This is a genomic window from Pseudomonas sp. BGA-UO-ETr-WB11 (assembly GCF_059567785.1).
The window spans coordinates 339391-395485 of record NZ_JCAQOS010000005.1; the positions used below are offsets into that span (position 1 = coordinate 339391).

The window sequence follows — 56095 nt, forward strand, 5'->3', positions numbered from 1 at the left end:
GCAGCAGGAACAACGGCAGGCCCCAGCTGGCACTGACCATGGCCCGCGGGTTGAGGTTCTCGGTAAAGGCCATGTGGTACATGTGCGGCATGACGATGGCCGAGGCAAAGAACATCAGCAGCAGGGTGCGCCAGGGGCCTTCCTGCAACGGGGTGTGCAGCGCTTCGAGGGCGATCTGGTTTTGCTGCAGCCAGCTTTCCAGCTCGCCCAGGCTGCCAAATACGCCGTACACCGCATACAGGCCCACACAGGCCAGGGCCACCAGCTTGACCAGCGACTCGAAGGCAATCGCAAACACCAGGCCTTCATGCTTGCCGCGAGCGGCGATATGGCGGGCGCCAAAGAGGATGGTGAACAGCGTGATGAGGGCACAGAAGCTCAGGGCCACGCGGTTTTGCACCGGCTCATGGGTGAGGATGCTGATTGAGTCGGCCACGGCTTGAATCTGCAGCGCCAGCAGCGGCAGCACGCCGATTAGCATAAACAGGGTGGTCAGGGTGCCGGCCCAGGTGCTGCGAAAGCGAAAGGCAAACAGGTCGGCCAGTGACGACAGCTGATAGGTGCGGGTAATGCGCAGGATCGGATAGAGCAGCACCGGCGCCAGCAGAAAGGCGCCGGAAATACCCAGGTAGATTGCCAGGAAGCCATAGCCGTACTGATAGGCCAGGCCCACCGTGCCGTAGAACGCCCAGGCGCTGGCATACACGCCCAGCGATAAGGTGTAGGTCAGCGGGTGACGGATGATCCAGCGCGGGATCAGGCCGCGCTCGCTGATCCAGGCCACGCCGAACAGCAGAAGGAGATAGCCAGCGCTGATAAAGACCAGCTGACTCAGGTTAAAGCTCGTCAGCATCACGTTGGCTCTGGAGGATAAAGGTCACCACGATAAGAATCAGCCACAGCACGTAGGGGCGATACCAGGCGCCGTCGGCGTCGATCCACCAGTCCATGATAGCGGGGGAGAACAGGTAGATCCCCACCACCAGGAGCAGCACCAGTCGGTAGATGTACATGGGCGGGTTCTCGTCGCGAAAGAGCCGCGATGGTAGCGGAAGGCAGCAGGCATAAGCCAGATGCGGCCTGCGTTGCAGGTCACGGGTTCAGACGTTGGCTGCGACCTTGCGAGTCAGGGCGATCGTCAGATCAGGCTCTCAGTGCAATTGCGCTTCGGCCAGGCTCAGCGTGCGAGGGATGCGGTCGACCTGCCAATGCTGGCTGGCCCAGGCCAGGATGGCGTTGGGGGGCAGTGCCAGCAAGTCTTCTGGTGCGTCCTGGCCAAGGGCACGCAAGGCTCGAAGTAGCAGGGGGCGGGCTTGCTCGGCGGGCAGGGGTGGCGAGCGGTAGGACTTGCCCAGCTTGTGGCCGTCGGGCTGGGTGATCAGCGGCACATGCAGGTAGCTGGGTGCGGCGACCCCGAGCAGCTCCTGCAGATACAGCTGGCGCGGGGTCGAGTCCAGCAGGTCGGCGCCGCGGACCACGGCGTTTACCCCTTGCCAGGCGTCGTCGATGACCACCGCCAGTTGGTAAGCGTAGAGGCCATCGCGGCGACGAATGACGAAGTCGCCCACCTCGCGGCCTAGGTGCTGACGGAACTCGCCCTGCACGCGATCAATAAAATGGTATTCCAGCTCGGGTACGCGCAGGCGGATGGCTGCATTCTCAGTGCCATGGCCGGCATTGCGGCAAAAGCCGGGGTAGACGCCCTGGTGGTGTTCCAGTTGCTTGCGTGAACAGGTACAGGCATAGGCCAGGCCTTGGCTCAACCAGCGTTGCAGCACCTCGGCATAGGTGTCGTGGCGTTGGCTTTGACGCACCAGCGGACCGTCCCATTCGAAGCCGTAGGTTTCCAGGCTGCGCAAAATGGCATCCTGGGCGCCGGGCATTTCCCGTGGCGGGTCGAGGTCTTCCATGCGCAGCAACCAGCGGCCGCCGACTGAGCGGGCGTCAAGGTACGAGGCAAGGGCGGCCACCAGGGAGCCGAAGTGCAGATAACCGCTGGGCGTGGGAGCGAAGCGGCCGATGTAGGCGGGTGAGGCGGGCTTGGACATAGGACTGCAGGCCAGAAACAACACGGGGCGCCGTAGCGCCCCGTAGTGGGATCAGGAACCGATCTGTTTTTCGCGGATTTCTGCCAGGGTCTTGCAGTCAATGCACAGGGTGGCAGTCGGGCGGGCTTCCAGGCGGCGGATGCCGATCTCGACGCCGCACGAATCGCACCAGCCGTATTCATTGTCGTCGATCAACTGCAGGGTCTCGTCGATCTTCTTGATCAGCTTGCGCTCGCGATCGCGGGCACGCAGTTCCAGGCTGAATTCTTCTTCCTGGCTGGCGCGGTCGGCTGGGTCGGGGAAGTTGGCCGCTTCGTCCTGCATATGGTGCACGGTCCGGTCGACTTCCTGCATCAGCTCCAGCTTCCAGGTGTTGAGGATGCCGGTAAAGTGCGCGCGCATCGCGTCACTCATGTACTCCTCGCCCTTGGATTCTTTATAGGGGGCGAAGCCACGCGTCAGTTCACTGCTGCTTTTTGCTTTTGCTTTTGCTTTGGTGGGCATGGATGACCGCCTCTCACTTTCTCAAATCCACTGCGCAGGAACGCTATCCTTTGCCAGCTCGGGCTGGCCCTGCGGCTGCAAGCGGGCGAACTTACCAGAACGCTACTGGCGGCGCTACTCCCGGTTGTCATGCGGACTACTGTCAGGTTCGGTGCGCGGGTAGAATTGCGCCTTTTATACCCCCGCAAGGAAGGCCCATGGCCCAGCCCTACAGTGCGCGCAGCCGCGCTATCGAACCTTTCCATGTTATGGCCCTTTTGGCCCGCGCCAACGAATTACAGGCGGACGGTCATGATGTGATCCATCTGGAGATCGGCGAGCCAGACTTCACCACCGCGGCCCCCATTGTCGCCGCCGGGCAGGCAGCCTTGGCCAATGGGCATACCCGTTACACCGCGGCGCGTGGTTTGCCGCAGCTGCGTGAAGCCATCAGTGGTTTTTATGCCCAGCGTTACGGCGTGAATATCGACCCGCAACGGATTCTGATTACCCCCGGCGGCTCAGGCGCGCTGTTGCTGGCCAGCAGCCTGTTGGTCGACCCCGGCAAGCACTGGCTGCTGGCGGACCCCGGTTACCCGTGCAATCGACACTTTCTGCGTTTGGTGGAAGGTGCGGCGCAGCTGGTGCCGGTTGGCCCTGAGGTGCGTTACCAGTTGAATGCCGATCTGGTTGAGCGCTACTGGGATCAGGACAGTGTCGGCGCCCTGGTGGCCTCGCCGGCTAACCCTACTGGCACCCTGCTCAGCCGCGATGAGCTGGCGGGCTTGTCGCGAGCCCTGCGTGAACGCGGTGGCCATCTGGTGGTGGACGAGATCTACCACGGCCTGACCTACGGCGTGGACGCGGCCAGCGTGCTGGAAGTGGACGACGACGCCTTTGTGCTCAACAGCTTCTCCAAGTATTTCGGCATGACCGGCTGGCGCTTGGGCTGGCTGGTAGCACCGGAGGCGGCGGTGCCGGAGCTGGAGAAACTGGCGCAGAACCTCTATATCAGCGCCTCGACCATCGCCCAGCACGCAGCACTGGCGTGTTTTGAACCGGCCACCCTGGCGATCCTCGAAGAGCGCCGGCATGAGTTCCAGCGTCGCCGCGACTTCCTGCTGCCGGCCCTGCGTGAACTGGGTTTCGGCATTGCCGTGGAGCCTGAGGGCGCCTTCTATTTATATGCCGACATCAGTGCCTTCGGCGGCGATGCCTTCGCCTTCTGCCGGCACTTCCTGGAAACCGAGCACGTGGCGTTCACGCCGGGCCTGGATTTCGGCCGCTACCAGGCCAGCCAGCATGTGCGCTTTGCCTACACCCAAAGCCTGCCGCGCCTGCAGCAGGCGGTTGAGCGAATTGCCCGCGGCCTGCAGAGCTGGCGCCCCGATGCAGTTTGATCCGCCGCTGGAGCAGGGGCGCTTGCGCAAACGCTACAAGCGCTTTCTCGCCGACATTGAAACCGCCAGCGGCGAGCTGTTGACCATCCATTGCCCGAATACCGGCTCGATGTTCAATTGCATGCAAGAGGGCGGGGTGGTCTGGTTTAGTCGCAGTAACGACCCCAAGCGCAAGCTGCCCGGCACTTGGGAGTTGAGCGAAACGCCGCAAGGGCGCTTGGCCTGCGTGAACACCGGGCGTGCCAACGGCCTGGTGGAAGAAGCGCTGCACGCCGGGGTGATCAGCGAACTGCACGGCTTTACTGCGCTGCGTCGGGAAGTGCCTTATGGCGAGGAGCGCAGCCGCATCGACTTTCGTTTGGACTACCCGAGCGGTCCGGCTTACGTGGAAGTCAAAAGTGTCACCCTGGGTTTTGCCGATTCTAGCGTGGCGGCCTTTCCCGATGCCGTGACCGAGCGTGGCGCCAAGCACCTGCGCGAGTTGGCTACTTTGGCGCGCAACGGCGTGCGCGCGGTGCAGCTGTATTGCGTCAATCTGTCGGGGATCGAGGCGGTGCGCCCCGCGGTGGAGATCGATCCGCGCTATGCCGCGGCGTTGCGCGAGGCGCAGGCGGCGGGAGTGGAGGTGCTGGCCTATGGCAGCGAAATCAGCCCGCAGGCGATTCGTCTTACCCGGCGTCTGGCGCTCAGTCTGTAATCCAGATGCCGTCGGCGTCTTCGCGGCAGTTCAGGGCTTTCAGTGACTGGCCACTGCAGGGGCCAGCCACGCATTCGCCGGACTCGATCAGAAACAGTGCGCCGTGGGTGGCGCATTGAATCAGGCTATTGCTGTGGTCGAGAAACTGGTCGGGCTGCCATTCCAACGGGATGCCACGGTGCGGGCAGCGGTTCTGGTAGGCATACACCTGACCTTCGCGGCGCACCACCAGCAGCTTCAGTTCGGCCAAGGCAAAGCCGCGGCTCTGGCCTTCGGTCAGCTCGTTGGGGGCGCATAGACGGATCATCGGGGTCTCCACAGTGGGGCGGCATTATCCGCTACTGCGTCGATGTGCCTGGAAAAGGGGGCGCGTCCGTGCGCCAGGGGGGGAAGGTATCAGATTTCCCAGATCAGATTGACCGCCGCGTAGCGTCCGGGCTGACTGTAGCGGCCGAGGCCGGCGCTGCTGGTGCTTAGCCCGCGCACATCACCCCACTGCCAGTACTGCTTGTCGGTAAGGTTGTACAGGCCGCCATTCACGCCGACTTCTTCGCTCAGTTGCCAGTAACCCAGCAGGTCGAGGGTGCCGTAGCCCGAGGGCTGATACTGGTTGGCTGTCAGGGTCTCATCGATGCGATCCTTGGCGGCCACCAGGGTCCAGGCCAGCTCACCGCCGTATTGGCTGTTGGGCGCGTCATAGGCCAGGCCCAGCACGCTCTTCAGCGGGTCGATGCTGTTCAGCGGCTGGCCGCTGTCTTCATCCTTGCCGCGGGCATAGGCAATGGCACCGCGCAATTTGCTGCCGGCGGGCAGGCCGAGGCTGTCGAGGAACACTTCGCCACGGGCCTCGGCACCGCGAATGGTCACGCGGTCGAGGTTCTGCGCTTGAAAGGTCAGGCGGCCGTTGCCGGTGGGATCGTCGGCCAGGGTGACCTGCTCGATAAAGTCATCGTACTGGTTGTAGAACAGCGCCAGTCCCCAGTTGCCTGCGGCGTATTGGCCGCGCAGGCCGGTTTCGAAGATGTTGCTGGTTTCCGGCTTGAGGCGGGTGTTGGCGATGGTTTGATAGTTGCTCTGCACGTTGACGAATTCACCGAAGATGTCGATCGCTTCTGGCGCGCGGAAACCGGCGGCGTACTGGCCGTAAACGCTGTGGGCATCATCCAGCTGGTAGGTGGCGGCCAGCTTGGGTGACAGGTGGCTGTCGCTGAAGCTGTCGGGGTCGCGCTCCAATGGGTTGCCCTTGAGGTATTCGGCGGTGGCATCCGGCTTGAGCTGGTAGTAGTCGTAGCGCAGGCCGGCGAGCAGGTTCCAGCGACCGATGTCGAGGCTGTCCTGGACGAACAGGGCATATTCGTTGCTGCTCGGGTCGGGGAAGTCGCTGAGTGGGAAGGGCTCCGGATTGGTGTACGGCAGGCCGGTGACCGTGTTGATTTCGCGGCCCTTGCGCAGGTCACTGCTGTCGCTGCGCTTGAGGTCGACGCCGTAAGTCAGCAGGTGCTCGCTGTCACCCAGGCTGAAGCCTTTTTTCAACTGGCTGGTGAGGCTCCATACATCTTCTTCATACACCGAGTCGCGGCTGCGTTGGCGCAGTGCTGCGCTGGTCGGTGGCGTGCTGCTGGCGCCCATGCCGACCCAGCTGTAGCGCTGTTGGTCGGTGCGCTGGCGGGTCTGGCTGGTCTGGTAGTTGAGCTGCCAGTTGACCTGATCGGCCAGCAGGCTGCCCAGCTGGAAGCTGTGTTCCAGACCGATGCGTTCGCGGTCGCTGCTGTCGCGGGCGTCGCTGCTACGGACCAGGGTGTTACTGAACATTGGTCCGCCGATTGGGATGTTACTGGCCTTGTCGTATTCGCTGCGCACCTGGGTATCGGCGTCGTCGGCAAAGCGTTCGTAGACCAGCTGCAGGCGGTCGCCTTCGGCGTAGTCCCAGCCGAGCTTGGCCAGCAGGTTGTCGGTGGTGAAGTCCACCGGGTTGGCGTCCTGGCGAGCATCGCCGTTGCCGCCGGTGCCGCCAAAGCTATCAATGGCCTGGCCACTGCGCCGGCTGACGTGCAGCAGGGCGTCGAACTGATCCTGGCGGCCGGCCAGGGTAGCGCTGCGTTGCCAGCTGTCGTCGCTGCCGTCGTAGCCGGTTTTCAGCCGCGCGAAGCTGTCGTCGCCAGGTTCCAGATAGTCGCCGGCGTCCTTGGTAATAAAACTTACTGCGCCGCCGATGGCGTCACTGCCGTACAGGGTGCTGGCCGGGCCGCGGATGATCTCGACCTGCTTCACCGTGTCCAGGTCGATGTAGTTGCGCTGGGCGCTGAGGAATGGGCCGAAGGTAAAGGAATCGGGTACGCCAACACCGTCGATCTGGGTCAGCACACGATTGCCACCGATGCCGCGGATGCTGAAGCCGGACAAACCGAAACGGCTGCCGCTGCCGCCTACTGAAACGCCGGGTTCATAGCGGATCAGGTCCTTGCTGTTCTTGATCTGCTGCTGATCGATTTGCCGCGCGTCCACCACGCTGACCGTGCTCGGCACGCTGCCGATGCTTTGTTCGTTGCGGGTGGCGGTCACGGTGACCGTGTCGAACTGGGTGGGGTTCTTCTCGGCGGCCAGGGCCAGGGCGGGCGACAGCATGAGCAGGGCCAGCAGCGGACGTTGGCGGAACGGGGGACGCAAGGGCATGACAAAACTCCTGAGAACGTGGGCAAGGCCATCGACTGGCGACCTGCGGTCCTGGGCTTTGCGCCTCTGTGCCGGTTGCCGTGCGGTCGTCGTGGATGGGCGGCGCCGACCTTAAACGAGATTGACACTCAAATGCAAATGAGTATCAAATAGATTAACTCGTTTTAAGTGTGGAGGGCTCATGCTGCGTTTTTCCTGCTTTTGCCTGCTCTCTCTGGCGTTGCACCTGGCTTGCGGCCAACTGCTGGCCCAGTCGCTGGGCGGTGCGTCACGGCCGCTGGCCGCGGCGCCTGTCGCTGCGCTTAGCGTGCAATTGTTGCCGTGGGAGCCCATGGCGGCTATGGCCGAAGCCCGTGTTACGCCGCCGCAGCCCGCAGTGCGTCCGGCCGTAAAGGCCGTCGTGCAGCGGCCGCCGGCGCCGCGCGCCGCGCCAGTCAAGCGCTCGGCGGTTAGCCCGTCCGCGGTGACTAAGGCTGCAGCGCCAACTAAGCCGTCTAGCGCAGCGTCCACATCTGTCGCCCCACCGGCTGCGGCCACGCTGCGCGAGGTCTTCAGCAGCCAGCCGCAGTTCGCCCAGGCGCCACCGGCACCGGTTTACCCAAGCCAGGCGCGGCGGCGCAATCAGCAGGGTGTGGTGTTGGTCGAGGTGCGCCTGGGCGCCCGCGGTGAGCAGCGCGAACGACGGCTGCTGCGCTCTTCCGGGGTCTCCAGTCTCGATCAGGCGGCCCTCAGTGCAGTGGCTGGTTGGCAGTTTCGCGCCGAGGTGCGCGATGGCCAGGCGGTGCCTAGCCGGGTGCAGATCCCCATTCAATTCACGCTCGCGGCCAGTCGCTAGACGGCCGTTTCATTTATCAGGAGTTCTACCCATGCAGGCACACGCCCCACGTATTTCGCCCCACAACGACCTTTATCTGGCCTGGCAGGTGTTGCGCCGCGAGCAGCCGGGCCTGCGCGCTCGCGATGCCGCCGAGCAACTGGCAGTCAGTGAGGCCGAGCTGACTGCCAGCCGCCTGCAGACCGATGCGCTGCGTTTGCGGCCGGAGTGGGCGACCTTGCTGCCGGCCTTGGGCGAGTTGGGCTACATCATGGCGCTGACGCGCAATCAGCACTGCGTGCACGAGCGCAAGGGTTACTACCGCGACGTTACGGTGATGGCCAGTGGGCAGATGGGCCTGGTGGTGTCGGCCGATATCGACCTGCGTCTGTTTCTCGGTGGCTGGGCCAGTGTGTTTGCCATCGAGGAGCAAGCCAGCCGTGGCACCCAGCGCAGCATCCAGGTCTTTGATCGTCAGGGCACCGCGGTGCACAAGGTGTTTCTCACTGCCGAGAGTCAGCTTTCGGCCTGGGAGCCCCTGCTGGAGCGTTTTCGTGCCGCAGAGCAAAGCCCGGAATTAGGCTTGCAGGCGCCGGTGGCAGCACCACCGGTCAAGGCTGACAGTGATATCGACCTGGTCGGTCTGCGCTCGGGGTGGGCGGCGTTGCAGGACACTCACCACTTCTTTGCCCTGCTGCAAAAGCACGGTGTGCGCCGCACCCAGGCGCTGCGTCTGGCCGGCGAGGAGTGGGCCGAGGCTCTGGCGCCCAGCGAGTTGCCCAAGATGCTGGAGGCGGCGGCCGCGACGGAGGTGCCGATCATGGTCTTTGTCGGCAATCAGCACTGCATTCAGATCCACAGTGGTCCGGTGCGCAACCTGCGCTGGCTGGACAGTTGGTTCAACGTGATGGACGCCGAATTCAATCTGCATCTGCAGTCCTCGGCGGTGCGTCAGCTCTGGCGGGTGCGCAAGCCCAGCACCGATGGGGTGATCACCAGCCTGGAAGCCTTCGATGCCGACGGCGAGCTGATTTTGCAGCTGTTTGGCGTGCGCAAGCCGGGCGTGGCTGAGCGCGAAGACTGGCGTGCCTTGGCCCACAGCGCCGCGTCGCTGCCGCGCTAAATCTCTGCGCCACGCCGGGCGACTGAGCCTCTGGGTCGTCCGGCGGGTTAACCCTCCGTTGGAGTTTGTCGACGATGAATACGTTGCGTGCCGCCCTGGGCGGCTTTTTATTGCTGATTAATAGCGCTGGCGTGCTGGCGACTGAGCCGGAGCCTGGGCGTTGGGTCAGTGCCGGGGGCGCCTTGACTGAGTGGCTGGTGCTGTTGGGCGGCGAGTCGCGACTGGTCGGTGTCGATAGCACCAGTCAGCATCCCGCGTCGCTCAAGGCGTTGCCGGGTATCGGCTATCAGCGTCAGTTGGCCGCCGAAGGCATTCTCGCCCTGCGCCCACAGCTGTTGCTGGGCACCGAGGAAATGGGGCCGCCGTTGATTCTTGAACAACTGCAGGCGGCCGGTGTGCAGGTTGAGGTGTTGTCCGCACAGCCGCAGCTGCCGGCCTTGCAGGCCAACCTGCAGCGCCTGGGACAATTGCTCGGTGCCGAGCAGCAGGCGCAGCAGCACTGGATGCGGTTCAGCCAGCGCCTGCAGCAGCAGGCGCAGTGGATCGCCCAGGCGCAACGCCAGCAAGCGGCGCCGGGTGTAGTGCTGTTGCTCGGCCATGCGGGCAGCAGCCCGATGGCTGCGGGGCAGGCGACCTCGGCACAATGGCTAATCGAGCGTGCGGGTGGACGCAACCTCGCCACCCATCAAGGCTACAAGGCGCTGTCCAACGAGGCGTTGCTGGCCCTGGACCCGCAATGGGTGATCGTCGCTGACCGCAGCCTCGGCGGCGCGGAGGCCATTGCCGCGCTGTTGGCGCACAATCCGGCCTTGGCGGCCACCCAGGCCGGTCGCCAGCAGCGCCTGCTGTGGCTGGATCCGACCCTGTTGGTGGGTGGTTTAGGGCCGCGTCTGCCGGACGGGCTGGCCGTACTGTCGGCCGCCTTATATCCTGCGGCGCAACCGCTGACCGCCCAAGGACCGCAATGAAACCGACCGTAAGTGCCCGTGTGCTACTTGGCGCGCTGAGCCTGCTACTGCTGCTGGCCTTCTGGCTGGCCCTGGCCCTGGGACCGGTGAGCTTGCCCTTGCTGGATACCCTGCAGGCGCTATGGCAACTGAGCGGCTTGCCGGCGCCAGGCGGCGAGGTGGCCCAGGCTGAGCTGATCGTCGGGCAGATCCGTTTGCCGCGGGCGCTGCTGGGGCTGTGTGTGGGCGCCGTGCTGGCTTTGTCTGGTGTGGCCATGCAGGGGCTGTTTCGCAATCCGCTGGCCGATCCCGGGCTGATCGGTGTGTCCAGCGGCGCTGCCCTGGGGGCGGCGGTGGCGATTGTCGGTGGGGCGGTCTTCGGCGGTTTGCCCAGCGCGCTGGCGCCTTATCTGTTGTCGGCCTGTGCCTTTGCCGGTGGCCTTGGGGTGACCGCGTTGGTTTATCGCCTGGGTCGGCGTGATGGCCAGACCAGTGTTGCCACCATGCTGCTGGCGGGCATTGCCCTCACGGCCCTGGCGGGAGCGGCGATCGGTTTGTTCACCTACCTGGCCGATGACGCCACCCTGCGCACCCTGACGTTCTGGAACCTCGGTAGCCTGAACGGCGCCAGTTATGCGCGGCTGTGGCCGCTGCTGCTGGTCACCGCGGCGGTAGCGTTATGGTTGCCGCGCCGCGCGCGGGCCTTGAATGCCTTGTTGCTGGGTGAATCGGAGGCTCGCCATCTGGGTTTTGCGGTCGAGCGCCTGAAACGTGAGCTGGTGTTCTGCACTGCGTTGGGCGTTGGGGCTGCAGTGGCGGCGGCGGGGATGATCGGTTTTATCGGCCTGGTGGTGCCCCATCTGATGCGCCTGTTGGTGGGCCCTGATCATCGTCTGCTGTTGCCGGCCTCGGCCTTGGCGGGCGCCAGCCTGCTGTTGCTGGCGGATTTACTCGCGCGGCTGCTGCTGGCGCCGGCTGAGCTGCCGATCGGTATCGTCACTGCCCTGTTGGGGGCGCCATTCTTTATCTACCTATTGTTGCGGGGACGAAGCTGATGCTGCGCGCGGACAATCTCAGTGTGCGTCGTGGCCCCTGTACGGTACTCGCCGGCATCGACCTGCAGTTGCACGACGGTGAAGTGCTCGGCGTACTCGGCCCCAATGGCGCCGGCAAAAGTACCCTGTTGGCTGCTTTGAGTGGCGATCTGCCGGCTGCGCAGGGGCAGGTCAGCCTTGATCAGCGGCCTCTGGCAGACTGGTCGGGGCCTGCTAGGGCACAGCGTTTGGCGGTGTTACCGCAAAGCTCCAGCCTGGAGTTCGCCTTCAGTGTCGAACAGGTGGTCGGCATGGGGCGTTTGCCCCATAGCAGCGGTCAGCAGGAGGATCTGCGTATCGTCGCCGCCGCCTTGCAGGCCGCCGATGCCCAGCACCTGAGTGGGCGCAATTACTTGGCGCTGTCCGGGGGAGAGCGCCAGCGCGTGCACCTGGCGCGGGTGCTGGCGCAGGTATGGCCGGGCGGTGCAGGGCAGATTCTGCTGCTGGATGAGCCGACTTCGATGCTCGATCCCTTGCATCAGCACACCATCTTGCAGGCCGTGCGCGATTTTGCCGGACGTGGTGCGGCGGTGCTGGTGATCCTCCATGACCTCAACCTGGCGGCGCGTTACTGCGACCGTGTGTTGCTATTGCAGGAGGGGCGGCCTTACGTACTCGGCACTCCTGTTGAGGTCCTTGCGCCGGCGCCACTGAGGGCGGTGTTTGGCCTCGACGTGCTGGTGCAGACCCACCCCGAGCGGGATCATCCGTTGATCATCATTCGTTAAGGACTTTTTATGCGTGTTCTCTTGTGGGCCGCGTTGGCCCTGCTGACGGCGTGCCAAAGTGTTATGCCGTTGCCGCCATTACCCGCTTGGCAAGGCCGTGAGGGGTTGCAGCATGCCGACCTCGGGCTGATTCGAGACCTGCGCAGCGGCGCGACGCTGACCCCTGCGCAGTTGGTCGAACAGTTGGCTGATGTACCGCGGGTGCTGATCGGCGAGCAGCATGACAATGCCGATCAACATGCACTGCAGCTCTGGCTGCTCAAGGCGCTGCAGCAACAGCGCGAGTCGGGCAGTTTGCTGCTGGAAATGCTCAACCCCGATCAGCAGACCAAGGTCGACGCCACCCAGGCCGCCAGCCGTGCGCGGAAGATGCCGGTGGATTTGCCCGCTGCTCTGGCTTGGCAGGCAGGCTGGGACTGGGCGCTGTATGGGCCGATCATCCGTTACGGCTTATTGCAGCCGGCGCCACTGCTGGCGGCCAATCTGGATCGGGACGAAATTATGACCATCTACCGCACGCAGCCGCGTTTGCCGGCCGGGCAGGCGACCCAGGACTCTGTGCAGGCTGCGTTGCTGGCGCAGATTGAAGCCTCCCACTGCGGCCTGCTGCCGGCGGCGCAACTGCCGGCCATGTTGGCGGTGCAACAGCAGCGTGACCGGCGTATGGCCGAGCGTTTGCTGGCCGCGCCTACTCCGGCAGTGTTATTGGCTGGGGCTTTTCATGTGCGGCGTGACCTGGGCGTGCCTTTACACCTGCAGGATCTGGCTGCGCCGGGTGGCACTGAGCGGGTATTGATCCTCGCCGAAGTGGGCCAGACAGTGAGTGCTGAGCGCGCCGACTTCGTCTGGTATACCCCGGCCTTGCCCGGGCAGGATCACTGCGCGAGCATGCGCTAGGCAGGCTCTTGAAAAACTACCTCGGCTTTGGCTTCCTGCGTCGCCCTACCTCCTGCATCCCTGCAGTCGTGCGTTGCCATTCCGGCGTTAAAAGCAGGCTAAAAATGCTCATTTACAGCGCGTAAACTCCGCTTTTTAGCCTGCTTTGACCAGCCGTAGGCTGTTACTAACGTAGCGCCTTGCACTGGCTGCCTCGCCAACGTTTTTCAATGGCCTGCTAGTCGTTAGCTTGCTCCAGACGGTTCTGCTTGCGCCACTGCAGCAGAATCAGCAGCAGGGTGGGGATGCCGAGGAGGGCGGTGAACAGGAAGAACTGGGCATAGCCGAGGTTCTCCACCAGGGTGCCTGAATAGCCGCCAATCAGGCGCGGCAGCAGCATCATGATCGAGCTGAGCAGGGCGTACTGGGTGGCCGAGAACTTCAGGTTGGTCAGGCTCGACAGGTAGGCAACGAAGGCCGCGGTGGCCAGGCCTGAGCTGAAGTTATCGCAGGAGATGGTCAGGATCAGCATCTGCAGGTGCGCGCCCATGTCCGCCAGCAGCAGGAACAGCAGGTTGGTGGCTGCCGAAGTCACACCGCCGATAAACAGGATCGGCATGATGCCGAAGCGTACGATCAGCAAGCCGCCGAGGCCGGCCCCGAGCAGGGTCATGACCAGGCCGAAGAGCTTGCTGACGCTGGCGATCTGTTCCTTGGTAAAGCCCTGGTCGATGTAGAAAACGTTGGCCATCACGCCCATGACCGTATCCGACATGCGATAGGTGGCCACCAACCCGAGCAGCAGGAAGGCCTGCCAGCGGTAGCGCTGGATAAAGTCGCTGATCGGCGTCAGCACCGGTTGCAGACCGCGGCGCCCAGCAGCCGACAGGCACAGGGCAGTCAGCACGATATAGAGGATGGCGCGCAGGAAGGCGCGATCGTCGGTCAGCAGGTCCAACAGGCTTTCGCCCTTGACCAGCACGCGGTGAAATTCGGTGTGGTAGAGCTGGGTGAACATCGCCGGGATGGAAATCAGCAAGACGATCAGTACCACCACCGAAATCAACTGATGATTGAGGCCAAAGCGTTCGGCAGCCTGTTGGGTGCGCATGGGGAGCGGTGATTCGCGCATCCACAGGGTGGTAATCAACCCTGGCAGCATCAGCATGGCAAACAGCATATAAGTGCTGGCCCAGGCGCCGTGCTGGTAGCCCAGGCTCGGGGTGCCAAACCAGTCGGCAAAATACAGCGCACCGGCGGTGGCCAGCAGGGCGGCAACCCGGTAGCCGGCCATGTAGCTGGCAGCCAGGGCGGCTTGGTGGGTGTCGTCGGCAATTTCCAGGCGGTAGGCGTCCACCGCGATGTCTTGGGTGGCCGAGGCAAATGCGACGACGACGGCAATGGCGATCAACCAGTGCAAATGTTGCTGCGGGTCGCAGAAGGCCATGCCGATCAGGCCGAGGGCGATCAGGCCCTGGGACAGCACCAGCCAGGAGCGGCGTCGGCCCAGGCGGCCGAGCAGCGGTAGGCGCCATTGGTCGAGCAGCGGCGACCAGACCCATTTGAACGCATAGGCGAGGCCGATCAGGCTGGCGTAGCCGATGGTCTGGTGCGACACACCGGCTTCGCGCAGCCACACCGAGAGGGTGGAAAACACCAGCATATAGGGCAGGCCGGCGGCAAAACCGAGCAGCAGCAGGGCCAATGAGGCGGGGGTGGCGTAGGCGGCCAAGGCGGCGCGCCAGCTTTTACGCGGCTGGGTGTTACGGGGCATGGGCTGGAGACTGCCTGGGGATGAACGACAAAGGGCGCACTCTAACCGCTGTGCTCCTACGGGCGCCAGCCATGGATGCGCAGATTGACCCGATCGTTAGTCAGGTCAATGCCTTCAGCGTGCAGGCGTGCGCGTTGTTCGGCCCCGGCCGGAGTGTTGGCTGGCAGGCTTAAGTGGCCGCTGGCAGCGATCACCCGGTGCCAGGGCAGGCCCGAATCGGCTGGCAGTTGGCTGAGGGTGCGGCCCACCCAGCGCGCCGCCCGACCGAGGCCGGCTAGAGCGGCCAGTTGGCCATAGCTGACCAGGCAGCCGGCAGGCACGTGCGCCAGCGTCAGGTACAGCGCTTCCCGTCGGGCAGCCAGACTTGCCGGCGGCGCTGCAGGGCAGGCATGCTGCTGGGCTTTTTGGCCTTGGATGGACGTGGAATTGATCATGGTGTGGCGGGCTCTGGGTGCATGTTTACTGTTTGGGCTGGCGTTGCCGGTGTGGGCCGATACCGTCTGGCTGAACAATGGCGACCGCCTGACCGGGCAGATCGTGCTGCTGGACGGCGGCAAGCTGGCGCTGAAAACCAAGTATGCCGGCCGCGTGTTGATCGACTGGAAGGATATCGACACCTTGCGCTCCGACCAACCGCTGCTGGTCAAACGCTCGGGTTTTACCGGGCAGCGCAGCCAGCACCTAGAAGCCGCCGGCAAGGGCATGGTGCGCGTGGTGAATGGCAAGGCGCAGACCGTGCCGCTGGCCGATATCAAACAACTGGTGCCGCCGCGGCCGCTGATTCAGGACTTTGTCTGGGAAGGCAATCTCGACACCAAGCTGGACATGGAGCGCAACGAAAACGAAACCGACGAGTTCAAACTCAAAGGTGACAGCCGGATCAGTCACGGTCGTTGGCGTCATGTCCTCAAGGGTGAGTATGAGCACGAGACCAAAAACGGCCAGAAGGTTGATAACAACTGGGAGCTGGAATATGACCTCGACCGCTTTATCACTCAGCAGTGGTTTATCCGTAGCAGCGTCTACGAACAGCACGATGAGTTCGAGAACATCAACCGACAGACCTCCTATGGTATAGGGCCCGGTTATCGCTTTTGGGATGATGAATTGGGGCGTTTCGAACTGATCAGTCAGTACGAGCGCTTCCAGTTGCGGGGCAATGGCCAAAACACCCAGTTTGATGCCTATGGCCTGGAATGGGATTACAAGCGCTTGCTGTCGGGCACTCGTCTTGAATTGTTCAGCACCGCGCAGATGGCCATGCCGCTGATTGATCAGATTGATTATGTGTTCGAGGGCGAAGCGGGCGTGCGTTACCGGGTCAACGAATGGGCGCGGGTGTCTTTACTGTACGAACTTAACCAGTTGCGCGGCCTTGGCCAAACCACTTCCGAGCGCCAGTACATGCTGGGGTTGGGGGTCGGCTGGTAAGTCGCAGGGCTAAAAAGCTCAGCAGTGCGTAATGCTGATCGGGCTACAAAAAATGCCGTTCACTTGGCTTAAGTGAACGGCATTGCCGCACTGCAGGGCTTTTTTGCAGCGTGCCGGTTACAGACGCAGGCCGCCGTCCAGCTCCAGGATGCGACCGGTGTAGTAGTCGTTTTCCAGGATATAGGCCACCGAGTGAGCGATCTCGGCAGGTTTGCCCATGCGCTTGAGCGGGATGCCAGAGCACATGCGCTCCAGGGCGTCGGGCTTCATGCTGGCGACCATTTCGGTTTCGATAAAGCCCGGTGCAACGCCGGCAACACGGATGCCGTAACGCGCCAGCTCTTTGGCCCAGACCACGGTATCGGCGGCAACCCCGGCCTTGGCGGCGGAGTAGTTGGCCTGGCCGATGTTGCCGGCACGGGAAATCGAGGAGATGTTGATGATGGCGCCCTGGTTTTCCAGTTCAATCATCTTCGCCGCCACTTCACGGGTACAGAGGAATACGCCAGTCAGGTTGACGTCGATCACCGACTGCCACTGGGCCAGGCTCATCTTGGTCATCTCGCCGTCCTTGACCTTGATGGTCAGGCCGTCGCGCAGGATGCCAGCGTTGTTGACCAGGCCATTGATGGCGCCGAAATCTTCAGCCACCTGTGCGACCATATGGGTCACTTGCTCTTCATTGGCGACGTTGCACAGGTAAGAACGGGCTTCAGTGCCGGCGGCTTTGCAGGCGGCCACGGCTTCATCGAGTTTTTCCTGGTTGAGGTCGACCAGCGCCAGTTTGGCGCCCTTGGCCGCCAGGTATTCGGCCATGGCACGACCCAGACCCTGGCAGCCGCCAGTGATGATGATGACCTTGTCTTGCAGTTGCATGGGTTGATCCCCTCAAAGGTGGTTCGATATTGCCCCGTAGGCACCGCAGAACCAAAGTTCCAAGAGCCTGTCCGTTTATGACGAATTCTGTACGAGGAGTCACAAGTTGAGCGTAAAGGCGATTAAGCATGCCCGAGAATTGCTGCTCAAGGAATACCACGGGGTACTTTCCACCCATTCCAAGGCCATGCCGGGCTTTCCCTTTGGTTCCGTGGTGCCTTACTGCCTGGATGCTCAAGGGCGGCCATTGCTGCTGATTAGCCGGATTGCCCAGCACACCCACAATCTGCAGATGCAGGCCAAGTGTTCGCTGCTGGTCGGCGAGCGCGGTGCCCATGACGTCCAGGCGGCGGGCCGCTTGACCCTGCTGGCCGAAGCGCGGCAATTGCAGGATGACGCGGAAATCGACGCGGCGGCCGCGCGCTATTACCGTTATTTCCCGGCGTCGCAGGATTATCACCGGGTGCACGACTTCGATTTCTGGTGCCTGCAGCCGGTGCGCTGGCGTTACATCGGCGGCTTTGGCGCGATCCACTGGCTTGATCAGGTGGCGTTGGCCAATCCCTTTGCCGGTGCGTTGGAGCAGGGCATGCTTGAGCATATGAATGCAGACCATGCCGTGGCCATCGCTCATTACGTGGCCCTCAATGGCTTGCCGAGCGAGGTGCCAGCGCAACTGGTAGGCCTCGACAGTGAAGGTATGCACTTGCGCATTGGCCAGAGTCTGCATTGGCTGGCGTTGCCAACATCCTGTAACACCCCGGCAGAAGTGCGCCAGGCCTTGGTGCTGCTGGCCCGCGCCGAGCGTTGGCCGACCGCTGGCGAGGTTGACGCTTGAATTAAGCTAAGTGGCCCCTTATCTCTAAGGAGTCGGAAGTCATTCTTCCTTTGAAGGAATCGTTGATGCGCGCTTTTCTGTTTTTATTTCTGTTGTTTCCGCTGATCGAATTGGCGGTACTGATTCAGGTGGGCAGCGCCATTGGCGTGCTGCCGACCTTGTTCCTAGTGATTGCCACCGCTGTGCTCGGCAGTGTGCTGCTGCGGGTGGCGGGTATTGCCACGGCGTGGCGCGCTCGGGAAAAACTGGCCCGTGGTGAGTTGCCCGAGCAGGAAGTGCTGGAAGGCTTGCTGATTGCCGTGGGTGGCGGCCTGTTGTTGCTGCCGGGGTTTATCAGTGATGTGTTCGGTGTGTTGTGCCTGATCCCGTTCACCCGCCGCTTGCTGGTGGGCAAGGTGCGGCGGCGCGTGGCCGAGCAGGCGCTACGCCAGCGTGCCTTTGCCGATGACCTGCAGGCACGCTCGGGGCCGACTCGGCCGAACGTGATTGAAGGCGAGTTCGAGCACCGCGATTCGTAAAAAAACCGCATTTACCCTTGAAATATCGCGCGGCGACCTCATGTAGCTTGCAGCGCGAGGGGCTTGTGCTCTTCGACCGTGAATTTCTGCGGTTCGCCTGGCGAATCGCAACCGGCTTGTCCGGCTTTGTTAACCCGTCGGTGACAGCACCGGCTGAATAAAAACTACCTCTTGGGAGAGAATCGACAATGAAGCTTCGTCCTCTGCATGACCGCGTTGTTATCCGTCGTAGCGAAGAAGAATCGAAAACCGCTGGCGGTATCGTGCTGCCAGGTTCGGCTGCTGAAAAGCCAAACCGTGGCGAGATTCTGGCTGTTGGTGCCGGCAAAGTGCTGGACAACGGTGAAGTGCGCGCTCCGGCCGTGAAGGTGGGTGACAAGGTTGTGTTTGGCCCGTACTCCGGCAGCAACACCATCAAAGTTGACGGTGAAGATCTGCTGGTGATGAGCGAAAGCGAAATCCTGGCCGTAGTTGAAGACTAATTAGCCGCCGCTGCGTTTTCGCAGCGATTGCACCGGCGCAACCGGCGCCACGAATTCTGTTCTACGAAACGAATTGAGGAATACCGATCATGGCTGCAAAAGAAGTTAAATTTGGCGACTCCGCCCGCAAGAAAATGCTGGCTGGCGTAAACGTCCTGGCTGACGCGGTAAAAGCGACCTTGGGCCCAAAAGGCCGTAACGTGATCATCGAGAAGAGCTACGGCGCTCCGACCATCACCAAGGACGGCGTTTCCGTTGCCAAAGAAATCGAGCTGAAAGATCGCTTCGAAAACATGGGCGCCCAGTTGGTTAAAGACGTGGCTTCCCGTGCCAACGACGACGCTGGCGACGGCACCACCACCGCCACCGTTCTGGCTCAGTCGATCGTCAACGAAGGCCTGAAAGCCGTCGCTGCCGGCATGAACCCGATGGACCTGAAGCGCGGCATCGACAAGGCGACCATCGCCATCGTTGCTGAGTTGAAGAAGCAGGCCAAGCCTTGCGCTGACACCAAGGCAATTGCCCAGGTTGGCACCATCTCGGCCAACTCCGACAGCTCCATCGGCGACATCATTGCCGAAGCCATGGAAAAAGTCGGCAAAGAAGGCGTGATCACCGTTGAAGAAGGCTCGGGCCTGGAAAACGAACTGTCGGTTGTTGAAGGCATGCAGTTCGACCGTGGTTACCTGTCCCCGTATTTCATCAACAAGCCAGACACCATGGTTGCCGAGCTCGACGGCCCGCTGATCCTGCTGGTTGACAAGAAAATCTCCAACATCCGCGAACTGCTGCCAGTTCTGGAAGCGGTGGCTAAATCCGGCCGTCCGCTGCTGATCGTGGCTGAAGACGTTGAAGGCGAAGCCCTGGCAACGCTGGTTGTGAACAACATGCGTGGCATCGTTAAAGTCGCTGCTGTTAAAGCACCGGGCTTCGGCGACCGTCGCAAGGCCATGCTGCAGGACATCGCTGTTCTGACTGGCGGTACCGTTATCTCCGAAGAGATCGGTCTGAGCCTGGAAAGCGCTACCCTGGAGCACCTGGGCAACGCCAAGCGCGTGATCCTCAGCAAAGAAAACACCACCATCATCGACGGTGCCGGCGTTCAGGCTGATATCGAAGCCCGCGTTCTGCAGATCCGTAAGCAGATCGAAGACACTTCGTCCGACTACGACAAAGAGAAGCTGCAAGAGCGTCTGGCCAAACTGGCTGGCGGTGTTGCCGTGATCAAGGTTGGCGCCGGTTCCGAAGTGGAAATGAAAGAGAAGAAAGCCCGCGTTGAAGACGCCCTGCACGCCACCCGTGCAGCCGTTGAAGAAGGCGTGGTACCTGGCGGCGGCGTGGCACTGGTGCGTGCCCTGCAGGCCATCAGCGAACTGAAAGGCGACAACGCTGACCAGAACGTGGGTATCACGCTGCTGCGTCGTGCGGTTGAAGCGCCGCTGCGTCAGATCGTTGCCAACTGCGGTGACGAGCCAAGCGTAGTGGTCGACAAGGTTAAGCAGGGTTCGGGTAACTACGGTTACAACGCTGCCACCGGCGAGTACGGCGACATGATCGAAATGGGTATCCTCGACCCGGCTAAAGTGACCCGTTCTGCTCTGCAGGCCGCGGCCTCGATCGCCAGCTTGATGATCACCACCGAAGCGATGATTGCTGAAATTGCTGACGACAAACCAGCCGCTGGCGGTATGCCAGACATGGGTGGTATGGGTGGCATGGGCGGGATGATGTAATTCATCCAGGCCAGCTGACCTGAAAAAAAGCCCCGGCCTAGGCTGGGGCTTTTTTATGTCTGGAATTATCTGTTTGAAGGGGGCTCTTAGTTGTCTCGAACAGTCTGTGGTGCCAGTTGCTCAAGGCTTTTCGGCCGGGGGTGATAGAGCAGCAGGTGATAAAAGCCCAGGGCAATCATCCAGTCGAACAAGGCAGTCCAGAGGTTGTGCGAGAGAAAATGCGCACCCTGCATAACGCGGCCAATGGAGAGCAGGCTGCCTAATGCCAGGGCAAAAATCAGCGCCGCCTTGGCCTGGCGTGGTCGCCGATCACGCAGGACAAAATACAGGGCAAAGAAGATGAAGCCGCTGCTGGCGTGCCCGCCGGGCCAGCACTTGCCTGGGTGTTCGGTGGGTGCGCGGGCGCTCAGCAATGGGGTGAAGATTTCACTGCCGCCGAACTCTGCCAGATCCCAGGGGCAGTGCACGCCGGTCACCACTTTGAGTGGTGTGACGACGCTGGATGAGAGGCTAATAGACAGCACCAGGTAGCCCAACGGTAGGCGCAGCCAACGCCAGGGCCGATAGACGAAGCTGGTAATCAGCCCCGCCAGTGCCAGCAAGCCCAGCACTATGACGACCTGTTTGGCGCGGTCATGCAGGATATTTTCCAGCCAGTAACTGTGCTTGCCGGCAAAGCCCACCCCAGGAGTGTAGAAATACTGGGTGATGGCGAAATCAATACCGGTGGTTGGTACTACAAGCAACAGCACCATCATCAGCAACGGCAAGCCTAGGCATAACCAGGGGTTCAGTGGGTGTGAGTGGGCGGTAGAAAAGGGCATGCCGTGTTCCGCTAGGTTGAAGGTGCAGGTTGTTGCGATTGACGAGGCGACGAGTTTTTCACCCGTGCAATGTCATGGTGCGCACCCAGAGGTTGGGGCTTTGACACTGTGCTGCAGGACGTGTCGAGGCGGTGTTCGCTGGATGTGAAAATTCTGTCAGAGCCTTTAAGTTGCACTTAAGCTGGCACGCCGAAAGTGGGCGAAGACAAAGGGGGAGCCCATGCGCATTCTGTTAGTTGAAGATAATCGCGACATTCTGGCCAATCTGGCCGATTACCTAGAGATGAAGGGCTACAGCGTCGATTGCGCTCAGGATGGTTTATCCGGCCTGCATTTGGCGGCAACCGAGCACTACGACCTGATTGTCTTGGATGTGATGCTGCCTGGGTTGGATGGCTACACCCTGTGCCGGCGCTTGCGTGAGGATGCGCGGCGGGAAACCCCGGTGATCATGCTGACCGCCCGTGATCAGCTGGATGACCGTCTACAGGGCTTCAAGGCCGGTGCCGACGACTATCTGGTCAAGCCTTTTGCGCTGTCCGAGTTGACCGCGCGAATCGAGGCGGTACTGCGCCGCGCCCAGGGTGGCGGCAAGCGTTGCCTGCAGGTGGCCGACCTGACTTACGACCTCGATACGCTGGAGGTCACGCGGGCCGGGCGTTTGCTCAAGCTCAATCCTGTGGGCTTGAAGCTGCTGGCTGTATTGATGCAGAAGAGCCCCCATGTGCTGCGCCGCGAAGTGCTGGAAGAGGCGCTTTGGGGCGACGACTGCCCGGACAGCGACAGCTTGCGCAGCCACATTCATCAATTGCGTCAGGTGATCGATAAACCCTTCCCGCGGCCGTTGCTGCAGACCTTGCATGGGGTCGGTTATCGCCTGGCGGAGGTCGCCGATGGAGTTTAAGCAGGGCCTGTCGCAACGGATTGTGATCGCTTTCGTGCTAATGACGCTGCTGGTGGGCGGCGTCTTTGGCTTGGGCATCGTCAAGGCTGTGCATGTGATGGAGGAGCGGCTGCTCTCCGGGGTGTTGCGCGGCGACCTGGATCGCTTGCTGTTGATGGATACGGTCGATGACTGGCGGCACAAGCCACAGCCGGATCAGTTGTTTCATTTCTCCGACGGTCCTGGGCGCTTTGCCTTGCCGGCGTATCTACAGAACTTGCAGCCGGGCTTTCAGGAGGTTTTCCATGGTGAGCATGCCTACCATGCGTTTGTCCGCGAGGTAGAAGGGCGCAAATACGTATTGCTGCAGGATCAAAGCGATTTCGAAGACCGTGAGCAGGCCCTGTACTCGGTGGTGCTGGTGGGGTTTATTGTCAGTCTTGGTCTGGCCATGCTGCTGGGGCGGCTGCTGGCACGCAAGGTGATCGAGCCGGTGGTGCGTTTGGCCCAGCAGGTGCGTCAGCCCGAACAACTGCTGGCTCTGGCTCCAGCTTTGGCGCTGGATTATGCCAATGACGAAGTTGGTCAGTTGGCGTCGGCGTTTGACGATGCGCTGGGGATGTTGCGCCATGCACTCAAGCGCGAACAGCTGTTTACCAGCGATGTCAGCCACGAGTTGCGTACGCCGTTGATGGTACTGGCCAGCTCGTGCGAGTTGCTGCAGGAAAACCCTTCGCTGGACACCCGTGGGCGTGCTCAGGTGCAGCGTGTTGCCCGTGCCAGTGAAGAAATGCGCGAACTGGTGCAAACCTTTTTGCTCCTGGCGCGTGATCAGGGCGATGCCGCTGCCATGGCGGTGCAAAGCACCTTGGCTGTTGTCGCCGATGAGTTGGCCCAGCAGTGGCGCCAGCCTATGGAGAGCAAGGGGCTGCAGTTCATCTATGAGCAGAGTGTTACAGGCGCTCAGCGTTATCACGCAGTCTTTCTGCGTACCGTGCTGGGCAACCTGTTACGCAATGCTTGGCACTACACCAACAGCGGACAAATTACCCTGCGGGTCGATGATCAGGGCTTTACCGTTGAGGACACGGGGGTTGGCATCCCCGAGAGTGAGCGCGAGGCTATGTTTCAACCGTTTGTCCGCGGCGGCGAACAGCGGGGTGATGGCCTAGGGCTGGGCCTGTCACTGGTGCGGCGCATCTGTGTCAGTCAGGGCTGGAGCGTCGAGCTGACGGCGATGGAGCCTAGCGGTTGCCGCTTTCAGGTGGTTTTGGCGTCGGCTCAGGTACGTTTCTGACGGTGCATATCCTGCTAGCCCTGAGCGGTACTGATGTTGTTATGCTCATTGCATCCCCCTGATTATTCGTCGCTAGGAACGATTTCATGCCGGTTGATGTCAATGTATTGCTGAAGCTTGATCCGCAAGACGCTTTTGATCAGTGGCTGGCATTGCCAGGAGAGTGGGTCGAGCCACCGAATAGCCGTCGGGGTGGCGAAAGTGGAGTCAAACGGGTGCGCACCGCGAGTGGTGCCGTGCTGTATTGCAAGCAACAGGTGGCACATACCTACCATTCGTTGCGATACCCATTTGGCTATCCCACCGCCATGCGTGAACGTGATGTGTTACGGGCCTGCATTGCGCTCAAGGTCACGGTGCCGAAAGTGGTGTATGCCCATTGCCGTAAGGTCGCGGGTGTATGGCAGGCGTTATTGGTTACAGAGGCGCTTGAGGGTTTTAGCAGTCTGGAAGAGTGTTACGCGCGGGGTGATGAGCAGGTGTGGGGCGAAGCCCAGCATCAGCAGATTTTACAGGCGCTTGGCGCTTGTATTGCACGCTTCAATCGGGGGCGCTGGCAGCATGGTTGTTTACGCATGAAGCATGTTTTTGTGCGGGTGCAGGGCGAAGACGTAGAGGTCGCGTTACTTGATCTGGAGAAAAGCCGGCAGCGTTTCACTGTGGGCCAAGCCGCGCAGCATGACATTGAACAGTTAAAGCGCCGTTCGTCGTGGTCTGATTTGCAGTGGCAAGCATTCATCTATGGTTATGAAACAGCGTTTGGCAGCGCTTTCAAGGGGTTGAGATGATGAAGCTAGAAATTGCACGAGGTTTTTTTCTCGCTGGGGCGCTGGGCATTACGTCGTTTGCGGCAATGGCCTGGAGTGAGCCGGCGCCTGCGGTGCTGAGTGGTTTGAGTGGTCAGGAATACTGTCGGTTGCCGATTAATGCCGGAGCTGAGGTGCAAGTGCAGCCTGATCAGGATTTGCTCCTGTTGATGTTCGGGCTGACCCAGGGGCTGAAGTCCTGAGGGTAGTCGTTGATGATGTCTGCATATAAAAAAGCCCCGAACCAGTCGGGGCTTTTTATTGCGCGCGCGAGTTAGATCAGCTCAATGGCTACCGCGGTAGCTTCGCCGCCACCGATGCACAGCGAGGCCACGCCACGCTTGCCGCCGGTGCGTTGCAGGGCGTTGATCAGAGTGACGATGATGCGTGAGCCGGTAGACCCTACAGGGTGACCTTGGGCGCAGGCGCCGCCGTAGACGTTGACCTTGGCGTGATCCAGGCCATGTTCACGCATGGCCAGCATGGTCACCATGGCGAAAGCTTCGTTGATCTCGAACAGGTCCACGTCGTTCTTGTCCCAGCCGGCTTTTTTCAGCAGGTTGGTCATTGCACCGATCGGTGCAATGGTGAACTCGCTCGGGTCCTGACTCTGGGTGGCGTGGGCAACAATCTTGGCCAGTGGCTTGAGGCCGCGCTTGGCCGCTTCTTCGGCCGTCATCAGCACCAGGGCGCTGGCGCCGTCGGAGATCGAGCTGGCGTTGGCGGCGGTAATGGTGCCGTCTTTGCGGAAGGCTGGCTTGAGCCCCGGAATTTTTTCCAGATTGGCGTTCAGTGGCTGCTCGTCGTCTTTGACCAGTACGTCGCCTTTGCGGCTGCTGACGGTGACTGGGACGATTTCACTGGCCAGCACGCCGCTGTTGATGGCGTTCTGGGCGCGCTTCAGTGATTCGATGGCGTAGGCGTCCATCTCTTCGCGGCTGATTCCGTATTGGTCCGCCGTTTCCTGGGCAAAGGAGCCCATCAGCCGACCTGTGCGGGCATCTTCCAGGCCGTCGAGGAACATGTGGTCTTTGATTTCACCGTGGCCCATGCGCAGGCCGGTGCGAGCTTTCTCCAGGATGTATGGCGCGTTGGACATGCTTTCCATGCCGCCGGCGACCATTACGCTGTTGCTGCCGGCTTTGAGGGCGTCGTGGGCCAGCATTACGGCTTTCATCCCTGAGCCACAGAGTTTGTTGACGGTGGTGCAGCCAGCAGCACTTGGCAAGCCGGCACCCAGGGCGGCCTGACGTGCTGGGCCTTGCTTGAGGCCGGCGGGCAGTACGCAACCCATGATCACTTCTTCTACATCGCCAGGTTGAATGCCGGCGCGAGCAACCGCTTCGCGGATGGCGATGGCGCCCAGTTCAACGGCCGGAACACTGGACAGGCTGCCCTGGAAGCCGCCCATGGGGGTGCGGGCGCCGCTAACGATGACGATATCGGACATCACAAACTACCTCTGAGGATGATCGGCCGCGACCGGCCAAGGGCTTTTATTCTATCGCGTGACTGGAAGTGGCTGAAGAGTCATCGGGCAAATCATTCTTTTGGCTGATTTGCCGCTGCGCACCGCGTCCTAGACTGCCGCCAGTCATAAAAACAATGCGTGCAGGTGCTTTCCATGTTGCAGACCCGAATCATCCCGTCGGCGCCCAATGCCTACCAGTACCCCTTGCTGATCAAAAGTTTGCTGTTGTCGGGCAGTCGTTATGAGCGCACCCGCGAGATCGTTTATCGCGACCAGCTGCGTTACAGCTATGCCACCTTTAATGAGCGTGTGGCGCGTCTGGCCAATGTCTTGACTGACGCCGGCGTGCGGGCCGGTGATACGGTTGCCGTGATGGATTGGGACAGTCACCGCTACCTGGAGTGCATGTTTGCTATTCCGATGATTGGCGCGGTGCTGCACACCATCAACATTCGCCTGTCGGCCGACCAGATTCTCTACACCATGAATCACGCCGACGACAAACTCGTGCTGGTGAACAGCGAGTTCGTACCGCTCTACAACAGCATCGTCGGCCAGCTGACCACGGTCGAAAAGACCCTGCTACTGACCGACGCCGAAGACAAAACTGCCGATCTTCCGGGCTTGGTCGGCGAGTATGAAACCCTGTTGGCTGCTGCCGGCAGCCGCTATGCCTTTGCCGATTTTGACGAAAACTCGGTGGCCACCACCTTCTACACCACGGGTACTACGGGTAATCCGAAGGGGGTGTACTTCACTCATCGGCAGTTGGTGTTGCACACCCTGGCGGCTGCGGCGACTGTGGGGAGTCTCGACAGCATTCGCCTGATGGGCACCGATGACGTCTACATGCCTATCACGCCGATGTTCCATGTACATGCCTGGGGCCTGCCGTATGTGGCGACCATGCTCGGGGTTAAGCAGGTTTATCCAGGGCGCTACGATCCCGAGTTGCTGGTGGACCTGTGGAAGCGCGAGAAGGTGACCTTCTCCCACTGTGTGCCGACCATCCTGCAGATGATACTCAACGCCAAGGGCGCGGCCGGCGTCGATTTTGGTGGCTGGAAGTTGATCATCGGCGGCAGCGCCTTGAATCGCTCGTTGTACGAGGCCTCCAAAGCACGCGGTATTCAGCTGACGGCTGCCTACGGCATGTCGGAAACCTGTCCGCTGATCTCCTGTGCTCATATCAACGAAGAGTTGCTGGCCGGTAGCGAAGATGAACGCACCACCTACCGGATCAAGGCCGGTGTGCCAGTGCCAATGGTCGAGACGGCGATCATGACCACCGATGGACGCTTCCTGCCTCACGATGGCGAAGCCCAGGGCGAGCTGGTGCTGCGTGCTCCCTGGCTGACTCAGGGCTATTTCCGCGAGCCGCAGAAGGGTGAGGAACTCTGGGAGCACGGCTGGTTGCACACCGGTGACGTGGCCACTCTCGATGGTATGGGTTTTATCGATATTCGTGACCGCATCAAGGACGTGATCAAAACCGGTGGTGAGTGGGTTTCCTCGCTGGAGCTGGAAGACCTGATCAGTCGTCACCCTGCGGTGCGGGAAGTCGCCGTGGTTGGCATCGCCGATCCGCAGTGGGGTGAACGGCCGTTTGCCTTGCTGGTCTTGCGTGAAGGCGCCGAGCTGGATGCTCGTGGATTGAAGGAGCATCTCAAGCCTTTCGTTGAGCAAGGGCATATCAACAAGTGGGCTATTCCCACGCAGATTGCCCTTGTTACCGATATTCCCAAGACCAGTGTCGGCAAGCTCGATAAGAAACGTATTCGCCTGGATATCGCCCAGTGGCAGGCGGCTGGCAGTACCTTCCTATCGACGCTCTAAGTCGCGGCCGTTGCACCTTGTCGGTGTGACTGCTCGGTCAAACAAGCGTTTGGCTTGTAAATTGCTGTTCTGCAGTCGCACCGTGCGGGGTTGGCGTTGTGACTGCCTTGGCGAAACCTGCGAGCCAGAGTGTTTGCAGGGTGCAAATCACCCTTTCGAGGGATCAAGCAGTACCGACTGCTGGCTATAGTCCGCAGCATCCATAACAAAAAGCACATGGAGTAGAGTCGATGACAACAACAAGAACCTTCTGGCGTCTGGCAAAGCTGCCAATGGCCGTCAGCCTGGCTTCCGCACTCGCCGCTCCGGCCTATGCGGTTAACTTCAATATTGGTGAAATCGAAGGTCAAGTCGACTCCTCGCTGTCGGTAGGCGCAAGCTGGTCGATGCGTGGTGCCGAACCTGCTCTGGTCGGTTCGCGCAACGGCGGCGGCGCGTCTTCGCAGACTGGCGATGATGGTCGTTTGAACTTCAAGAAGGGTGAAACTTTCTCGAAAATCTTTAAGGGCATTCACGATCTTGAGTTGAAATACGGCGATACCGGCGTATTCGTGCGTGGCAAGTACTGGTACGACTTTGAACTGAAAGATGAACACCGCCTGCTTTACGACATCAGCGATAGCAATCGTAAACAAGCCGCGCAATCGTCGGGCGCAGAAATCCTCGATGCATTTATTTATCACAACTACAACATCGCCGACCTGCCGGGTTCCGTGCGTTTGGGTAAGCAAGTTGTAAGTTGGGGTGAAAGTACTTTTATCCAGAACAGTATCAACTCAATCAACCCGGTTGACGTGGCCGCTTTCCGTCGTCCCGGTGCCGAGATCAAGGAAGGTCTGATCCCGGTTAATATGTTCTATGTGTCGCAGAGCTTTACCGATAACTTGTCGGCTGAGGCTTTTTATCAGATCGAGTGGGACCAGACAGTTGTAGACAACTGCGGTACTTTCTTTGCGTCTGATGTTGGCGCAGATGGCTGTAATGATCGCCTTGCCATCGCGGGCAGCGATTTCGACGGCCCAGGTGGTACCGGTTACAAATATGTGGGTCGCCTAAGCGACAAAGATGCGCGTGACAGTGGTCAGTACGGTATTGCGTTGCGCTGGTTCTCCCCAGAGCTGAATGACACAGAGTTCGGTTTCTACACTATGAATTATCATAGCCGTACACCGATCGCTACTTATGTCGCAGGCCAAAGTGTTTACCTGTTGCCTAACTCGGTTGAAGATCCGTCCACCGGTGAGCTGTACAGCAAATACTTCCTCGAGTATCCGGAAGATATTCGTCTGCACGGCGTCAGCTTTGCCACCAACATTGGTTCCACTGCGGTCAATGGTGAAATTAGCTATCGGCCAAACATGCCAATGCAGATCAACACCACCGATCTGACCTTGGGCGCTATTGCTCAGGGGCCTTTGGCTCAGGCGCTTGGGGTTAATACTAACCTTCCGATATTCACCAGCGGTCATGCGGCTTTTGGTGCTGGCGAAGAATTGACGGGTTATGTGCGTAAGCCATTGACTCAGGCTCAAGTGACTGCAACTCAATTCTTTGATCAGGTTGCCGGCGCTGAACGTCTGACCTTGGTAGGTGAAGTGGGTTACTCCCACGTTAGCAACCTCGGGCAGAACGAGCTGCGTTTCGGTCGCGCTCCTGAATTTGGCGCGGGCGAGTATCCAACCAATACCTTGTGTACTGGCATTGCAAACCCGGCTAACCCTGATGAGTGCAACGACACCGGCTTCTACACCAACACCTCTTGGGGCTACCGCACTCGCGCCATCCTCGACTACAACGATGCGTTTGCCGGTGTAAACCTCAAGCCAAACGTAGCCTGGTCCCATGACGTTGATGGTTACGGCCCTACCTTCAACGAAGGCAACAAAGCCATCAGCGTTGGTCTGGATGCCGAGTACCAGAACACCTACACCGCTAGTCTTTCCTACACCGATTTCTTCGGTGGCGAATACAACACTACGGTTGACCGCGACTTCCTTGCGCTCAGCGTTGGCGTGAACTTCTAAGCGGACAGGAATTTTGAGGGAATATATGAAAATGATTACAACAAAAAACTTGCTGCAGACTGGCGTATTGGCCCTGTCGCTGCTGGCCACCAGTGTGATGGCTGCTGTTTCTGCTGATGAAGCTGCCAAACTCGGTACTACTCTGACTCCGTTGGGCGCCGAGAAAGCCGGTAATGCTGATGGTTCGATTCCAGAGTGGACTGGTGGTCTGCCACAGAATGCCGGTGCTGTTGATGCCAAGGGCTTCGTAGCCGATCCGTTCCCGAGCGAAACGGCGTTGTTCACCATCACTGCGCAGAACGTTGATCAATACAAAGACAAGCTGACCCCTGGCCAGCTGGCGATGTTCAAGCGTTATCCAACCAGCTACAAGATTCCGGTATTCCCGACCCATCGTACGGCGACCGTGCCAGCCGCTGTTGCTGCTGCCGTAAAAGCCAACGCCACGAACACCAAGCTGATTCAGAACGGTAACGGTCTGGAGAATTTCAGCCTGGCCTATCCGTTCCCAATTCCGCAAAATGGTGTTGAAGCGATCTGGAACCAGATCACCCGTTATCGCGGTGGCAGCGTCCGTCGTCTGGTCAACCAGGCAACTCCGCAGCCGAATGGTTCGTACTCGATGGTGTCGTTCGAAGACGAGTTCACCTTCCGCAGTGCCCTGAAGGACTACGACGCAAGCAAGCCGAGCAACGTGTTGTTCTACTTCAAGCAGCGTGTGACCGCGCCGTCGCGTCTGGCCGGTGGTGTGTTGCTGGTGCACGAAACCATCGACCAAGTGAAGGAGCCGCGTCTGGCGTGGCTGTACAACGCAGGTCAGCGTCGTGTGCGCCGTGCTCCGCAGGTGTCCTATGACGGCCCAGGTACCGCTTCCGACGGTCTGCGTACCTCCGACAACTTCGACATGTACAACGGTGCGCCGGATCGTTACGAGTGGAAGCTGGAAGGCAAAAAGGAAATCTACATTCCTTACAACAGCTACCGTCTGGATTCGCCGAACCTGAAGTACGACGAAATCATCAAGGCTGGCCACATCAACCAGGATCTGACTCGTTACGAGCTGCACCGCGTATGGCATGTAGTGGCAACCCTGAAGCCGGGCGAGCGTCACATCTACGCCAAGCGTGACATCTACATCGACGAAGACACCTGGCAGGCTGTAGAAATCGACCACTACGACGGTCGCGGTACCCTGTGGCGTGTAGCTGAAGCTCACTCCCAGTACTACTACGACAAGCAAGTGCCGTGGTATGCCGTGGAAACCCTGTATGACCTGCTGTCCGGTCGTTACCTGGCGCTGGGTATGAAGAACGAGGAGAAACAAGCCTACGACTTCAACTACACCGCTTCGGAAAGCGATTACACCCCGGCTGCACTGCGTCAGGAAGGCGTGCGCTAAGCACCCCGTTTTACGCGCAAGAGAACCGGCCTACGGGCCGGTTTTTTATTGCCTGTCATAAAGGGGCTTCAAATGCCGTGCGCAAGGGGCTAGGCTGCGCAGCGTCGCATGTCCGCGCTGCCGTCTATAGGCCAGACACCCCGTGATGATGGATTTTTCTCGCTCAAAAGCTGCTGAAAGTGCTCCTGATGAGAGCGCAGATGAACGGTTTTTTCGTCCGCCGCTGCCCTTGGGCTATGTGTCCAGGCCACGTCTGTGCGCGCGCCTGAACCAGGGTTTGCAAGGGCGTTTATTGCTGTTAACGGCTCCGGCTGGCTTTGGTAAGAGCTCCCTGGCTAGCGAGTTTTGTCAGCAGTTGCCCGCCAACTGGCGCAGCCTGTGGCTAGGTTTGAGTCGCCGCGACAGTGATCCAGGGCGCTTTCTTGAGCGCCTGCTGGACGGTCTGCGACAGTTTTTTCCCGGCTTGGGTGATGAGGCCGTGGCGTTGCTAAAAATCCGCCAGCGGCACCAGCCTTTTGCCTATGAAGAGTGGCTGGATGGTGTGCTTGACGAGATGGCGCAGCAGTTGAGCACGCGTGCACCGGTATTGGTGGTGCTGGATGACTATCATCTGGCGCAGGGTGCGGTGCTGGACCGTTGCCTGCAGTTTTTCCTTAATCATTTACCTGTTGGCATACACCTGTTGGTGACCAGTCGCCAGCGGCCGGATTGGCATCTGGCGCGCCTGCGCTTATCGCAGCAGTTGCTGGAGCTGACTGAGCAGGACCTGCGCCTGACCGAAGGCGAAAGCCGCGAGCTGGTTGATCGTCAGGATGTGCACGTACCGCAGGACAGCCTGGATAATCTGTTGCAGCGCAGCGAGGGCTGGGTAGCCGGTTTACGCCTGTGGCTGCTGACTGACACAGATGGGCAGAACAGCACCCGGGCGCGGGCGGTACATGGCGCCGAGGGGTTGGTGCGAGATTATCTGCTGGATGAGGTGATCGAGCGGCAAACCCCGGAAGTTCAAGCGTTCCTCTATGAAACTGCCTGCATGGAGCGCTTTTGCGCCGAACTGTGTGATGCCCTACGTGACAGTCACGACAGCGCCGCGATCTTGCGCCACCTACAGAGCAATCAGGTGTTTCTGGTGCCGCTGGACGAGCAGGGGCATTGGTTTCGCTATCACCATCTGTTCTCAGATTTACTCCGGGCCCGGCCGCCCCTCACCGTGCCGCAAGCCAGCTTGCACTTGCGTGCCTGCCGTTGGTTCAGTGCCCAGGGGTTGCTGCACGAGGCGGTCGAGCAGGCTTTGTTCGCTGGGCAGCCCGATGTGGCCGCCAGTCTGGTGCAAGGGCTGTCCGAAGAGCAGTTGCTGGCCGAGCAGAACGTCGGCATGTTGCTGCGCTGGAAGATGGACCTGCCCGACAGTCTGTTGAGCAGCACACCACGACTGATCATGATTTACAGCTGGGCGTTGGTGCTGGCCTGTCAACTTGACGCCGCCGAAGATCTGGCTGTCCAGCTTGAACGCTTTTTGCCAGCGCCCACGGCGAGTGCTCAACAAGACTTGTTGGCCCGCTGGCTGGCGTTGTCCGGCGTGATAGCTCGGGGTCGAGGTCAGGTGGCGCTGGCTGAGCAGTACAGCGCTGAAGCCCTGGCGAGCCTGGCCAGCGAGCACTTCGGCCTGCGCTTGATGTGCCTGTCGACCCTGGCCAACCTGGCTGTTGTTGATGGGGACTTATGGCGCGCACGGGGTTTCAACCGTGAGGGTTTGGAGCTGGCGCAGCGTATCGGCAATCCGCTGTTTGAGGGGTTGGCCTATTACGACCGTGCCCGTGTGCTGCAAGCGCGTGGTGAGGTGCGGCGGGCCCTGGCTGAAGTTCGCCTGGGCCTCAATCGCCTGGCTGATTTGCCGACCACACGGCTGTATGCCGTGCGGGCTCGTCTGACCTTGTACGAAGGCTACCTGCTCAGTTTGCAGCTGCAGCCGGAGGCCGCCCGCTTGAAGTTGCTGGCCGGCATCAACGAAGCGCGCGCTTGTCGCGACGTCAGCCTGCTGATTGGCTACTGCGTGTTGGCCAGCCTTGAGGGGCGCAGCGGTCGGCTGCCCGAAGCCTTTGCTCAGTTGGCGGAAGCCGAGCGTCTGATGCATATCTGGGATGTGCCGGCGATTTACTACGTGGCCATGATTACCCTGGTCAAATGCGAGCTGTGGCTGCTGCAAGGTCAGCTGGAGTTGGCGCCCGCCTGGCTGACGCGCCTGGCCGAGACCTATGGCGGCGAGCAGGGCGCAGCGGCGCCAGAGTTCCATCCGCAACTGCCGCTGCATATCGAGTTGCAACAGGCCGCTCTGGAGCGGCAGCAGGGCTCGCTGGAGTCTTCTGAGCGGCGTTTACGGGCGTTGTTGTTGCGGGTGGAAGAGGCCGGGGCGCATTTGCTCGGCAGTATTGTCCAGGTCCATCTGGTGCAAGTGCTGCTGGCCCAGGGGCGTGAGCCGCAGGCGCTGGAGGTGCTTGGGCGCTGTCTGGATGGTACGGCGGGTGGCGCTTTACTGCCGTTTCGCGAGTTGCTTGAGCAGCGCCCGCAGTGGCTAAGTGAACAGCTCCAGGCGCGGCCCGAAAGCCCGCAGCGTGAGGCCCTGCTGCAGTTATTGCCGGAGGCTAGCGCGGCGCCGGAAGCACCGGAGCTGGCAAGCCTGAATGAGGCCTTGAGCAGTCGTGAGCTGGCCGTGCTGCAGTTGATTGCTCAGGGCTGTTCAAATCAGGAAATCAGCGAGCGCTTGTTTATCTCGCTGAATACGGTGAAAACCCACGCCCGGCACATCAACAGCAAGCTTGATGTTGAGCGGCGCACCCAGGCGGTGGCGCGAGCCAAGGCGCTCGGCTTACTGAGCTGATTCGGGCGGCGACAGGTCCAGGTGAACGGCGGGCGCGGAGTTCTGCTGCAGCGGCTGAGCCTGCTGGCGGTCGACATCTGCCTGTATCACGGCCAATACCGGCACCAGCTCGCTGAGGCTGCTGCGTACCTGCGGGTAGTTGTGGCTGGCGGCCAGTTGCTCGATTCGCGCCAGCAGTTCCGGGCGCGCGGCTGCGGGCAGGTGGACGAACAAGTCCGGCAACTGCTTGGCCAGTTCGGCGCCATATAGCACCAGATCGTCTCGGCTGAATTGCTTGCTCAACTGCAGATAATCCAGCGCGCTGGAGGTCAGCATGGCGGCGGCAGCCTTGGCCTCCTGCAGGCCTTTGAGGCGCACTGGGTTGCGTTGTTCGTTGGGCGATAGGGTCGTCCAGAACTCGGTGGTGAGGGTGAACAGCACCGCCTGCTGACGCATCGAATAGGTCATCAACCCCAGTGCTTCGGCACCATAAGGCTGTTGCTTGGCGCCGAAATCAAAGTACAGGCGCATCAGCTCTTTGAGCTGCAGCAGCACCTCCCGCGCTTCGTTCTGGCGCAGTTCCAGCGGCGCGTAGATATTCAGTTGCGGCTTGAAGTTCTCCTCGCTGACCAGGCGCAGGTAGATCGGCCCGGTGAACTCGCCGCTGCGCCGCGGCAGGGCATTGGCCTGGGTCTTATCGATTTTCTCCAGGGCCGCAATCATTTGTCGGTAATCGGCGCTGTTCCATGGACGCTGCACGTCGGGGATTTTTTCGCCAAGGTAGAACAGCTCTGCGGCACCTACTGGCGCGCATAAAACCAGTAAAAGGATGGCCAGCGGCCAGAGCGGGCGGCGTGTTAGCTTCATCGGCGATCAGCAGTCCGGAGGGTGAGGGCGAGGCCAAGAGTAACCAGCTCGAAGGCCGTCGTCACCCGCGCCTTGGTTGGGAGCAAATAATGATGCAACTGGATGGCGCACAGCCGGGTGCGGTGCGCGCGGTATTCGAGGACCTGGGCGGCTACGGAGCAGTCGCGCGCGAGCAGAGTGGCGGGGTGGAAGGGCCGTTGGTTGGCCATTTGCAACGCACCAATATCCAGTTGGCGGCCATCCCGGTGTTTGCCAGCAAGGGCCTGGTCGAGACCACGGTGAATGATTTGCTGGTGGCGGCCAAGGTCTCGCGTCGCACCTTCTACAAGTACTTCAACAACAAGATGGATGTGCTGGAAGGCATCTACCAGACCGCTGTTTCGTTGCTGTTGGCGCGCTTTCGCGATATGCAGTACGCCACTGGCAGCTCGCCGGCCTGGCTGCGCAGCATGGTGTCGCTGTTCTTCGATTACCACTTGGCTGTGGGGCCGATCATTCGCCTCATGCAAGAGGAAGCGCTGCGGGCCGATTCACCTTTGGCGGCCCATCGGCAACGGGCTCACCTGGAAATGGTCGAGCTGCTGACCGAGCGGCTGCATGACCCGCATTCGACACGTGATCCGTTGACTTATCGGGCGTTGATCTGGGCCCTGGAAGCCGCCTCGCTGGAGCTACTTGGCAGTGCGGCCAAGCGTGCGGACATCGAGCGGGCCAAGGCGGTACTGGGCGATTTATTGATCGCCTCGTTGTGTCCTGAACCCCCTCCGGCCGCTTGAGCGACACACCCTTCGGCTGGGCGCAACATCCCTAGTGTGCATGCTCTGATAGCCGCTCATAACAACAACAGTATTGATGAGGTGCTTGCATGTCGAACGCTCAAACTGCCCTGCAACCGCCCTTGGCGGCCGGGGTCGCGCGCCTGGGTTTTGGTCCGCTGTCGCTGGCGGGCCTGAAGGACCGCTACGCCCATCCGGACAGCGGCTCGCGGTTTATCGAACTGGGCGGTTTCAATGTTCACTACCGCGATGAAGGCGACCGTAACAAGCCAGCGTTGGTGCTGATCCATGGGGTTGTTGCTTCATTGCACACCTGGGATGACTGGCTACCGGCCTTTGCGGCGGACTACCGGGTGATTCGTTTCGATGTGCCTGGCTTTGGCCTCACCGGCCCGGCGCCAGATGGCGTTTACTCGGCCGAGCGCATGATTGAGGTGTTCGACTTGCTGCTGGATCAACTGGGCGTCAGTCAGGCGTCTCTGGTTGGCAATTCCCTGGGTGGCTATATCGCCTGGAACTATGCCGTGCTCAAACCTGCGCGGGTAAACAAGCTAGTGCTGATCGATCCTGCCGGTTACCCGATGGCCAAGGTGCCATGGATGATCGCCTCCGCTGCCTTGCCAGGCGCCACGCTGGCGATGCCGCTGTGGATGCCGCAGGCGTTGATCGCCCAGGGCGTGAAGGAGGTTTACGGTGACCGTGGGCGGATTAAGTCGGGGGTCATTCAGCGCTATTACGACCTCAGTCGCCGCCCCGGCAATCGCAAATCGATGATGCAGATCTTCCGTGTGCTGCTGCAGGTCAATCGCGACGAGCTGCATACCACGCCTGCGCGGGTGGCGCAGATCAAGGCACCAACCCTGTTGCTTTGGGGTGAGCGTGATCGCTGGATTTCACCTAAGCACGTGCCGCTCTGGCAGCGTGATCTGCCGGGTATCGAGGTGAAGGTTTATCCGGGTGTTGGGCATGTGCCGATGGAAGAGATACCAGCCCAAAGCGCGGCCGATGCTCGGCGCTTTTTGCTGGGCTGACCACATGCCAAAAAAAGGCCCCGCGAGGGGCCTTTTTTTATGTCGACTCAGGCTGCGGCGGTGGCGGCGGGTTCAAATTCGCTGCTGAACTTCTCCAGCAGTTCGAGATTGTTGTGCTGCCAGGGGTGGAAGCCGGCTTTGAAGAAGTCCAGGTAGGCACCGATCAGTGGGCGGAAAATCCCCTGTTTGCCCCACGTCCATTGCAGGCCATCGCGCCACAGGCGCCAGTTCCACAGCAGGCCGTCGCGTTTGAGCATATGCAGCAGGCCGCGCGTGGAGTCGAGGAAGAAGAAAAAGGTGCCCATCAGCATGGCCCGGCGCAGCAGTTTGCGGCTGCCGCAGACCTGGTTGTAAACGTCGAAGGCCACGGCTTTGTGCTCGGTTTCTTCTAATGCATGCCAGCGCCACAAGCGCGCCATGGCCGGGTGTGCGCCGGCCAGTGCGGCGGGGTTTTGCAGCAAGCCGTCGGCGAGGATCGCGGTGATGTGCTCCAGTGCTGCGGTGGCCGCCAGTTGGCGTTGCGGCGAGAACTTCTTCTGGGTGAAGCGAATCCGTGCCTGGGCGCGGCGCTCGATGGTGGTGATGTCGTAGCCCAGGTCGCGCAGGCGGTTGCTGTATTCCATGTGTTCACGGCTGTGATGGCCTTCCTGGCCGATAAAGCCCCGAATCTGCTCCTTCAATACCGGGTCGCTGATCTGGTCGCGGAACTGCCGCACCGAGTCGATGAAGAAGCGTTCGCCGTCGGGGAACAGCACCGACATCGAATCAAACAGATGTGTCTTGAACGCATCGCCGCCATGCCAATGGCGCGGTAGCGGCTTGGGCAGGTTGAAGTCCAGGTGACGAGGGCGAATCTGCAAACCTGCCGGTGTAGTGCTGGCCATGGTGACTCCCTGAGAGTGGCGTGAGCGTGGCCGGACTATGGCGCCGCGCTGGCAGCGGGCACAGGTGCACATCAGCCAATGTTGCAGTCATATGTGGCCATTGCCGGTTTGCCAGTCGAACGGTAGGGCTGGTCGCTAGCCCTAGTGTTGCGGGGCTTTAAAACAAAAAGGCCCCGTTAGGGGTCTTTGCTTTTGTAGCTGAGAGTTAGGCTGCTACGGCCTTGGTCGTGGCTTCGTCGAACTCGTCGCGGTACTGCTCAACCAGGTGCAGGTTGTTGTGTTGCCAAGGGTGGAAGCCGGTCTTATAGAAGTCTGCATAGGCGCCTACAAGCTTGCGGAAGATGCCGTCTTTGCCCCACAGCCAAACCAGGCCGTCACGCCAGACTCGCCAGTTCCACAGCAGGCCGTCGCGCTTGAGCATATGGATCAAGCCCTTGGTGGTGTCGAAGGTGAAAAAGAAGGTGCTCTGCAACATGGCCCGGCGCAGCAGCCATTTGCTGCCGCTCACTTGTTGGAACACATCAAAGGCCACTGCCTTGTGTTCAGTCTCTTCCAGGGCATGCCAGCGCCACAGTTTGGCCATCGCCGGGTCGGCGCCGGCGGTCCATTGCGGATTGCTCAACACAGCATCGGCCATGATGGCGGTGAGGTGTTCTACCGAGGTAGTGGCCGCTAGCTGGAGCTTGGCGGGCAGGTGCTTGCGCACAAATGCCAGGCGGCGCTTGATGCCGCGCTCCAGGTAGTCAACGTCATAGCCGAGGTCGCGCAGGCGCTGGCTGTATTCCAGATGCTCACGGCTGTGGTGGCCTTCCTGGCCGATAAACCCGCGGATCTGCTCATTCAGGGTGGCGTCGCTGATCTGGTCGCGAAACAAGCGCACCGAATCGATAAAGAAACGCTCGCCATCGGGAAACAGCACCGACATCGCATCGAACAGGTGGGTCTTGAACGCATCGCCGCCGTGCCAGTGGCGCGGCAATGGGTTGGGCAGGTCAAAGTCCAGGTGGCGGGGACGAATCTGCAAACCGGGCGGCGTGGTGCTGATCATGACAACTCCCTGTGGGCAAACAAAATCTAGAGCTTTAACTCTAGGCTTGTTAGCGAGCACGGCCAAGGTTATCTTCTGCCAATATTCGGGTCATATCCGGCCAGAAAACTCATAAGAATAACAAGATGAAACCGCCACTTAATCTCACCACCGAGTTGGTGCCGTTGACCTATGTCGAGGCCCTGCTGGAGTTGGCACACACCTTTGGGGTTGAGCGTGACGCGTTGTTTGCGGCTGCGCGGGTTAAGCCTCAGGTGCTGCAACACCCTAACGGGCGGGTGTCGTTTATCGACTTCAACCTACTCGCCATTGCCGCCTTGCAGGCCTGCCATGAGCCCGCTCTGGGGCTGTTGCTGGGCCAGCGTCTGAACGTGTCCAGCCACGGCATTCTCGGATATGCGGTGCTGGCCAGCGCCAACCTCGGCCAAGCCATTCAATTTGCCCTGAAGTATTACCGGGTGCTGGGCCTGACCTTCGATCTGGAGTTGATTGAGCACCCTGAGCGCATGGAGTTACGGGCCATCGAGTCGATGCCCATGGGCCCGCTGACGCGCTTCGCCGCCGAGGGCTTGTTGGCGAGCTTGTACAGCATCGCGCGCTTTCTCGTTGGGGTCGATCTGCAAGGCCTGACGGTGGGCTTTGCCCATGCGGCGCCGGCTCATGCCGAGCGCTACCGCGAGATCTTCGGTGTGGCGGCGCAGTTCGATCAGCCTTGGCATTCGCTGAGCATGCCCAAACGCTATTTGGCTCAACCGATGGCCCTGGCCAATCCTGGCACCGTGCAGATGTGCGAGCAGCAATGCGAGGCCTTGCTCTCCACCCTTGATGTGCAGGAAGGGTTGCTGACCCGCGTGCGGCGTTTGCTGCTGGCCCGTCCTGGGGATTTTCCCAACCTGCATAGCGCCGCCCAGGCGCTGCACACCAGCGGCCGCAGCCTGCGCCGGCACTTGTCTGACCTCGGCACCAGCTACCAGCAGGTGCTTGATGAGGTGCGCAAGCGTCTGGCGCTGCAGTACCTGAGCACCACGCAGTTGCCGCTGTATGAGATTGCCTTCTTGCTGGGTTTTAGCGACCCGTCGAATTTCCGGCGGGCGTTCAAGAAGTGGACTGGCAAGACACCTGGCGACTACCGCCGTGATAGCTAACAGGCCGTTGAAAAATTACCTGCGTTGGCAATACTGCGTTAAAAACGGCCTCAAAATGCTCATTTACAGCCTGTAAACTCCGCTTTCTCGGCCGTTTTTGCCTTGTCTTGCCCGCCTCGCCTACATTTTTCAACGGCCTGTTGAATCGCCCGGCGTTCACTGCCCGCCCAGCGGTGCAAACAAGGCCTGCAATTCCTCTTCGCCGAGCGCTAGCTGGCCCAGCCCTTCGCTGTCCAGCAGGCCGCGGGCGAGGCTGGCCTTGTTCTGCTGCAGTTGCTGAATTTTCTCTTCCAGGCTGCCGCGGGCGATCAGTTTGTAGACGAACACCGGCTTGTCCTGACCGATGCGGTAGGCACGGTCGCTGGCCTGGGCTTCGACTGCCGGATTCCACCAGGGGTCGAAGTGGATCACGGTGTCGGCGGCGGTCAGGTTGAGGCCGGCGCCGCCAGCTTTCAGGCTGATCAGAAACACCGGCACCTGGCCGCTCTGGAACTGTTCTACCGGGGTGCGCCGGTCCTGGGTGCTACCGGTGAGTTTGACGTAGCCGATCTGCCGCGCCTGCAGTTCGGTTTCGATCAGCGCCAGCATCGAAGTGAACTGCGAGAACAGCAGCACCCGGCGGCCAGCGGCGGTCAATTCATCGAGCATTTCCAACAGGCTGCTGAGCTTGCCCGAGTCGCGGCTGTCGAGGTCGCTGGGGGGCTCGTCCAACAAGCGCAGGTCGCAGCAGCACTGACGCAGGCGTAGCAGAGCTTCGAGGATGACGATCTGGCTGCGCGCCAGACCCTGGCGGGCGATCTCGGCGCGGACCTTCTGGTCCATGGCCAGGCGCAGGGTTTCGTAGCGGTCGCGCTGGGCGGCGGTCAGCTCGACCCAGTGGGTGATTTCGGTTTTTGCCGGCAACTCGGTGGCCACTTGCTCTTTGGTGCGGCGCAGCAGGAAGGGCCTGATCCGCCCGTGCAGATGGGTCAGACGCTGGGCGTTGGCCTGCTTCTCGATCGGCGTGCGGTAGTCGCGCTGGAAGCTTTTGCTGTCGCCAAGCCAGCCGGGCATGAGGAAGTTGAACAGCGACCAGAGCTCGCCCAGGTGGTTTTCCAGCGGTGTGCCACTCAGGCACAGGCGCTGCTCGGCCTGGATCTGCGCCAGGGCGAGGGCGGCCTTGCTGCGCGGGTTCTTGATGTTCTGCGCTTCATCGAGAATCAGCAGGTGATAGCGCTGGGCGCTGAGCAGGGCGAGGTCGCGGGGCAGCAGGGCGTAGGTGCTGAGGATCAGATCGTGATTGCCGATCTGGCTGAATAGTGCGCGGCGTTTGCTGCCATGCAGGGCCAGCACACGCAGCTCCGGGGCGAAGCGCGCGGCCTCGTCCTGCCAGTTGGCGATCAGGCTGGTGGGCATCACGATCAGCGCCGGCGCGGTCAGGCGCCCGGCCTGTTTCTCGGCGAGCACATGGGCGAGGGTCTGCACGGTTTTGCCCAGGCCCATGTCATCGGCCAGCACACCGCCAACGCGTAGTTCGCGCAGGGTTTGCATCCAGGCCAGGCCTTCCAACTGATAAGGCCGCAGGGTTGCACGCAGGCCGCTGGGCGCGCTGATAGCTTGTTGCGGCAGCTGTTGCAGGCGACTGGCGAAGTCACGCAGCTGCTCGCCGCCGTGCCAGTGCAGGGCCGGGCCCTGGGCCAGGGTCTGCAGACGCGCGGCATCGGCACGGGGCAAGCGCAAAGGCTCGCTGCCGGCCAGTGGGTCGCGGAAGAACAGCTCGCCGAGAGTCGCCAGCAGCGGCTTCAAACGGGCAAAGGGCAGGCCGACGCGGCGTTTGTCCGGCAGGCTTACCGTCAGCAGGTCGCTGTCCGGGCGCTTGGCCACGGCGTCGCCATTCAGCAGCCAGGGCGTGCGGCGAATCGCCTGCAGCAGAATCGGCAACAGGCTGATGCGCTGGCCGTCTAGCTCAATGCCCAGCTCTAGGTCGAACCAGTCGTGCTCGGGGGCTTCGTCGATCTGCGCGTACCAATCGTCCACCGTTTGCAGGTTGAACTGGAAGTCCGGGCGCACCAGCACCTGCCAGCCGGCGGCGCGCAGCTCGGGCACGCGCTGCTGGTAGAACTGCAGCCAGGCGCCATCGCTGTCCAGCTCGAAGGGTTCGCCGGCTTCGGCTGGCAGCGCCTCGCTCTGGCGCAGCGACACCTGCATCCCGGCGTCTTCCAGACTGCGACGCAGACGTGCTTCGGCTGCGGCATCACGAACGATGCGTAGCGTTAGAGTTGGGCTCTGGCGCACCAGCAGGTCCTTGGCCGGTTTGCCGAAGGTGCGCTGGCCCTGGTACTCGAAGGCCAGGGCGGCGCGGTGCTGGGTCTGTTCGTGCATACGGCCCTTGCGTGCATCGAAGTGCATGCGCACATGGCTGCCGAGGCTGAGTACGGCGGTCGGCTGCAGGCCTTCCAGGCGTTCTTCTACCTGCGGTTCGCTGGCGATTTTGGTCGGTGGCGGAGGCAGCAGAGGCAAGGGCGGCGGCGGTAGGCCGGCTTCCTGCTGGGCCTGCAGGGTGAGCAGGGCGGCGACCACGTGCTTGCAGTTGTAGCGCACCGGGCAGCCGCAATGGCCGTCGATGCGCCAGCCAAACTCCTGGGCCTGCAACTGGATACGCTGTCGGTACACCTGGCCGCTGGTGCCGCGGCAGCTGGCCATCAGGGTTTGCTGGTGGAGGCTGAGCAACTGGCTGCGGCCTTCGGCGGCATAGCGCACGCCACGGTCGAAGTTGCCGCCGCCGATGCTGGCGCGCCAGTCGTCCTGGTGCAACTGCAAGATATCCAGGGTCATCGGGCGTGCCTCGCGGGCGATAGGTCGAATCGAGAAGCCGAATAGACGCAAAGCCGGTGAGTCTGGCACAGCTGGGGGCAGATTGGCAGGTTGTTGAAAAATGTAGGCGAGGCAGCTTAGACAAGGCAAAAACCGGCGAAGACGCGGAGTTTACTGTTGTAAATGAGCCGTCTTAGTCGGTTTTTAACGCCGTATAGGCAACTCAGGCAGTTTTTCAATGGCTATGTACCCGTTAACTGTTGCAGCGCTAGCGTCGCGCCGTAGGAGCGGCGTCAGCCGCGAATTTCGCGGATAAATCCGCTCCTACACAAGCTCAATCGCCCCCTCAACGCATAACGTGTACAGAGCCTTTTCAATGGCCTGCTAGGTGATCAGTGTGCCAATGCCTGGCGATACAGCCCTGGCGTGGCGCCAAAGGCCTGGCGAAAGCGGTTGCTGAAGTGGCTGGCGCTGGCAAAACCACAGCTCAGGGCAATCTCGCCCAAGGCCAGATGGCTGTGCTGCAACAAGTGGGCGGCGCGCTGCAGGCGGCGCGTGAGCACATAGCGATGGGGCGCCAGGCCGACGCTGAGCTGGAACATGCGCGCAAAGTGATAGGGCGACAGCGCCACCCGCTGCGCCAACTCGTCGATGCTCAGTGGTTGGTCGAGGTGTTGCTCTATGTAGTCCAGCAAGTCTTTGCGCTGGTGCGCGGCCAGCCCGCCCTTGACCTGCAAGTCCTGACGGCGGCCGCTGTGGCTGAGCAGGCTGTGATCGAGGATGGCGCAGGCCAGGCTGGAACACAGCAGGCGTTCCGCCGGCTCGTGCCAGTCGAGCTGGCTGAGAGCGCGAAAGCGGGCGGTTTGCAGCGGCTCGTCGATAAAGGTGCGTTCATGCAGCCGGGTTTCGCGCGGCTCGCGGTCGAGCAGGCGCACGGCGCCGAGGGCAAATTGCTCGACATCGAAGTACAGGTGGATAAAACGCAGCTCGCCGTTCACCACCCAGGCCGACTGATGCTCGGCCGGCAAAATGCACAGCTTGTCTGGGGCGCCTTTGTGGCCGGGCTGATCACGGCGGAAGGTGCCCAGGCCACCGTCCAGGTAACAGCCGATGGTGTGATGGCCCGGTGTGCTGTAACCCGTGGCGTCATGGGCGTTGGACCACACCGCCAACGCCATGCCCTCAGCCACCTGCGCGCTACGCTCAAGCGTGGCACGCGAATGGCTGAGGGTATTGAACACCTGGAAGTGGGCAAGCGCGGGCATGGGCGGCTCCTATTGGCGCCAATGCTAACGCGGCAAACGCCGAACGCCACTCGCGCGCGACGAATAAACGCAAGATTGTGCAAGTGCTGGTCGTGCATTCAACTCAAGGAAGTTGTGCGGTTTGTTGATTTTTACCCTCGGCCAGCGCCGCGATTGCAGGCAGAATTAAGGCATCAGACCACAAGGAGTTAGTCATGCGCCGTTTTCTCGTAATGTCCCTGGCGTTGCTGCTGGGGGGCTGTGACCTCAACGAGCCTGCCGACCCTGAAGGCCAGGGCGCCTGGCTGACGCTTGGGCGCAACGGCGTGGCCAGCGCCTTTATCCGCTTCGACAGCGGCGAGACCGAGAAATGGACGGCTCCGTTCACTACCCGCTTTGTCGGCGACGGCCAGTCCCTGGAAATCATCCTCAAGACCGAGCGCTGCGGCGACATGCAGTTCCTTTCGGTACTCGGCAGTGACGAGCTCAAACGCATCAGCAACAGCCCTGCAGCAGGCCGCGCATTGCCGTGCCGGCTCAACAGTGCCGACGCGCCGCGCTGGACGCTGCTGACCAAAGTGGTGAACTCGAAGCAGCAATAGACAGGGCTCTGCGGCCGAACATCAATAAGTAACCTCGGCCACTCGTCGCCAAACGCAATAGACCCACTCAGTGCGAGTGGGGTAGTGTCAGAAGTGAATGTAATCACGCCGTTGATCAAGCAACCGTGGCTTAGCGGTCATGGTGCATAACACCCTCCAGCGGTCATCGCACCGCTACAAAACCCGGCCTAGATAGGGATAGCCGAGAGGACAAGGAATGTTATCCACCACGCCCGTAAAAGCGTTATTACCCCACTTGGGGTCTATTTATAGTTAGGTGCAAAAATTATCTCCATGGACATTGATGAATGCATTTTGCTTGGGGGCTCATTACTTGCAGTACAGAAGTTTGAGTTCGCATTGTACGGAATAATATCTCACCTACCACATTTACCAGAAGCGCAGAAAGAAAAGCGATTCAGAGAGTTAACACCTGAAAAGTTTTTACGCGGAGACCCAGAGGATCTAAAGGCGACACTTGGGCAACTAGAAACAGCCTTTGGAGAAAAACTATTATTAAGCACGACCGAATTAAAGAGCCTTATTAAAGACAGAAATCTAATTGCTCACAATTATTGGAGACTAACAAAATCCAATATCAAGAGCGCCGAAAAACTAGAAAGCCCGCTTGTTTTTTTAAAAACTTTTATAGAGCGTTGTGAGTACTGGACAACCATAATTCGCGGTTTGCTATGGATCTTAATGAAGGCTTCAGCTGAAAAAGAAAATAGAATTTCAGAGGTTAATTTTACCGAGTCACAAGAAATTGAAATTTTGGCCTATTACGCCCATGCGGCCAAGCACCTAACAAGGCGCTGAAGTCGCTCATTTCATTCGCTGGGACGGCGTGCCGCCGCCCCTTAGCTTAATCGTTAGGCCTTATGAACATACGCATCGCGTTTGTCCCCATAGCTTTATCCATTCCAGTGCTAGCCATATCACTTTGGAGGCGGGGTGCTTGCGGCTACGATTGTGGTCTTTTTTCTATCACTGGCAGACCAACAGTTTTTGAAGCCATAATCGTTTGTGCAACATTATTATTAATCACTTATTCAGCTTTAACTTTCATAGCACTAAGGCAGTTTTTCTCCAAAAAGTCCCGTGGCGATGCCTAACTACTGGTTCAAGCCGTTCGCTGCGCTCACTGGGACGGGCTAAAGCCCGCCCCTTAACCAAACGTTAGAGGTTGATGTGAATATCAGCGTCATCCCACGATCCATATTTTCTCTGTCTCTAGCAGTATCGTTATTCTTGATATTTAGCTTTGCAAGCATGTCAATAATTTCAGCAGAACCTAATTTTTTACTCATGGCGGCAGCTTCAATTCTGACCAGCATTGCAATATCGATTTCCTGTTTCAGCAAAGGCTTTCTAAATTCGCGCAACCAAACATCAGTCGCGCACGTTTTATTTGTAATAATTCTTATGTCAGCTGTCTCATACATATGCTTAATTCCACTTTTCGCTTTGTTAGCCTACCTTTTTATCCGAGTAGTGGGCGATCCACATGCGGCCGATGCAGGTATGGCTATATGGGCAATTTCTGTTATCTTTCCGCTTGGTTTTGCAACAACGATTGGAGCGGCCTTAAGCCATAGAACTTTAACAACAATCAGTTCTGCCAGTGTCAACCTCTAACTAGCGGTTCAAATCGTTCGCTTCGCTCTCTGGGACCGCGTACCGCGGCCCCTTAACCTAAACGTTATGTGCTTAAGGTAGCTTCGTGAAAAACCTCATAATCATATTGCTTGCTTTATTTTCAAGCTCTGTTTTTAGCTCGCAGAAAGCTGATTCCGTGCTGGTCGATAAAAGCGAGAAAAAACTATATTTAATCGCCAATGGAAAACCATTCAAATCCTATCATGTTGTATTTGGGGCTAATCCTGCAGGTCATAAACAGCAGGAAGGTGATGAAAGAACACCTGAGGGAAAGTACTTGCTTGACTACAAGAAAGATGACTCTGCGTTTTATAAAGCCATCCACATATCTTATCCAAATCAAAATGATATTGAGAACGCCAAAAAACGTGGGGTGAACCCTGGCGGATTCATCATGATCCACGGTCAACGAAATGGTCTGAGTTGGTTGTCCTTCGCCAGCCAATTTTTCAATTGGACCAATGGCTGCATAGCGGTTACAAATTCCGAAATGGACGAAATTTGGCTGGCTGTTGATGCAGGAACCCCAATTGAAATCGTGCAGTAAGCACATAACAACTGGTATATGGACTCTCCCCACAAGTAGTGAGCAAAGCTTTTCTTTTGCACTTGTCGTCAGCGCGGTTGCATTCGTATATCCGGCCTGTTTTGGGCTTTTCGCCCTGGCCAATCTGTAGTTCGCGCAGCGGGGGCCAAGCGTTCAATCGATCACGCGGATCATGATTGTTATCGGCCTTATTCCGCTGCAGGACTCGCCTGTTCCGACAGTGCTGCTGCTCACCACAACCACAAGAAAACCATCACGCCTTACTGATTACCTCCGCCGTCAGGCGGGCTTTGTGCTCTGCCAATTGCCATTGAAACGCCTCTCATGGCACCACACCGCCCAGCAGATCCTGACCAATTTGTTGGCCAGCGCCACAGCCGCTTTGTTGTGGCCAATACGGGCTGCCGTCTCGACCGCCCAGCGCTGTAACTCGGTCAGTTTCTCCGGCGTGCGTGCTTGGCAGCGCTGCGCCGCTAGCAAGGCCGCTCGCGAACCGTGGATAAAGAGCGTGCGCACATAGATATTGCCCTTGCAGCTGATCCGCCCAAGCCGTCGCCGCTCGCCACTGCTGTATTCGTTCGGGGTCATACCCAGCCAGGCGCTCAGCTGGCGGCCGCTGGCAAAGCGCTCAGGCTTGCCGACAGCCGCTGTCAGGGCGCTGGCCGTCAGCAGGCCAATACCACTGACCTCATCCAACTTGCGCACGACTTCATCGTCGGCGTGCCAACGTTTGAGCTGTTGCTCGCACTCGGCCATACATTGTTCGTACAGGTTGATTTCCGCCAGGACGATATGCAGTTGATGGCGCAAGGGGGCCAGTTCTGGGCGATCAACCAACGCGTGGGCGGCACGGATAAATGCCGCTGTTGATGCCGGGGCTTCGATGCCCGCCTCGCGCAGGATGCCGCGCAGTAAGTTGATGCGCTGGGTGCGAGTTTTCTTCCAGGTCTCGCGCAGGCCGTGCAATTGCTGCAGTAACTGCTGCTCGTGGGGTTTCACCGGGACGGGATAGATATCCTTGCAGCGCGCCGCTTCCAGCATGGCGTCGCAGTCGTTGCGGTCGGTCTTGTTGCGCCGACGATAGGGCCGCACATAGCGTGCATGGATCAGCTTCACCCGATGCCCCAAGGACTGCGCTACGCGCCCCCAGTAGTGGGCCGTACCGCAGGCCTCCATCACCCACTCGACCGGCTCGGCCTGCTCCTGTATATATCGCCTAAATGCCTCTCGGTTCAGCCGCTTGCGCTGCACCACCTGGCCGGAACGGACACTCTCGGCAACTTGGTAAACGGACTTGGCCAGATCAACCGCTATTCGCTTCATCACGACACTCCCAATTTCAGTCACCACCGTTCTCGGTATAGAACTGTGGCGCGGGGAGAGTCCATTACAGCCTTCAAACCGTTCGCTGCGCTCACTGGGACGGGCTAAAGCCCGCCCCTTAACCAAACGTTAGGAATACAAGGAAGTTTATGAGTAAATTTGAAAAGCCAGATCCCGTTAGCGATGCTCGACTAGTAGCAAAAGAAGTTAAAGAGTGGGAGCAGCACCTCAATGAAATCACGGGCCTAATGGGATTTACATTCAGCCTTGCTGCGCTTGGAACTCCTGCCCCACAATTTTGGGGAGTCATTAGCCTTGTATTTGTTTTTCTATTTCACCTAAGCTCCTCTAAAAACAAAATGACAAAATTGCGAAATCTGGAAGAAAAAAAGAACAAAACAGAGTACGACGCATGGGTTATTCGCGAAATTCGAAAAACCATTAAAGTATCAAATACTCCAGTATTTTTACTCGGCTTCATTCTTTTAACCGTGGTGTCATTTGCCCCAGACCTATTTATGCAAAACGAATGGCTGCTAACAAAACTTTACGGAGACTCACCTCACAGTACGGCAAGCGCTGCAGCAGTAAATATATTTACCTATTTATTCAAATAAAAAACAACTGTGCAGTGTATTCCTAACTAGCGGTTCAAGTCGTTCGCTGCGCTCACTGGGGCGGGCTAAAGCCCCCCCCCCCCCCCTTAACCAAACGTTATGCCAAAGAGGCCAACCATGACTGAGGTAGCGTCCATCAATAACTGGATACCCGTAATAGGAACGCTTAGTGGCGCAGCGATAGGCTTGCTTGCTTCTTTTCTGATTGCCTACTTCAATAAATCAAGTGAAGAGTTAAAAGCAAAAAATGATCGTGATAGAGCAAGAATCGAAAAAATTTACGAGCTATTAATAACAGTCAAAAGTGAAAATCTGCACGACTTTGGAAAAATAATAAACTGGGTTCATTACACAGTTCCAGTAGCAAATAAAGAGAACATGGGCATACCGCCCCTAGTCGAATTAGACATGCTTATTAATCTTTACTTCCCCGATCTCAAATCCGACCAGGAAGATCTAATGCTTGCTGTACAAAAATTTGGCGCTTCTTTTCTTGAAGCACGTCAAACTGACTATCGTAAAAAATCAACACCTGAAAAGCAGAGTGATTCCGGCAAGCTTTTTTCAATGAGCGAATCGATAGCCCTAGAAATAAGTAATATGCAAGCACGATTAGCTCAACGGGTTAAAGCATAACAATTGGTTCAAACCGTTCGCTGCGCTCACTGGGACGGGCTAAAGCCCGCCCCTTAACCAAAACGTTAGGCGTTACCAAAATTAGAAATTTATTCTGCTCTATTTTTATAATCATCCTGATGGGTTGCGCGCCATCTCACGGTGTATGGAGTCGTGGCCTTGACGCTATGGTCGGTACAAAATTCTACGATCACATATATCAAGATTGCCACAGTGGCTGTGGTGACTCTTACTGGTCACCATCAAATAAAAATGAAGAATTTGACAAAGTTATTGCTCAGGGAGACGACAAGCGCTACTACATTACATGGGAGAGAGCATGTAAGTACTCCGTTTTAGTTTCCGAATCTGGCATAATTAAGTCTTGGCGATACGAAGCGAATGAAGTTAATAGCTGCTATGTTTATTAATTTGCGATCAACAAGCAGCTATAAAAATTTATCACTAATGGTGCCGTCGCCTAACAAACGTATATGGACTCTCCCCACAAGTAGCGAGCAAAGCTTTTCTTTTGCACTTGTCGTCAGCGCGGTTGCATTCGTATATCCGGCCTGTTTTGGGCTTTTCGCCCTGGCCATTCTGTAGTTCGCGCAGCGGGTGCCTGGCACCTATCAATTCCCGCAGTCTCCTAACGCTGCAGCGCTTGCGCTGCTAAGGCGTCACCCTTGCGGTGGGCGTGTTTTGGTTTCGGCCACGCAGCGTGGTCATGTCGCGTTTGGGGGGCGCGCCAAACAGGCGGCTGTATTCGCGGCTGAACTGCGAGGGGCTTTCGTAGCCGACCTTGAAGGCGGCGCTGGATACGTCCAGGTGTTCGTTGAGCATCAAGCGTTTGGCTTCGTTCAAGCGCAGCCATTTCTGGTATTGCAGCGGGCTCATCGCGGTGAGTTGGCGGAAGTGGTGGTGAAAGGTCGGTGGGCTCATCTGCACGCGGGCGGCGAGTTCTTCGACGCGCAGCGGCAAGGCGTAGTTGAGCTTTAGCCAGTCGATGGCTTTGGCAATCCGATAGCCCTGGCCGTCGACGGCGGTGATCTGGCGCAGCCGCGGCGCCTGGTCGCTCAGCAGTAGTCGGTAGTGAATCTCGCGCTGGATCAAGGGCGCGAGCACGGGGATGGCGTCGGGTTCGGCCAGCAGCGCCAGCAGGCGCTCGAACGACGCCAGCAGTGCGGGTGTCGCGGAGCCAATGCCCACGCTGGTACCCGCCAGTCGCTCACGACTCGGCGGCAGGCCGCCCTGGGCGATCAGCTCGGCCAGCATGCGCAGGTCAAGTTTCAAGGTCAGGCCCAAGCAGGGCTGCTGCGGGCTGGCCACCAGTACCTCGGAGTTGGCTGGCATGTCCAACGAGGTGATCAGAAACCGCGACGTGTCATACGGATAGCCCTCACCGCCGACCCATAAGCGCTTCTCGCCGCGCGCCACCAGCACGATGCACGGCTCAACCATACACACGGCTGGCGGCGAGGGCTGATCGCGGCGAAAGAAGCCGAGGCCGGCAATCGCCGTGGGGAAGTCGCCGGGTTGGGTGACTCGGGCGCCGATGATCTGAGCCAGCGCCTCTTGCGGTGATGGGCTCTGCATTGAGGTGTGGTTGGCTGTCGTCATGTCGGTCTCTACCTCGTGGCCAAACTCTAACGCGGCCGTCTGCGCCTTCCCAGCAAAAGCCTGCAAGCTCATCGGATCAGGCAAGTAATCCAGCGAAATGCCCTACAGAGCCTCTGGGTGTAGTCGGAAAATGTGCCTCTCACTTCATCCAGGAAGGGCTCTCCAATGTTAGTCAACGCTTATGGTGCCTATGCCGGCGACAAACCCCTCGAACCCCTGCAGATTACTCGCCGTGCGCCGGGCGCCCACGATGTGCAGATCGACATTGCCTTCTGCGGTATTTGCCACTCGGACCTGCACCAGGTGCGCGCCGAGTGGGAGGGCACGCAGTTTCCCTGTGTACCGGGCCACGAAATCGTTGGCCGGGTCAGTGCCGTGGGCGCCCATGTGACAGGCTATACGGTCGGTGATCTGGTGGGTGTTGGCTGCATTGTCGACAGTTGCAAGCATTGTGATGATTGCGACAGCGGCCTGGAAAACTACTGCGACGGCATGGTCGGCACCTACAACTTCCCGACCCCGGACGCGCCCGGCTGGACCCAAGGCGGCTACGCGCAAAAGATCGTGGTGCACGAGCGCTACGTGCTGCGCATTCGCCACCCCGAAGCGCAACTCGCCGCTGTCGCGCCGCTGCTGTGCGCCGGTATTACCACCTATTCGCCGTTGCGTCAGTGGCACGCCGGGCCAGGCAAGAAGGTCGGCGTGGTCGGTATCGGTGGCCTGGGGCATATGGGCATCAAGCTGGCCCATGCCATGGGCGCCCATGTGGTGGCCTTCACCACGTCCGAATCCAAACGCGAGGCGGCGAAGCAGCTGGGCGCCGACGAGGTGGTGGTGTCGCGCAATGCCGACGAAATGGCTGCCCATGCCCAGAGTTTCGACTTCATCCTCAACACCGTCGCCGCGCCTCACGATCTGGATGCTTTTCTGGTGCTGCTCAAGCGAGATGGTGCACTGACCCTGGTTGGCGCACCGGCCTCACCGCACCCGTCGCCCAATGTCTTCAACCTGATCATGAAGCGGCGAACCATCGCCGGCTCGATGATCGGTGGCATCCCCGAGACCCAGGAGATGCTGGATTTCTGTGCCGAGCACGGCATCGTCGCTGACATCGAGTTGGTGCGGGCCGAGCAGATCAATGCGTCCTACGAACGCATGCTCAAGGGCGATGTGAAGTATCGCTTCGTCATCGACAACGCCACCCTGGCGGGCTGATTGCGTCAGTCAGCGCCGCGCAACAGAAGGAAATTTCACATGAAAAGTATGTGGCTGGCCTTAGGGCTGCTCATCACCTCGTTTTCCGCCCTGGCCGCCGATCTGTCGAACGGTGCGGACAACTTCTACACCAGCGAGAAGGTGACCGTGGCCAAGGTCGCCTTCAACAACCAATACGGGATGAAGGTGGTCGGCAACCTGTTTACCCCGAAGGGGCTCGACCGCAGCGCTAAGCATGCGGCCATCATCGTCGGCCATCCGATGGGCGCAGTGAAGGAGCAGAGCGCAAACCTGTACGCCACTAAAATGGCAGAGCAGGGCTTTGTTACCCTGTCGCTGGACTTGTCCTTCTGGGGTGAAAGTGCAGGGACGCCACGCAGTGCCGTCTCGCCGGATATTTACGCCGAAGACTTCAGCGCTGCTGTGGATTTTCTCGGCACCCAGGCGTTTGTTGATCGTCAGCGCATCGGGGTGATTGGCATCTGCGGCAGTGGCAGCTTTGCCATCAGTGCAGCCAAGATCGACCCGCGCCTGAAGGCCATCGCCACCCTCAGCATGTACGACATGGGGGCTGCCAACCGCAACGGGCTGAAGCACGCCGTGACGCTGGAGCAGCGCCAGCAGATTCTGCGTGAAGCGGCCGAGCAGCGTTATGCAGAATTCCAGGGCGGTGAAATCCTCCGCACCGGCGGCACTCCGTTGCAACGGACCGGTCACCCCATTGGTGACGAGTTTTACGACTTTTATCGCACCCCGCGGGGCGAGGTCACACCGGCGGGCGCCTCCGCGCAAACCACCACCATGCCGACGCTGACCAGCAACGTGAAGTTCATGAACTTCTATCCGTTCAACGACATCGAAAGCATCTCGCCGCGCCCGCTGCTGTTTATCACGGGCGCTGACGCCCACTCCCGCGAGTTCAGTGAAGATGCCTACAAACGGGCGGCCGAGCCCAAGGAGTTAGTGGTTATTCCGGGGGCTGGTCACGTCGACCTCTACGACCGGGTCAACCTGATCCCGTTCGCCAAATTGACCGTGTTCTTTCAACGGCATCTGTAGTCGCTGATCAGTGCCTGCTTTGGGCCGCGCTTCTGTTGCGGCAGCGATTTGGCTGCCGCGTTGATGCACAGGAATTCTTTATCCATGACCCATACACGTCTCTGTGCTCCACACCTGCGTCAGCCGTCGTGGGGCGCCGTATTTGCCATGTCGCTCGCCGCGTTTGTGCTGGTGGCGTCGGAGTTCATGCCGGTCAGTCTGCTGACGCCTATTGCGACAGACTTTCAGGTCAGCGAAGGCCGGGCGGGGTTGAGCATTTCTGCCTCCGGGCTGTTTGCGTTGTTCACCAGCCTGGTCATTGCCTCGGTAGCGGCCAGAGTTGAACGCAAACGACTGCTCTTGTGCCTGACGCTGCTGATGATCGCGTCCGCTACGGTGACCTCCTTCGCGCCGAACTACGCCTTGTTCATGGTCGGGCGCGCGCTGATCGGCATCGCCATTGGTGGCTTCTGGTCACTTTCGGCGGCAACCGCCATGCAACTGGTGCCCGAGAACCAGGTGCCGCGAGCATTGGCCATCGTCAACGGCGGTAACGCGCTGGCGACAGTAATAGCCGCCCCCTTGGGCAGTTTCCTCGGTGCGCTGATTGGCTGGCGGGGCGCTTTCTTTTGCATCGTGCCAGTCGCTGCAATGGCTGCTGTGTGGTTGCTGTTGAGCCTACCGGTCATGCGTCCGCGAGGTCACGCAGGCAGCGGCACTGTTCTACGGTTATTGACGCGCATGCCAGTGGCGCTGGGCATGCTTGCCGTCAGCGTATTGTTCATGGGCCAGTTCATGCTGTTCACCTACCTGCGCCCGTTTCTGGAAACCGTAACGCAGGTCAGCGCAGCCACGCTTTCGCTCATGTTGCTGGTGTTGGGAGTGGCCGGTTTTGCCGGTACGTTTCTGATTGAGGCCTGCCTCAAAAACAGCCTGTATCGGACGCTGATCGCCATCCCGCTGCTGATGGCCGTAATCGCCCTGGCGCTGGTGGGTTTTGGTAGCTCGGCAGTGACTACCACTGTCTTGCTGGGCGGGTGGGGGCTGGTTGCGACGGCGGCTCCGGTGGGCTGGTGGACATGGCTGGCGCGCACCCTGCCCGACGACGCGGAGGCGGGCGGTGGACTGATGGTGGCGATCATCCAACTGGCGATTGCCGCGGGTGCAACCGCAGGCGGCCTGGTGTTTGATGTGAGTGGCTATCGGGCAACCTTTGAATACAGTGCGGCGCTGCTTGTGCTCGCCGCTGCCCTGGCCTTACTGGCCTCGCATGCCGCCGCGCGAGTGCCGCTAATGTCGGCGAGCACAGGGTAAATCTCTGCGCTAAGAGCTGTGCAAAAACTACCGGCGCTGGCCTGCGCATTGCTTTGCCGACCCAGCAGCGCCCACGCACCGCGCGGGACGCTGCTGACCAAGGCGGTGAGCGCCAAGCAGGCGTAAGGCGGAGCTTTTAGGTTGGGTGGCTTAGCGGCTGAAGCTGGCAAGCGGCGTCATGTACACCGCGCCAAACGGGTCGAGTCGTTTGCTAATTGCTGCATCAGGTGTGCCGTACGCGCCGCCGTGGATGATCTCGGCACCCTGCGTGGGTAGATCGTCAGCGCGTCGAGGCTATTGTTGCCGACGGGCGGTTCTGAATTGACGGTTCGATTGATCTGCGGCAGGGCTTGTGTCGTTGTGGGCAAAAGCGCTTCTGCACGGGCCGTTTTTGTTTGAGCATGTCTGCCTCATGGTGTCACTGAGGTCGAAATGAACAACATCAAGATAGCTTTGTGGGCGTTGTTGGCCGGGTTAACGCTGCTCTGGGCGCTGGCGGATAGCTTTTTGCCGTCACCCTTAACCTACTTTTCACTGCGCTCAGTCATGGTGCAATACACCGGCATCATCGCGATGGCAGCCATGAGTGTGGCCATCATGCTGGCCGTGCGTCCGCGCCGCGTCGAGCCGCTGCTTGGTGGTCTGGACAAGATGTACCGGCTGCACAAGTGGCTTGGCATCACTGCCCTGGTGTTTGGCAGCGTTCACTGGGTCTGGGCCAAGGGCACCAAGTGGGCGGTTGGCTGGGGGTGGCTGAGCAAGCCGGTCAAGGGCGGCGCGCCGGCGGAGCTGGGCGATCTTGAGCAGTTGCTGCGCAGCCAGCGCGGGCTGGCCGAGACCCTCGGCGAGTGGGCGTTCTACGCGGTCGTGGTGTTGATCGTTCTGGCGCTGATCAAACGCTTCCCTTACCGCTGGTTTGCCAAGACCCACACCATCATCGCTGCGCTCTACTTGCTGCTGGTGTTTCATACGGTGGTGCTGGTCAAGTTCGCTTATTGGTCCGAGCCGATTGGCATTGTCTCCGCGTTGTTGCTGGTGGGTGGCACGTTGGCTGCATTGCAGGCGTTGTGTCTGCGCATCGGTGCGCGGCGTAAAATTGAGGGGGAAATACAGGGTCTGATTGAGTACCCGGAGCTGAGCGTGCTGGAAACCCATATCGCCCTGCAAGACGGTTGGCCAGGGCACCAGGCCGGGCAGTTTGCCTTCGTCACTTCGTCGGCTGCGGAGGGCGCGCATCCCTACACCATCGCCTCGGCCTGGAATCCGCCGCAACGACAAATCAGTTTTATCACCAAGGCCCTGGGCGATCATACCCGCCGCCTGCCGCAGCTCTTGCGGGTGGGCGATCGGGTGACTGTCGAGGGGCCGTACGGTTGTTTCACCTTTGACGACCAGAAGCAGCGACAGATCTGGATCGGCGCGGGCATCGGCATCACGCCGTTTATTGCGCGACTAAAGCAACTGGCACTTACACCTGATCGGCAGCACAGCATCGATTTGTTCCATCCGACGGGCGAGTATTCGACCGCGGCGATGGAGAAATTACGTGCCGATACGGCCGCTGCCGGCGTGCGCCTGCACCTGCTGGTGGCCAACCAGAACGGCCGCCTCAATGGCGAGCGTTTGCGCCAGGAGGTTGCCGACTGGCAAGCGGCCAGCGTCTGGTTCTGCGGGCCTGCCGCCTTTGGCCGAGCTCTGCGCGACGATTTGGTGGCCCATGGCCTGAAGCCGCAAGACTTCCATCAAGAGTTGTTTCAGATGCGTTAACGAGCGCTTCGACAAGGCCTGAAAGCCCGCGATGGTGCAAGGCAATGGCTTTAGGCTG

52 protein-coding genes and 1 pseudogene (1 of these 53 cut by a window edge) are annotated in these 56095 nt (G+C 60.0%); 33 read left to right on the forward strand and 20 right to left on the reverse strand.

Annotated elements, in window-relative coordinates; translation table 11 throughout:
* The 4 genes from AC56DI_RS06945 to dksA all read right to left on the reverse strand — a co-directional run.
* Window positions 1-853, reverse strand: the 5' end (the start) of a protein-coding gene (locus tag AC56DI_RS06945; RefSeq protein ID WP_496345496.1) for a sensor histidine kinase. 2102 nt of this gene lie to the left of the window's left edge; 853 of the gene's 2955 nt are visible here — the first part of the coding sequence; it begins with the start codon at window positions 851-853; its stop codon lies beyond the left edge, outside the window.
* Window positions 837-1013, reverse strand: a complete 177-nt coding sequence (locus tag AC56DI_RS06950) for a hypothetical protein (RefSeq protein ID WP_324519840.1) — start codon at window positions 1011-1013, stop codon at window positions 837-839. The genes AC56DI_RS06945 and AC56DI_RS06950 overlap by 17 nt, the downstream gene beginning before the upstream one ends.
* Window positions 1014-1151: 138 nt before the next feature.
* A complete protein-coding gene (gene gluQRS, locus AC56DI_RS06955; protein ID WP_496345497.1) occupies window positions 1152-2048 on the reverse strand; it encodes a tRNA glutamyl-Q(34) synthetase GluQRS in 897 nt (298 codons plus the stop codon).
* 51 nt (window positions 2049-2099) lie between these two features.
* Window positions 2100-2552 carry an RNA polymerase-binding protein DksA gene (dksA, locus tag AC56DI_RS06960; RefSeq protein WP_496345498.1) on the reverse strand — a complete coding sequence of 151 codons (453 nt, stop codon included), beginning with the start codon at window positions 2550-2552 and terminating at the stop codon, window positions 2100-2102.
* Window positions 2553-2749: 197 nt separating this feature from the next.
* On the opposite strand from dksA, the gene AC56DI_RS06965 reads away from it, so the two are divergent.
* Both AC56DI_RS06965 and sfsA read left to right on the forward strand, forming a co-directional pair.
* On the forward strand, window positions 2750-3931 hold the full coding sequence (locus AC56DI_RS06965) for a pyridoxal phosphate-dependent aminotransferase (protein WP_496345499.1): 1182 nt from the start codon (window positions 2750-2752) through the stop codon (window positions 3929-3931).
* Window positions 3921-4628 (forward strand): DNA/RNA nuclease SfsA, encoded by a 708-nt coding sequence (gene sfsA, locus AC56DI_RS06970; RefSeq protein WP_496345500.1) that lies wholly within the window; start codon window positions 3921-3923, stop codon window positions 4626-4628. Before AC56DI_RS06965 ends, sfsA begins: the two co-directional genes overlap by 11 nt.
* On the opposite strand, the gene AC56DI_RS06975 is transcribed toward sfsA, so the two are convergent.
* Entirely contained in the window at window positions 4618-4935 is a 318-nt protein-coding gene (locus AC56DI_RS06975; protein ID WP_496345501.1) for a Rieske (2Fe-2S) protein, read from the reverse strand. The genes sfsA and AC56DI_RS06975 overlap by 11 nt on opposite strands.
* 89 nt (window positions 4936-5024) lie before the next feature.
* Window positions 5025-7301 carry a TonB-dependent hemoglobin/transferrin/lactoferrin family receptor gene (locus tag AC56DI_RS06980; RefSeq protein WP_496345502.1) on the reverse strand — a complete coding sequence of 759 codons (2277 nt, stop codon included), beginning with the start codon at window positions 7299-7301 and terminating at the stop codon, window positions 5025-5027.
* A 181-nt stretch (window positions 7302-7482) separates the two neighbouring features.
* On the opposite strand from AC56DI_RS06980, the gene AC56DI_RS06985 reads away from it, so the two are divergent.
* The 6 genes from AC56DI_RS06985 (at window position 7483) to AC56DI_RS07010 (ending at window position 12904) form a co-directional block, all read left to right on the forward strand.
* Entirely contained in the window at window positions 7483-8136 is a 654-nt protein-coding gene (locus tag AC56DI_RS06985; RefSeq protein ID WP_496345503.1) for an energy transducer TonB, read from the forward strand.
* Between the two features lie 31 nt (window positions 8137-8167).
* Window positions 8168-9238, forward strand: a complete 1071-nt coding sequence (locus tag AC56DI_RS06990; protein WP_496345504.1) for a hemin-degrading factor — start codon at window positions 8168-8170, stop codon at window positions 9236-9238.
* A gap of 74 nt (window positions 9239-9312) precedes the next feature.
* Window positions 9313-10206, forward strand: coding sequence for a heme/hemin ABC transporter substrate-binding protein (locus AC56DI_RS06995; protein WP_496345505.1), 894 nt, complete (start codon window positions 9313-9315; stop codon window positions 10204-10206).
* Window positions 10207-10256: 50 nt separating this feature from the next.
* On the forward strand, window positions 10257-11240 hold the full coding sequence (locus tag AC56DI_RS07000; protein ID WP_496345821.1) for a FecCD family ABC transporter permease: 984 nt from the start codon (window positions 10257-10259) through the stop codon (window positions 11238-11240).
* Window positions 11240-12007 carry a heme ABC transporter ATP-binding protein gene (locus AC56DI_RS07005; RefSeq protein WP_496345506.1) on the forward strand — a complete coding sequence of 256 codons (768 nt, stop codon included), beginning with the start codon at window positions 11240-11242 and terminating at the stop codon, window positions 12005-12007. The genes AC56DI_RS07000 and AC56DI_RS07005 overlap by 1 nt, the downstream gene beginning before the upstream one ends.
* A 9-nt stretch (window positions 12008-12016) precedes the next feature.
* A complete protein-coding gene (locus AC56DI_RS07010) occupies window positions 12017-12904 on the forward strand; it encodes a ChaN family lipoprotein (protein ID WP_496345507.1) in 888 nt (295 codons plus the stop codon).
* Window positions 12905-13121: 217 nt separating this feature from the next.
* Here the strand turns inward: AC56DI_RS07010 and AC56DI_RS07015 are convergent, their stop codons facing one another.
* Window positions 13122-14657 (reverse strand): AmpG family muropeptide MFS transporter, encoded by a 1536-nt coding sequence (locus AC56DI_RS07015; RefSeq protein WP_496345508.1) that lies wholly within the window; start codon window positions 14655-14657, stop codon window positions 13122-13124.
* 56 nt (window positions 14658-14713) lie between these two features.
* The gene (locus tag AC56DI_RS07020) at window positions 14714-15091 is read right to left on the reverse strand and encodes an MGMT family protein (protein WP_496345509.1); all 378 of its coding nucleotides are present in this window, start codon (window positions 15089-15091) and stop codon (window positions 14714-14716) included.
* Here AC56DI_RS07020 and AC56DI_RS07025 point away from each other — a divergent pair.
* Window positions 15090-16088 (forward strand): DUF481 domain-containing protein, encoded by a 999-nt coding sequence (locus AC56DI_RS07025; RefSeq protein WP_496345510.1) that lies wholly within the window; start codon window positions 15090-15092, stop codon window positions 16086-16088. The genes AC56DI_RS07020 and AC56DI_RS07025 overlap by 2 nt on opposite strands.
* Window positions 16089-16205: 117 nt before the next feature.
* On the opposite strand, the gene AC56DI_RS07030 is transcribed toward AC56DI_RS07025, so the two are convergent.
* On the reverse strand, window positions 16206-16964 hold the full coding sequence (locus tag AC56DI_RS07030; protein WP_422589224.1) for an SDR family oxidoreductase: 759 nt from the start codon (window positions 16962-16964) through the stop codon (window positions 16206-16208).
* 106 nt (window positions 16965-17070) lie between these two features.
* On the opposite strand from AC56DI_RS07030, the gene AC56DI_RS07035 reads away from it, so the two are divergent.
* The 4 genes from AC56DI_RS07035 (at window position 17071) to groL (ending at window position 20535) form a co-directional block, all read left to right on the forward strand.
* Entirely contained in the window at window positions 17071-17802 is a 732-nt protein-coding gene (locus AC56DI_RS07035; protein ID WP_496345511.1) for a HugZ family pyridoxamine 5'-phosphate oxidase, read from the forward strand.
* A 65-nt stretch (window positions 17803-17867) separates the two neighbouring features.
* Entirely contained in the window at window positions 17868-18320 is a 453-nt protein-coding gene (locus tag AC56DI_RS07040) for an FxsA family protein (protein ID WP_496345512.1), read from the forward strand.
* Between the two features lie 188 nt (window positions 18321-18508).
* Window positions 18509-18802, forward strand: coding sequence for a co-chaperone GroES (locus tag AC56DI_RS07045; RefSeq protein WP_496345513.1), 294 nt, complete (start codon window positions 18509-18511; stop codon window positions 18800-18802).
* An 89-nt stretch (window positions 18803-18891) separates the two neighbouring features.
* A complete protein-coding gene (gene groL, locus AC56DI_RS07050) occupies window positions 18892-20535 on the forward strand; it encodes a chaperonin GroEL (RefSeq protein WP_496345514.1) in 1644 nt (547 codons plus the stop codon).
* A gap of 86 nt (window positions 20536-20621) precedes the next feature.
* On the opposite strand, the gene AC56DI_RS07055 is transcribed toward groL, so the two are convergent.
* Window positions 20622-21359, reverse strand: coding sequence for a phosphatase PAP2 family protein (locus AC56DI_RS07055; RefSeq protein ID WP_496345515.1), 738 nt, complete (start codon window positions 21357-21359; stop codon window positions 20622-20624).
* Between the two features lie 220 nt (window positions 21360-21579).
* Between AC56DI_RS07055 and AC56DI_RS07060 the strand changes: the two genes are divergently transcribed.
* From AC56DI_RS07060 to AC56DI_RS07075, 4 genes are all read left to right on the forward strand, one after another.
* On the forward strand, window positions 21580-22263 hold the full coding sequence (locus AC56DI_RS07060; protein ID WP_496345516.1) for a response regulator transcription factor: 684 nt from the start codon (window positions 21580-21582) through the stop codon (window positions 22261-22263).
* Window positions 22253-23539 (forward strand): sensor histidine kinase, encoded by a 1287-nt coding sequence (locus AC56DI_RS07065; RefSeq protein ID WP_496345517.1) that lies wholly within the window; start codon window positions 22253-22255, stop codon window positions 23537-23539. The genes AC56DI_RS07060 and AC56DI_RS07065 overlap by 11 nt, the downstream gene beginning before the upstream one ends.
* 86 nt (window positions 23540-23625) lie before the next feature.
* Complete coding sequence (locus AC56DI_RS07070; RefSeq protein ID WP_496345518.1) at window positions 23626-24327, forward strand: lipopolysaccharide kinase InaA family protein; 702 nt, start codon at window positions 23626-23628, stop codon at window positions 24325-24327.
* Window positions 24327-24548 carry a hypothetical protein gene (locus AC56DI_RS07075; RefSeq protein ID WP_496345519.1) on the forward strand — a complete coding sequence of 74 codons (222 nt, stop codon included), beginning with the start codon at window positions 24327-24329 and terminating at the stop codon, window positions 24546-24548. The genes AC56DI_RS07070 and AC56DI_RS07075 overlap by 1 nt, the downstream gene beginning before the upstream one ends.
* 71 nt (window positions 24549-24619) lie before the next feature.
* Here AC56DI_RS07075 and AC56DI_RS07080 read toward each other — a convergent pair whose 3' ends face one another.
* Window positions 24620-25795 (reverse strand): thiolase family protein, encoded by a 1176-nt coding sequence (locus AC56DI_RS07080; RefSeq protein ID WP_496345520.1) that lies wholly within the window; start codon window positions 25793-25795, stop codon window positions 24620-24622.
* Window positions 25796-25969: 174 nt separating this feature from the next.
* On the opposite strand from AC56DI_RS07080, the gene AC56DI_RS07085 reads away from it, so the two are divergent.
* From AC56DI_RS07085 to AC56DI_RS07100, 4 genes are all read left to right on the forward strand, one after another.
* Window positions 25970-27652, forward strand: coding sequence for a fatty acid--CoA ligase (locus tag AC56DI_RS07085; protein WP_496345521.1), 1683 nt, complete (start codon window positions 25970-25972; stop codon window positions 27650-27652).
* A 230-nt stretch (window positions 27653-27882) separates the two neighbouring features.
* A complete protein-coding gene (locus AC56DI_RS07090; RefSeq protein ID WP_496345522.1) occupies window positions 27883-29676 on the forward strand; it encodes a DUF1302 domain-containing protein in 1794 nt (597 codons plus the stop codon).
* A gap of 31 nt (window positions 29677-29707) precedes the next feature.
* Window positions 29708-31075, forward strand: coding sequence for a DUF1329 domain-containing protein (locus AC56DI_RS07095; RefSeq protein WP_496345523.1), 1368 nt, complete (start codon window positions 29708-29710; stop codon window positions 31073-31075).
* 145 nt (window positions 31076-31220) lie between these two features.
* The gene (locus AC56DI_RS07100; RefSeq protein WP_496345524.1) at window positions 31221-33953 is read left to right on the forward strand and encodes a winged helix-turn-helix domain-containing protein; all 2733 of its coding nucleotides are present in this window, start codon (window positions 31221-31223) and stop codon (window positions 33951-33953) included.
* Here AC56DI_RS07100 and AC56DI_RS07105 read toward each other — a convergent pair.
* Complete coding sequence (locus AC56DI_RS07105; RefSeq protein ID WP_496345525.1) at window positions 33942-34799, reverse strand: hypothetical protein; 858 nt, start codon at window positions 34797-34799, stop codon at window positions 33942-33944. The genes AC56DI_RS07100 and AC56DI_RS07105 overlap by 12 nt on opposite strands.
* A 98-nt stretch (window positions 34800-34897) precedes the next feature.
* Between AC56DI_RS07105 and AC56DI_RS07110 the strand changes: the two genes are divergently transcribed.
* Window positions 34898-35575: a TetR/AcrR family transcriptional regulator gene (locus AC56DI_RS07110; RefSeq protein ID WP_496345822.1), complete on the forward strand. Its 678-nt coding sequence runs from the start codon at window positions 34898-34900 to the stop codon at window positions 35573-35575.
* Between the two features lie 89 nt (window positions 35576-35664).
* Entirely contained in the window at window positions 35665-36606 is a 942-nt protein-coding gene (locus AC56DI_RS07115; RefSeq protein WP_496345526.1) for an alpha/beta fold hydrolase, read from the forward strand.
* A 47-nt stretch (window positions 36607-36653) separates the two neighbouring features.
* Here AC56DI_RS07115 and AC56DI_RS07120 read toward each other — a convergent pair whose 3' ends face one another.
* Both AC56DI_RS07120 and AC56DI_RS07125 read right to left on the reverse strand, forming a co-directional pair.
* On the reverse strand, window positions 36654-37490 hold the full coding sequence (locus AC56DI_RS07120) for a metal-dependent hydrolase (protein WP_496345527.1): 837 nt from the start codon (window positions 37488-37490) through the stop codon (window positions 36654-36656).
* A gap of 205 nt (window positions 37491-37695) precedes the next feature.
* Window positions 37696-38538 (reverse strand): metal-dependent hydrolase, encoded by an 843-nt coding sequence (locus tag AC56DI_RS07125; protein ID WP_496345528.1) that lies wholly within the window; start codon window positions 38536-38538, stop codon window positions 37696-37698.
* A 125-nt stretch (window positions 38539-38663) separates the two neighbouring features.
* Between AC56DI_RS07125 and AC56DI_RS07130 the strand changes: the two genes are divergently transcribed.
* Window positions 38664-39683, forward strand: coding sequence for an AraC family transcriptional regulator (locus AC56DI_RS07130; RefSeq protein WP_496345529.1), 1020 nt, complete (start codon window positions 38664-38666; stop codon window positions 39681-39683).
* A 156-nt stretch (window positions 39684-39839) separates the two neighbouring features.
* Here the strand turns inward: AC56DI_RS07130 and AC56DI_RS07135 are convergent, their stop codons facing one another.
* Both AC56DI_RS07135 and AC56DI_RS07140 read right to left on the reverse strand, forming a co-directional pair.
* The gene (locus AC56DI_RS07135; protein WP_496345530.1) at window positions 39840-42497 is read right to left on the reverse strand and encodes a DEAD/DEAH box helicase; all 2658 of its coding nucleotides are present in this window, start codon (window positions 42495-42497) and stop codon (window positions 39840-39842) included.
* Between the two features lie 371 nt (window positions 42498-42868).
* Window positions 42869-43741, reverse strand: a complete 873-nt coding sequence (locus tag AC56DI_RS07140) for a helix-turn-helix domain-containing protein (protein ID WP_496345531.1) — start codon at window positions 43739-43741, stop codon at window positions 42869-42871.
* Window positions 43742-43935: 194 nt separating this feature from the next.
* Here AC56DI_RS07140 and AC56DI_RS07145 point away from each other — a divergent pair, with 194 nt between their 5' ends.
* Complete coding sequence (locus tag AC56DI_RS07145) at window positions 43936-44322, forward strand: hypothetical protein (protein ID WP_496345532.1); 387 nt, start codon at window positions 43936-43938, stop codon at window positions 44320-44322.
* 294 nt (window positions 44323-44616) lie between these two features.
* Window positions 44617-45141: a hypothetical protein gene (locus tag AC56DI_RS07150; RefSeq protein WP_496345533.1), complete on the forward strand. Its 525-nt coding sequence runs from the start codon at window positions 44617-44619 to the stop codon at window positions 45139-45141.
* 335 nt (window positions 45142-45476) lie between these two features.
* Here AC56DI_RS07150 and AC56DI_RS07155 read toward each other — a convergent pair whose 3' ends face one another.
* The gene (locus AC56DI_RS07155) at window positions 45477-45767 is read right to left on the reverse strand and encodes a hypothetical protein (RefSeq protein WP_496345534.1); all 291 of its coding nucleotides are present in this window, start codon (window positions 45765-45767) and stop codon (window positions 45477-45479) included.
* A gap of 278 nt (window positions 45768-46045) precedes the next feature.
* Between AC56DI_RS07155 and AC56DI_RS07160 the strand changes: the two genes are divergently transcribed.
* Window positions 46046-46528 (forward strand): L,D-transpeptidase family protein, encoded by a 483-nt coding sequence (locus tag AC56DI_RS07160; RefSeq protein WP_496345535.1) that lies wholly within the window; start codon window positions 46046-46048, stop codon window positions 46526-46528.
* Between the two features lie 279 nt (window positions 46529-46807).
* On the opposite strand, the gene AC56DI_RS07165 is transcribed toward AC56DI_RS07160, so the two are convergent.
* The gene (locus AC56DI_RS07165) at window positions 46808-47851 is read right to left on the reverse strand and encodes an IS110 family RNA-guided transposase (RefSeq protein ID WP_496345536.1); all 1044 of its coding nucleotides are present in this window, start codon (window positions 47849-47851) and stop codon (window positions 46808-46810) included.
* A gap of 149 nt (window positions 47852-48000) precedes the next feature.
* Between AC56DI_RS07165 and AC56DI_RS07170 the strand changes: the two genes are divergently transcribed.
* Window positions 48001-48468, forward strand: a complete 468-nt coding sequence (locus AC56DI_RS07170) for a hypothetical protein (protein ID WP_496345537.1) — start codon at window positions 48001-48003, stop codon at window positions 48466-48468.
* Window positions 48469-48585: 117 nt separating this feature from the next.
* On the forward strand, window positions 48586-49104 hold the full coding sequence (locus tag AC56DI_RS07175) for a hypothetical protein (RefSeq protein ID WP_496345538.1): 519 nt from the start codon (window positions 48586-48588) through the stop codon (window positions 49102-49104).
* A 651-nt stretch (window positions 49105-49755) separates the two neighbouring features.
* Here the strand turns inward: AC56DI_RS07175 and AC56DI_RS07180 are convergent.
* The gene (locus AC56DI_RS07180; protein ID WP_496345539.1) at window positions 49756-50703 is read right to left on the reverse strand and encodes an AraC family transcriptional regulator; all 948 of its coding nucleotides are present in this window, start codon (window positions 50701-50703) and stop codon (window positions 49756-49758) included.
* 165 nt (window positions 50704-50868) lie between these two features.
* Between AC56DI_RS07180 and AC56DI_RS07185 the strand changes: the two genes are divergently transcribed.
* From AC56DI_RS07185 to AC56DI_RS07195, 3 genes are all read left to right on the forward strand, one after another.
* The gene (locus AC56DI_RS07185; protein ID WP_496345540.1) at window positions 50869-51918 is read left to right on the forward strand and encodes an NAD(P)-dependent alcohol dehydrogenase; all 1050 of its coding nucleotides are present in this window, start codon (window positions 50869-50871) and stop codon (window positions 51916-51918) included.
* Window positions 51919-51957: 39 nt separating this feature from the next.
* Window positions 51958-52977: an alpha/beta hydrolase gene (locus AC56DI_RS07190; protein WP_496345541.1), complete on the forward strand. Its 1020-nt coding sequence runs from the start codon at window positions 51958-51960 to the stop codon at window positions 52975-52977.
* 84 nt (window positions 52978-53061) lie between these two features.
* Window positions 53062-54270 (forward strand): MFS transporter, encoded by a 1209-nt coding sequence (locus AC56DI_RS07195; RefSeq protein ID WP_496345823.1) that lies wholly within the window; start codon window positions 53062-53064, stop codon window positions 54268-54270.
* Window positions 54271-54420: 150 nt separating this feature from the next.
* On the opposite strand, the pseudogene AC56DI_RS07200 reads toward AC56DI_RS07195, so the two are convergent.
* A pseudogene (locus tag AC56DI_RS07200) lies at window positions 54421-54507 on the reverse strand (putative quinol monooxygenase); the annotation flags it as partial.
* A gap of 195 nt (window positions 54508-54702) precedes the next feature.
* On the opposite strand from AC56DI_RS07200, the gene AC56DI_RS07205 reads away from it, so the two are divergent.
* Window positions 54703-56037, forward strand: a complete 1335-nt coding sequence (locus AC56DI_RS07205) for a ferredoxin reductase family protein (protein ID WP_496345542.1) — start codon at window positions 54703-54705, stop codon at window positions 56035-56037.
* Window positions 56038-56095: the final 58 nt, after the last annotated feature.

Coding starts and splice junctions, on each gene's coding strand:
- AC56DI_RS06950 (WP_324519840.1), bottom strand. CDS start 1,013: ATGTACATCTACCGACTGGTGCTGCTCCTGGTGGTGGGGATCTACCTG.
- gluQRS (WP_496345497.1), bottom strand. CDS start 2,048: ATGTCCAAGCCCGCCTCACCCGCCTACATCGGCCGCTTCGCTCCCACG.
- dksA (WP_496345498.1), bottom strand. CDS start 2,552: ATGCCCACCAAAGCAAAAGCAAAAGCAAAAAGCAGCAGTGAACTGACG.
- AC56DI_RS06965 (WP_496345499.1), top strand. CDS start 2,750: ATGGCCCAGCCCTACAGTGCGCGCAGCCGCGCTATCGAACCTTTCCAT.
- sfsA (WP_496345500.1), top strand. CDS start 3,921: ATGCAGTTTGATCCGCCGCTGGAGCAGGGGCGCTTGCGCAAACGCTAC.
- AC56DI_RS06975 (WP_496345501.1), bottom strand. CDS start 4,935: ATGATCCGTCTATGCGCCCCCAACGAGCTGACCGAAGGCCAGAGCCGC.
- AC56DI_RS06980 (WP_496345502.1), bottom strand. CDS start 7,301: ATGCCCTTGCGTCCCCCGTTCCGCCAACGTCCGCTGCTGGCCCTGCTC.
- AC56DI_RS06985 (WP_496345503.1), top strand. CDS start 7,483: ATGCTGCGTTTTTCCTGCTTTTGCCTGCTCTCTCTGGCGTTGCACCTG.
- AC56DI_RS06990 (WP_496345504.1), top strand. CDS start 8,168: ATGCAGGCACACGCCCCACGTATTTCGCCCCACAACGACCTTTATCTG.
- AC56DI_RS06995 (WP_496345505.1), top strand. CDS start 9,313: ATGAATACGTTGCGTGCCGCCCTGGGCGGCTTTTTATTGCTGATTAAT.
- AC56DI_RS07005 (WP_496345506.1), top strand. CDS start 11,240: ATGCTGCGCGCGGACAATCTCAGTGTGCGTCGTGGCCCCTGTACGGTA.
- AC56DI_RS07010 (WP_496345507.1), top strand. CDS start 12,017: ATGCGTGTTCTCTTGTGGGCCGCGTTGGCCCTGCTGACGGCGTGCCAA.
- AC56DI_RS07015 (WP_496345508.1), bottom strand. CDS start 14,657: ATGCCCCGTAACACCCAGCCGCGTAAAAGCTGGCGCGCCGCCTTGGCC.
- AC56DI_RS07025 (WP_496345510.1), top strand. CDS start 15,090: ATGGTGTGGCGGGCTCTGGGTGCATGTTTACTGTTTGGGCTGGCGTTG.
- AC56DI_RS07020 (WP_496345509.1), bottom strand. CDS start 15,091: ATGATCAATTCCACGTCCATCCAAGGCCAAAAAGCCCAGCAGCATGCC.
- AC56DI_RS07030 (WP_422589224.1), bottom strand. CDS start 16,964: ATGCAACTGCAAGACAAGGTCATCATCATCACTGGCGGCTGCCAGGGT.
- AC56DI_RS07040 (WP_496345512.1), top strand. CDS start 17,868: ATGCGCGCTTTTCTGTTTTTATTTCTGTTGTTTCCGCTGATCGAATTG.
- AC56DI_RS07045 (WP_496345513.1), top strand. CDS start 18,509: ATGAAGCTTCGTCCTCTGCATGACCGCGTTGTTATCCGTCGTAGCGAA.
- groL (WP_496345514.1), top strand. CDS start 18,892: ATGGCTGCAAAAGAAGTTAAATTTGGCGACTCCGCCCGCAAGAAAATG.
- AC56DI_RS07055 (WP_496345515.1), bottom strand. CDS start 21,359: ATGCCCTTTTCTACCGCCCACTCACACCCACTGAACCCCTGGTTATGC.
- AC56DI_RS07060 (WP_496345516.1), top strand. CDS start 21,580: ATGCGCATTCTGTTAGTTGAAGATAATCGCGACATTCTGGCCAATCTG.
- AC56DI_RS07065 (WP_496345517.1), top strand. CDS start 22,253: ATGGAGTTTAAGCAGGGCCTGTCGCAACGGATTGTGATCGCTTTCGTG.
- AC56DI_RS07070 (WP_496345518.1), top strand. CDS start 23,626: ATGCCGGTTGATGTCAATGTATTGCTGAAGCTTGATCCGCAAGACGCT.
- AC56DI_RS07075 (WP_496345519.1), top strand. CDS start 24,327: ATGAAGCTAGAAATTGCACGAGGTTTTTTTCTCGCTGGGGCGCTGGGC.
- AC56DI_RS07080 (WP_496345520.1), bottom strand. CDS start 25,795: ATGTCCGATATCGTCATCGTTAGCGGCGCCCGCACCCCCATGGGCGGC.
- AC56DI_RS07085 (WP_496345521.1), top strand. CDS start 25,970: ATGTTGCAGACCCGAATCATCCCGTCGGCGCCCAATGCCTACCAGTAC.
- AC56DI_RS07090 (WP_496345522.1), top strand. CDS start 27,883: ATGACAACAACAAGAACCTTCTGGCGTCTGGCAAAGCTGCCAATGGCC.
- AC56DI_RS07095 (WP_496345523.1), top strand. CDS start 29,708: ATGATTACAACAAAAAACTTGCTGCAGACTGGCGTATTGGCCCTGTCG.
- AC56DI_RS07100 (WP_496345524.1), top strand. CDS start 31,221: ATGATGGATTTTTCTCGCTCAAAAGCTGCTGAAAGTGCTCCTGATGAG.
- AC56DI_RS07105 (WP_496345525.1), bottom strand. CDS start 34,799: ATGAAGCTAACACGCCGCCCGCTCTGGCCGCTGGCCATCCTTTTACTG.
- AC56DI_RS07115 (WP_496345526.1), top strand. CDS start 35,665: ATGTCGAACGCTCAAACTGCCCTGCAACCGCCCTTGGCGGCCGGGGTC.
- AC56DI_RS07120 (WP_496345527.1), bottom strand. CDS start 37,490: ATGGCCAGCACTACACCGGCAGGTTTGCAGATTCGCCCTCGTCACCTG.
- AC56DI_RS07125 (WP_496345528.1), bottom strand. CDS start 38,538: ATGATCAGCACCACGCCGCCCGGTTTGCAGATTCGTCCCCGCCACCTG.
- AC56DI_RS07130 (WP_496345529.1), top strand. CDS start 38,664: ATGAAACCGCCACTTAATCTCACCACCGAGTTGGTGCCGTTGACCTAT.
- AC56DI_RS07135 (WP_496345530.1), bottom strand. CDS start 42,497: ATGACCCTGGATATCTTGCAGTTGCACCAGGACGACTGGCGCGCCAGC.
- AC56DI_RS07140 (WP_496345531.1), bottom strand. CDS start 43,741: ATGCCCGCGCTTGCCCACTTCCAGGTGTTCAATACCCTCAGCCATTCG.
- AC56DI_RS07145 (WP_496345532.1), top strand. CDS start 43,936: ATGCGCCGTTTTCTCGTAATGTCCCTGGCGTTGCTGCTGGGGGGCTGT.
- AC56DI_RS07150 (WP_496345533.1), top strand. CDS start 44,617: ATGGACATTGATGAATGCATTTTGCTTGGGGGCTCATTACTTGCAGTA.
- AC56DI_RS07155 (WP_496345534.1), bottom strand. CDS start 45,767: ATGTATGAGACAGCTGACATAAGAATTATTACAAATAAAACGTGCGCG.
- AC56DI_RS07165 (WP_496345536.1), bottom strand. CDS start 47,851: ATGAAGCGAATAGCGGTTGATCTGGCCAAGTCCGTTTACCAAGTTGCC.
- AC56DI_RS07170 (WP_496345537.1), top strand. CDS start 48,001: ATGAGTAAATTTGAAAAGCCAGATCCCGTTAGCGATGCTCGACTAGTA.
- AC56DI_RS07175 (WP_496345538.1), top strand. CDS start 48,586: ATGACTGAGGTAGCGTCCATCAATAACTGGATACCCGTAATAGGAACG.
- AC56DI_RS07180 (WP_496345539.1), bottom strand. CDS start 50,703: ATGACGACAGCCAACCACACCTCAATGCAGAGCCCATCACCGCAAGAG.
- AC56DI_RS07185 (WP_496345540.1), top strand. CDS start 50,869: ATGTTAGTCAACGCTTATGGTGCCTATGCCGGCGACAAACCCCTCGAA.
- AC56DI_RS07190 (WP_496345541.1), top strand. CDS start 51,958: ATGAAAAGTATGTGGCTGGCCTTAGGGCTGCTCATCACCTCGTTTTCC.
- AC56DI_RS07195 (WP_496345823.1), top strand. CDS start 53,062: ATGACCCATACACGTCTCTGTGCTCCACACCTGCGTCAGCCGTCGTGG.
- AC56DI_RS07205 (WP_496345542.1), top strand. CDS start 54,703: ATGAACAACATCAAGATAGCTTTGTGGGCGTTGTTGGCCGGGTTAACG.